The sequence below is a fragment of the Frankia umida genome (assembly GCF_023242945.1).
GTDB classification, from domain to species: Bacteria; Actinomycetota; Actinomycetes; order Frankiales; family Frankiaceae; genus Frankia; species Frankia umida.
Window position 1 is genome coordinate 55,777 of sequence record NZ_JALKFT010000016.1, and the last position, 55,892, is coordinate 111,668.

The 55,892-nt window shown below is 71.9% G+C and carries 54 protein-coding genes and 1 pseudogene (2 of these 55 only partly in view); 24 read left to right on the plus strand and 31 right to left on the minus strand.

The genetic code is table 11. The features are described from left to right. Positions 1-792, plus strand: partial view of an alpha/beta fold hydrolase gene (locus MXD59_RS16350; RefSeq protein WP_248825585.1) — the 3' portion only. 72 nt of this gene lie to the left of the window's left edge; only the last 792 of its 864 coding nucleotides appear in the window; its start codon lies beyond the left edge, outside the window; its stop codon occupies positions 790-792. A gap of 24 nt (positions 793-816) precedes the next feature. Here MXD59_RS16350 and MXD59_RS16355 read toward each other — a convergent pair whose 3' ends face one another. Next, entirely contained in the window at positions 817-1,539 is a 723-nt protein-coding gene (locus tag MXD59_RS16355) for a dienelactone hydrolase family protein (RefSeq protein ID WP_248825586.1), read from the minus strand. A gap of 334 nt (positions 1,540-1,873) precedes the next feature. Between MXD59_RS16355 and MXD59_RS16360 the strand changes: the two genes are divergently transcribed. Then, positions 1,874-2,551, plus strand: coding sequence for a class I SAM-dependent methyltransferase (locus MXD59_RS16360; RefSeq protein ID WP_248825587.1), 678 nt, complete (start codon positions 1,874-1,876; stop codon positions 2,549-2,551). A gap of 271 nt (positions 2,552-2,822) precedes the next feature. On the opposite strand, the gene MXD59_RS27400 is transcribed toward MXD59_RS16360, so the two are convergent. The 5 genes from MXD59_RS27400 to MXD59_RS16380 form a co-directional block, all read right to left on the minus strand. Then, positions 2,823-3,368 (minus strand): putative immunity protein, encoded by a 546-nt coding sequence (locus MXD59_RS27400; RefSeq protein WP_504858354.1) that lies wholly within the window; start codon positions 3,366-3,368, stop codon positions 2,823-2,825. 24 nt (positions 3,369-3,392) lie between these two features. Further along, positions 3,393-3,965 carry a hypothetical protein gene (locus tag MXD59_RS16365; protein WP_248825588.1) on the minus strand — a complete coding sequence of 191 codons (573 nt, stop codon included), beginning with the start codon at positions 3,963-3,965 and terminating at the stop codon, positions 3,393-3,395. A gap of 134 nt (positions 3,966-4,099) precedes the next feature. After that, positions 4,100-4,954 carry an SMP-30/gluconolactonase/LRE family protein gene (locus MXD59_RS16370; protein WP_248825589.1) on the minus strand — a complete coding sequence of 285 codons (855 nt, stop codon included), beginning with the start codon at positions 4,952-4,954 and terminating at the stop codon, positions 4,100-4,102. A gap of 459 nt (positions 4,955-5,413) precedes the next feature. Next, positions 5,414-5,647: a hypothetical protein gene (locus tag MXD59_RS16375; protein WP_248825590.1), complete on the minus strand. Its 234-nt coding sequence runs from the start codon at positions 5,645-5,647 to the stop codon at positions 5,414-5,416. A gap of 292 nt (positions 5,648-5,939) precedes the next feature. Next, a complete protein-coding gene (locus MXD59_RS16380) occupies positions 5,940-8,063 on the minus strand; it encodes an NACHT domain-containing protein (RefSeq protein WP_248825591.1) in 2,124 nt (707 codons plus the stop codon). A 213-nt stretch (positions 8,064-8,276) separates the two neighbouring features. Between MXD59_RS16380 and MXD59_RS16385 the strand changes: the two genes are divergently transcribed. Next, positions 8,277-8,513, plus strand: coding sequence for a hypothetical protein (locus MXD59_RS16385; RefSeq protein WP_248825592.1), 237 nt, complete (start codon positions 8,277-8,279; stop codon positions 8,511-8,513). A gap of 257 nt (positions 8,514-8,770) precedes the next feature. Here the strand turns inward: MXD59_RS16385 and MXD59_RS16395 are convergent, their stop codons facing one another. Together MXD59_RS16395 and MXD59_RS16400 are read right to left on the minus strand one after the other, a co-directional pair. Beyond that, on the minus strand, positions 8,771-9,607 hold the full coding sequence (locus tag MXD59_RS16395; RefSeq protein ID WP_248825593.1) for a class I SAM-dependent methyltransferase: 837 nt from the start codon (positions 9,605-9,607) through the stop codon (positions 8,771-8,773). Continuing rightward, entirely contained in the window at positions 9,604-10,506 is a 903-nt protein-coding gene (locus MXD59_RS16400) for a Vgb family protein (RefSeq protein ID WP_248825594.1), read from the minus strand. The genes MXD59_RS16395 and MXD59_RS16400 overlap by 4 nt, the downstream gene beginning before the upstream one ends. A 281-nt stretch (positions 10,507-10,787) precedes the next feature. Here MXD59_RS16400 and MXD59_RS16405 point away from each other — a divergent pair, with 281 nt between their 5' ends. The 3 genes from MXD59_RS16405 to MXD59_RS16415 all read left to right on the plus strand — a co-directional run bounded on the left by MXD59_RS16405 (position 10,788) and on the right by MXD59_RS16415 (position 12,573). Further along, positions 10,788-11,648: a class I SAM-dependent methyltransferase gene (locus tag MXD59_RS16405; protein WP_248825595.1), complete on the plus strand. Its 861-nt coding sequence runs from the start codon at positions 10,788-10,790 to the stop codon at positions 11,646-11,648. Positions 11,649-11,709: 61 nt separating this feature from the next. Continuing rightward, complete coding sequence (locus MXD59_RS16410; RefSeq protein WP_248825596.1) at positions 11,710-11,892, plus strand: mycothiol transferase; 183 nt, start codon at positions 11,710-11,712, stop codon at positions 11,890-11,892. Positions 11,893-12,051: 159 nt separating this feature from the next. Continuing rightward, complete coding sequence (locus MXD59_RS16415; RefSeq protein WP_248825597.1) at positions 12,052-12,573, plus strand: GNAT family N-acetyltransferase; 522 nt, start codon at positions 12,052-12,054, stop codon at positions 12,571-12,573. Positions 12,574-13,319: 746 nt separating this feature from the next. Here the strand turns inward: MXD59_RS16415 and MXD59_RS16420 are convergent. The 3 genes from MXD59_RS16420 to MXD59_RS16455 form a co-directional block, all read right to left on the minus strand. Next, complete coding sequence (locus tag MXD59_RS16420; protein ID WP_248825598.1) at positions 13,320-13,778, minus strand: SDR family oxidoreductase; 459 nt, start codon at positions 13,776-13,778, stop codon at positions 13,320-13,322. 62 nt (positions 13,779-13,840) lie between these two features. After that, positions 13,841-14,545, minus strand: coding sequence for a hypothetical protein (locus MXD59_RS16425; protein WP_248825599.1), 705 nt, complete (start codon positions 14,543-14,545; stop codon positions 13,841-13,843). Between the two features lie 246 nt (positions 14,546-14,791). Then, positions 14,792-17,512, minus strand: coding sequence for a tetratricopeptide repeat protein (locus MXD59_RS16455; protein WP_308301726.1), 2,721 nt, complete (start codon positions 17,510-17,512; stop codon positions 14,792-14,794). An 824-nt stretch (positions 17,513-18,336) separates the two neighbouring features. Here MXD59_RS16455 and MXD59_RS16460 point away from each other — a divergent pair. From MXD59_RS16460 to MXD59_RS16490, 7 genes are all read left to right on the plus strand, one after another. After that, positions 18,337-19,791, plus strand: a complete 1,455-nt coding sequence (locus MXD59_RS16460) for a hypothetical protein (RefSeq protein ID WP_248825600.1) — start codon at positions 18,337-18,339, stop codon at positions 19,789-19,791. A 636-nt stretch (positions 19,792-20,427) separates the two neighbouring features. After that, positions 20,428-20,871: a TIGR03618 family F420-dependent PPOX class oxidoreductase gene (locus MXD59_RS16465; RefSeq protein WP_248825601.1), complete on the plus strand. Its 444-nt coding sequence runs from the start codon at positions 20,428-20,430 to the stop codon at positions 20,869-20,871. A gap of 265 nt (positions 20,872-21,136) precedes the next feature. Next, positions 21,137-21,973, plus strand: a complete 837-nt coding sequence (locus tag MXD59_RS16470; RefSeq protein WP_248825641.1) for an SAM-dependent methyltransferase — start codon at positions 21,137-21,139, stop codon at positions 21,971-21,973. A gap of 121 nt (positions 21,974-22,094) precedes the next feature. Next, positions 22,095-22,901 carry an enoyl-CoA hydratase-related protein gene (locus MXD59_RS16475; protein ID WP_248812352.1) on the plus strand — a complete coding sequence of 269 codons (807 nt, stop codon included), beginning with the start codon at positions 22,095-22,097 and terminating at the stop codon, positions 22,899-22,901. Between the two features lie 340 nt (positions 22,902-23,241). Beyond that, positions 23,242-24,456: a beta-ketoacyl-[acyl-carrier-protein] synthase family protein gene (locus tag MXD59_RS16480; protein WP_248825602.1), complete on the plus strand. Its 1,215-nt coding sequence runs from the start codon at positions 23,242-23,244 to the stop codon at positions 24,454-24,456. A gap of 137 nt (positions 24,457-24,593) precedes the next feature. Then, a complete protein-coding gene (locus MXD59_RS16485; protein ID WP_248825603.1) occupies positions 24,594-24,845 on the plus strand; it encodes a hypothetical protein in 252 nt (83 codons plus the stop codon). Positions 24,846-24,858: 13 nt separating this feature from the next. Beyond that, entirely contained in the window at positions 24,859-25,338 is a 480-nt protein-coding gene (locus MXD59_RS16490) for a hypothetical protein (protein ID WP_248825604.1), read from the plus strand. Positions 25,339-25,471: 133 nt separating this feature from the next. Here MXD59_RS16490 and MXD59_RS16495 read toward each other — a convergent pair whose 3' ends face one another. From MXD59_RS16495 to MXD59_RS16520, 6 genes are all read right to left on the minus strand, one after another. After that, positions 25,472-25,927 (minus strand): cupin domain-containing protein, encoded by a 456-nt coding sequence (locus MXD59_RS16495; protein ID WP_248825605.1) that lies wholly within the window; start codon positions 25,925-25,927, stop codon positions 25,472-25,474. Continuing rightward, positions 25,924-26,976, minus strand: a complete 1,053-nt coding sequence (locus tag MXD59_RS16500) for a cation diffusion facilitator family transporter (protein ID WP_248825606.1) — start codon at positions 26,974-26,976, stop codon at positions 25,924-25,926. Before MXD59_RS16500 ends, MXD59_RS16495 begins: the two co-directional genes overlap by 4 nt. After that, a complete protein-coding gene (locus MXD59_RS16505; protein WP_248825607.1) occupies positions 26,973-27,389 on the minus strand; it encodes an ArsR/SmtB family transcription factor in 417 nt (138 codons plus the stop codon). Before MXD59_RS16505 ends, MXD59_RS16500 begins: the two co-directional genes overlap by 4 nt. A 112-nt stretch (positions 27,390-27,501) precedes the next feature. Next, positions 27,502-28,443, minus strand: coding sequence for a ribose-phosphate diphosphokinase (locus MXD59_RS16510; protein ID WP_248825608.1), 942 nt, complete (start codon positions 28,441-28,443; stop codon positions 27,502-27,504). A 208-nt stretch (positions 28,444-28,651) separates the two neighbouring features. Beyond that, entirely contained in the window at positions 28,652-29,920 is a 1,269-nt protein-coding gene (locus MXD59_RS16515) for an ABC transporter permease (RefSeq protein ID WP_248825642.1), read from the minus strand. A 5-nt stretch (positions 29,921-29,925) separates the two neighbouring features. Next, positions 29,926-31,119 (minus strand): ABC transporter ATP-binding protein, encoded by a 1,194-nt coding sequence (locus MXD59_RS16520; protein WP_504858355.1) that lies wholly within the window; start codon positions 31,117-31,119, stop codon positions 29,926-29,928. A gap of 547 nt (positions 31,120-31,666) precedes the next feature. On the opposite strand from MXD59_RS16520, the gene MXD59_RS16525 reads away from it, so the two are divergent. Then, positions 31,667-32,545, plus strand: a complete 879-nt coding sequence (locus tag MXD59_RS16525; protein ID WP_248825609.1) for a MerR family transcriptional regulator — start codon at positions 31,667-31,669, stop codon at positions 32,543-32,545. 69 nt (positions 32,546-32,614) lie between these two features. On the opposite strand, the gene MXD59_RS16530 is transcribed toward MXD59_RS16525, so the two are convergent. Next, positions 32,615-33,151, minus strand: a complete 537-nt coding sequence (locus MXD59_RS16530) for a hypothetical protein (protein WP_248825610.1) — start codon at positions 33,149-33,151, stop codon at positions 32,615-32,617. Positions 33,152-33,549: 398 nt separating this feature from the next. Here MXD59_RS16530 and MXD59_RS16535 point away from each other — a divergent pair, with 398 nt between their 5' ends. The 3 genes from MXD59_RS16535 (at position 33,550) to MXD59_RS16540 (ending at position 35,337) form a co-directional block, all read left to right on the plus strand. Next, entirely contained in the window at positions 33,550-33,828 is a 279-nt protein-coding gene (locus MXD59_RS16535) for a hypothetical protein (protein ID WP_248825611.1), read from the plus strand. After that, positions 33,821-33,943, plus strand: coding sequence for a hypothetical protein (locus tag MXD59_RS26515; protein ID WP_283097001.1), 123 nt, complete (start codon positions 33,821-33,823; stop codon positions 33,941-33,943). Before MXD59_RS16535 ends, MXD59_RS26515 begins: the two co-directional genes overlap by 8 nt. Positions 33,944-34,497: 554 nt before the next feature. Then, positions 34,498-35,337 (plus strand): class I SAM-dependent methyltransferase, encoded by an 840-nt coding sequence (locus MXD59_RS16540; RefSeq protein ID WP_248825612.1) that lies wholly within the window; start codon positions 34,498-34,500, stop codon positions 35,335-35,337. 127 nt (positions 35,338-35,464) lie between these two features. On the opposite strand, the gene MXD59_RS16545 is transcribed toward MXD59_RS16540, so the two are convergent. Beyond that, positions 35,465-36,157 (minus strand): nucleoside/nucleotide kinase family protein, encoded by a 693-nt coding sequence (locus tag MXD59_RS16545; RefSeq protein ID WP_248825613.1) that lies wholly within the window; start codon positions 36,155-36,157, stop codon positions 35,465-35,467. Between MXD59_RS16545 and MXD59_RS16550 the strand changes: the two are divergent. Beyond that, positions 36,082-36,963: pseudogene (locus MXD59_RS16550) on the plus strand (recombinase family protein); the annotation flags it as partial. The gene MXD59_RS16545 and the pseudogene MXD59_RS16550 sit on opposite strands and share 76 nt — an antisense overlap. A 387-nt stretch (positions 36,964-37,350) precedes the next feature. On the opposite strand, the gene MXD59_RS16555 reads toward MXD59_RS16550, so the two are convergent. The 3 genes from MXD59_RS16555 to MXD59_RS16560 all read right to left on the minus strand — a co-directional run bounded on the left by MXD59_RS16555 (position 37,351) and on the right by MXD59_RS16560 (position 38,976). After that, positions 37,351-37,896 carry a GNAT family N-acetyltransferase gene (locus tag MXD59_RS16555; RefSeq protein WP_248825614.1) on the minus strand — a complete coding sequence of 182 codons (546 nt, stop codon included), beginning with the start codon at positions 37,894-37,896 and terminating at the stop codon, positions 37,351-37,353. Between the two features lie 216 nt (positions 37,897-38,112). Further along, positions 38,113-38,241: a hypothetical protein gene (locus MXD59_RS26520; RefSeq protein ID WP_283097002.1), complete on the minus strand. Its 129-nt coding sequence runs from the start codon at positions 38,239-38,241 to the stop codon at positions 38,113-38,115. 219 nt (positions 38,242-38,460) lie between these two features. Beyond that, positions 38,461-38,976 carry a hypothetical protein gene (locus tag MXD59_RS16560; protein WP_248825615.1) on the minus strand — a complete coding sequence of 172 codons (516 nt, stop codon included), beginning with the start codon at positions 38,974-38,976 and terminating at the stop codon, positions 38,461-38,463. Between the two features lie 274 nt (positions 38,977-39,250). On the opposite strand from MXD59_RS16560, the gene MXD59_RS16565 reads away from it, so the two are divergent. Beyond that, complete coding sequence (locus MXD59_RS16565; RefSeq protein WP_248825616.1) at positions 39,251-39,844, plus strand: toll/interleukin-1 receptor domain-containing protein; 594 nt, start codon at positions 39,251-39,253, stop codon at positions 39,842-39,844. Positions 39,845-40,039: 195 nt separating this feature from the next. Here the strand turns inward: MXD59_RS16565 and MXD59_RS16570 are convergent, their stop codons facing one another. Next, the gene (locus MXD59_RS16570) at positions 40,040-40,846 is read right to left on the minus strand and encodes a VOC family protein (protein ID WP_248825617.1); all 807 of its coding nucleotides are present in this window, start codon (positions 40,844-40,846) and stop codon (positions 40,040-40,042) included. A 179-nt stretch (positions 40,847-41,025) separates the two neighbouring features. On the opposite strand from MXD59_RS16570, the gene MXD59_RS16575 reads away from it, so the two are divergent. Further along, positions 41,026-41,592: a hypothetical protein gene (locus MXD59_RS16575; RefSeq protein WP_248825618.1), complete on the plus strand. Its 567-nt coding sequence runs from the start codon at positions 41,026-41,028 to the stop codon at positions 41,590-41,592. Between the two features lie 36 nt (positions 41,593-41,628). After that, complete coding sequence (locus MXD59_RS16580) at positions 41,629-41,913, plus strand: transcriptional regulator (protein WP_163550692.1); 285 nt, start codon at positions 41,629-41,631, stop codon at positions 41,911-41,913. A 139-nt stretch (positions 41,914-42,052) separates the two neighbouring features. Here the strand turns inward: MXD59_RS16580 and MXD59_RS16585 are convergent, their stop codons facing one another. After that, the gene (locus MXD59_RS16585) at positions 42,053-43,051 is read right to left on the minus strand and encodes an SAM-dependent methyltransferase (protein ID WP_248825619.1); all 999 of its coding nucleotides are present in this window, start codon (positions 43,049-43,051) and stop codon (positions 42,053-42,055) included. Positions 43,052-43,580: 529 nt separating this feature from the next. Next, positions 43,581-43,739, minus strand: coding sequence for a hypothetical protein (locus tag MXD59_RS16590; protein ID WP_248825620.1), 159 nt, complete (start codon positions 43,737-43,739; stop codon positions 43,581-43,583). A gap of 9 nt (positions 43,740-43,748) precedes the next feature. On the opposite strand from MXD59_RS16590, the gene MXD59_RS16595 reads away from it, so the two are divergent. The 3 genes from MXD59_RS16595 to MXD59_RS16605 all read left to right on the plus strand — a co-directional run bounded on the left by MXD59_RS16595 (position 43,749) and on the right by MXD59_RS16605 (position 47,030). Then, the gene (locus tag MXD59_RS16595; RefSeq protein ID WP_248825621.1) at positions 43,749-45,320 is read left to right on the plus strand and encodes a sensor histidine kinase; all 1,572 of its coding nucleotides are present in this window, start codon (positions 43,749-43,751) and stop codon (positions 45,318-45,320) included. Then, the gene (locus MXD59_RS16600) at positions 45,313-45,999 is read left to right on the plus strand and encodes a response regulator transcription factor (RefSeq protein WP_248825622.1); all 687 of its coding nucleotides are present in this window, start codon (positions 45,313-45,315) and stop codon (positions 45,997-45,999) included. Before MXD59_RS16595 ends, MXD59_RS16600 begins: the two co-directional genes overlap by 8 nt. A gap of 167 nt (positions 46,000-46,166) precedes the next feature. Then, positions 46,167-47,030: a hypothetical protein gene (locus tag MXD59_RS16605; protein ID WP_248825623.1), complete on the plus strand. Its 864-nt coding sequence runs from the start codon at positions 46,167-46,169 to the stop codon at positions 47,028-47,030. Positions 47,031-47,232: 202 nt separating this feature from the next. Here MXD59_RS16605 and MXD59_RS16610 read toward each other — a convergent pair whose 3' ends face one another. The 6 genes from MXD59_RS16610 to MXD59_RS16635 form a co-directional block, all read right to left on the minus strand. Then, on the minus strand, positions 47,233-47,904 hold the full coding sequence (locus tag MXD59_RS16610; protein ID WP_248825624.1) for a LutC/YkgG family protein: 672 nt from the start codon (positions 47,902-47,904) through the stop codon (positions 47,233-47,235). Then, positions 47,901-49,343: a lactate utilization protein B gene (locus tag MXD59_RS16615; protein WP_248825625.1), complete on the minus strand. Its 1,443-nt coding sequence runs from the start codon at positions 49,341-49,343 to the stop codon at positions 47,901-47,903. Before MXD59_RS16615 ends, MXD59_RS16610 begins: the two co-directional genes overlap by 4 nt. A 34-nt stretch (positions 49,344-49,377) precedes the next feature. After that, positions 49,378-50,106: a (Fe-S)-binding protein gene (locus tag MXD59_RS16620; protein ID WP_248825626.1), complete on the minus strand. Its 729-nt coding sequence runs from the start codon at positions 50,104-50,106 to the stop codon at positions 49,378-49,380. A 144-nt stretch (positions 50,107-50,250) separates the two neighbouring features. Beyond that, complete coding sequence (locus MXD59_RS16625; RefSeq protein ID WP_248825627.1) at positions 50,251-51,915, minus strand: cobyric acid synthase; 1,665 nt, start codon at positions 51,913-51,915, stop codon at positions 50,251-50,253. A 3-nt stretch (positions 51,916-51,918) separates the two neighbouring features. Further along, positions 51,919-53,028, minus strand: a complete 1,110-nt coding sequence (locus MXD59_RS16630; protein ID WP_248825628.1) for a cobalamin biosynthesis protein — start codon at positions 53,026-53,028, stop codon at positions 51,919-51,921. Then, positions 53,025-55,892, minus strand: partial view of a DEAD/DEAH box helicase gene (locus tag MXD59_RS16635; RefSeq protein ID WP_248825629.1) — the 3' portion only. It continues 210 nt past the right edge of the window; the window shows 2,868 of its 3,078 coding nt (coding positions 211-3,078); its start codon lies beyond the right edge, outside the window; the stop codon is at positions 53,025-53,027. Before MXD59_RS16635 ends, MXD59_RS16630 begins: the two co-directional genes overlap by 4 nt.

Sequence of the window (55,892 nt, forward strand, 5' to 3'; positions counted from 1 at the left end):
GGGAACGCGGGCATGCCCACCGTCTACTGGCATCACGGCTCGCCGCAGGTCGGTGTACCGCCGGAGCCGCTGGTCGCCGCCGGTGGGGGCACGGTGCGCTGGTTGTCGCACGACCGTCCCGGATACGGCGGGTCCGACCCCCACCACGGCCGTTCGGTGGCCGCGGTGGCCGCCGACGTCGCCTGTGTCGCGGACGCGCTGGGCGTCGACCGGTTCGCGGTGATGGGGCAGTCCGGTGGTGGGCCGCATGCTCTGGCCTGCGCCGGTGTGCTGGAAGGCCGTGTGCTGGGCGCCGTCTGCGTCTCGGGTCTGGCCCCTTTCGACGCGGCGGGCCTGGACTGGTTCGCCGCGATGGGGGACGCCGGAGCCGCCGAGTTCCGCGCCGCGGCGCGTGGCCGCGCGGCCCTCCAGGAACATTTCGCCGCCGGGGCGAGGATCGACGAGTCCATGTTCGCTCCCGCCGACATGGCCGCGTTCTCCGGGGCGTACGGCCCCTGGCTGATCTCCTCCGTCGCACGCGCCATGGACGGCGACCTCGACGCCTATCTCGACGATTTCGCCGCGTTCACCGCCCCCTGGGGTTTCGATATCGACATCACCGTTCCGGTGCTTTTCGTACACGGCGCGCAGGACCTTTTCGTGCCCGCCGAGCATTCCCGGTGGATGGCGCGTCACTGTCGGCGCGGCGAGCTGTGGCTGACCCCCGACGACGGCCACCTCTCGATTTTCGACCACGCCGAACGTGCCGTGACCTGGCTGCTCGATCACACGGAGGACCGCCCGGCGCGGTGACTCGACGTCTCGTCCTGTTCGTTCCTACCGCAGGTGTCGGGTGAAGAACCGGTTTCCGCTGTCGCCCTCGAACGCCGGGACGCCGGTGTGTCCGCCCATGTTGGCGTGCAGCGTCTTCTCGGTGGAGCCGAAGGCGTCGAACAGGTCCAGGGTCTGGGAGCGGTCGTTGTGCTCGTCGTCCCACTGCAGCAGGACCTGCAGCGGGATGGTGATCTGGCGGGCCTGTTCGACCAGGGCGGCGGGTACGAAACTCCCGGCGAACAGCAACGCGGCCGCGATCCGCGGCTCGAGTACCGCCATCCGGATGCCGATGGAGATCAACCCTCCCGCATAGCCGACCGGGCCGCCGATCTCGGGCAGCACCAGGAGCTCGTCGAGTGCGGCCCGCCATTCCGGAACCGCTTTCTCGACCAGGGGGAGGACGAGCCGGTCGACGATCTCCTCGACCGGCTCACCGGCCTCCAGCGCCCGGCGCAGGTCGGCGCGGGCCTGCTCGGCGGCGGCCCAGCGGGGCCGGTCGCCGCTGCCGGGCAGCTCGAGGGTGGCCGCGGCGAAACCCGCCGCCACGCAGCCCCGGGCCCGGGCCGCCAGCCGCGGATACATGGCGTGCAGCCCGCCGGGATGACCGAGCAGGATCAGCGGCACCGACGCCGACGTGGACGTCCACAGGATGCCGGGGATCTCGCCGAGGGTGAAGGAACGTTCGAGGACAGTGTCGTCGAGGCGCTGGTGCGAGGTGAACCGCATGGTCGTGCCTTCCGGGAGCGTGCTGGGACGGTGCTCCCGGACGACCTAGCGCCCGACCGTGACCCCGCAGGGGAGCACCCATGTCGATGCTGCGTGCACGGGTACCACCTCCTCGGTCTCCTGTCCGGCCTCCGGCATCCTAGCAGCGCTCGCCATCCCGCGGCCACCGGGTTCACACATCGGCCGCGGGATGCCCGGGCGGGGTGTGCGGGCTCTGCTGGTGGGTGGATGACGACCTGACAGCACTGCCCGCGACGGCGGTGTTCCTCACGGTCGCGACGCAAAGCCGGACCCGGCGGCGGGGCGGTGACGGTGCGCCGCCACAATGTCGGCTGTGCTCGACTGGTCTCACAACACCTACTACCAGCGGCTGTTGCTGCGCCACCTGCCGCGGCCCTGCCGGCGGGTGCTCGATGTCGGCTGTGGCACCGGGGCGTTCGCGGCCCGCCTCGCCCAACGGGTCGAGCACGTCGACGCCGTCGACCGGTCCGCGCCGATGATCGAACAGGCCCGGCGGCACACCCCCGACACCGTCACCTGCGTGCTCGCGGATGTGCTGGTCGACCCGCTGCCGGGCAGGGACTATGACGCGATCGTGTCGATCACCGCGCTGCACCACATGCCGTTGGAGGCCGCCCTCGAGGTGCTCGGGGCCGCGCTGCGGCCCGGCGGAGTCCTCGCCGCCGTCGTTCTTCCCCGCAGGGACCTGCGCCGGGAGTGGCCTGTCGAACTCGCCGCCGCGGTCGGTCATCGCCTGCTCGGCGTCGTCTTCCTCGTGACCGGGCTGCTGCGGGGCGGCCACCCCTGCGCGAAGGAGCACCACACGCGCACGGGCATGCCCGTGCTCATCGACGCGCCGCTGACCACACGCCAGGCCGCCCGGGTGGCCGCCGCGGTACTTCCCGGCGCGCGGGTGCGACGGCTGCTGTTCTGGCGTTACCTCCTGCTGTGGGAGAAGCCGCGGGACGCGTGTCCCACACCCTCACCTGGCCCGGGACACCCGCGGGGATGATCGCGGGGACCTGGTGCCCCTGCGCGTACCCGACCGCGGCTGGCTACACGGGCGCGTTTTGGCCCCGCCCGAGGCCCTCCTCGCCGACGAGTGTGGTCCTCGCTGTTCACCCAAGCCCTCGCGTCGCCCACACCCCCGGCGCGGAAGAAGCCACCGGCCCGCCGCTCCCGGCTGGACCCCTTCAAGAACGCGATCGATGCGATGCTCCACGCCGAGCGGGACGACCCGACCCGGCAGCCCCTCACCATCCACATGTACACGCATTTTCGGATCAGTCCTGGTCGGGCAGGGCAAGACCGGCTTGAAGGTCACGAATGATCGTGCCGAGTTGGCCTGATGTGAGGAGCCCGGGCCCGAGAGGACCTGACCGATCCTCGCCGACAGGCGGGAGGGCTCGTAGGGCGGCCCGGACCTCCGCCGTCATGTGATCGAGCTGCCAGCGGAGCTCGTCCTCGACAGCTCCTGGCCGGCCGGGGGCCAGGCCGGCCGCTTTGGCTGCATACGCGGCGGCGCCCAGTGCGTGCGCGCCCATGTGGCAGATGGCTACGGCTTGACCGGCGGCTCGGGCAGCGGCCGCTGCCGCGGGAGCCTTCACATCACCGGCAGCGACCCCACCCACGAATCGACGGCGGATCTCCTCGGCAGTGTTCAGCTCTCCCCGGGCGAACGCCCGGGTCCGGGCGATGGCAGCGCGAGGGCGGTCATCCTTTGGAGCTTCGGCCTCGAACAGCCCCAGAACCCGCTCTGCGCAATCGGCGGCCCATGCGGCGACACGACGTCGATCGGCTTCGCTGAGCGTCTGCGGAGATCCCACCACGCCGACTCTACAGAGCTGATCTGATCAGCTGATTGCAGCGCTCCAGATCCACGAGGTGCGACGAGAGTGGCCGTCGAGGTCGGCTCTTCCTGTGGACCACAGGAGGACTTGCGCCGGATCGCCCTCCGGAACGCCTGGGAACAGCCGGCTCAACACCCCCGCGCAGAGTGAACGCGGGGGACGCCACCGCACGCCCATTCCCTCGGTGATGTCGTGGGTATGGAGGAGGGTCTCGGCGACGCCCATGGCCGCGAAACCCGTCGCGTCGGTCGGCCCGTGGTGCCACGCCCGAGTGTCCGGGTTGGCGGCCAGCACACTGCCGAGCAGCCCTCCGCAGGCGGTGACCACCTGAAGCACCTCGCGCGGGTGCGCGTCGCTCGCGACGGTGAGATCGAAGGGCAGGTACCCGGCCGTGGGGCGGGCCGCCACCTGTCCCGCATAGGCCAGCAGATCGTGCGCGACATGGGCGGCGGTCTTCCAGCAGCTCCACTCGACCGGCCCTGCCTGGACCTGCCAGTCGCGATCCTGATGCGGCCCGAGTACCCGCACCATCTCGGCCACAGCCTCCTCGACATGCCCGCCACTCATCGCACGCATGAAGGCAAGCCTCCCAGGACGAGCTCGTGGGTCAACCAAAAATCCGTACGGGCGGCCCTGGATCACCATCACACAGGCGGCGCGTTCCTCACCGCTGTGGGAACATCGTCGAACGGCCGGTCACCGTCCACGGCTCAGGGGATGCTGATGGCGATGATGTGTCCTTCGCGGACAGCGGCGCGTCGCTGCTCGTGGAAGTCGGGTGCCGCGCAGGCGAAGAGAGTGCCGTCGCCGATGGCGCAGGCGAACACGGGCGTCCCGGGACTGATCTCGGCGCCGATCTCGCCTGCCGCGGTCAGCTGAAGCAGGCGATTGCCGCCGGCATCGGCGATCCAGAGGTTGCCGTCGGCGTCGAGGCAGGAGCCGTCGGGCGCGATGACCACCTGGCTGAGCACCTCGGTGAAGTCGTCTCCTGAGGGCGCTGGTCCGAAGGACGCCCAGGTACGTCGATGGACGAGGTCACCTGACGGCGTGAGGTCAAAGGCGGTCACACGGTTGCCGAAGGTCTCGTTCACCAGCAGCACATGTGCCGCGGTGATCACGCTGCCGTTGGGAAACCAGAGATCCGAGGCAACCTCGGTGACGCTCCCGTCGGGGTCGACCCGGTGCAGGGATGCCGGGGCGAAGGTGTCACCAGAGGCCAGATCGAAGCCGAAGTTGCCTACATAGGCTCGCCCGAACGCGTCGACCACCATGTCGTTGAGCTGTCCCGTGGCGTGCCCGGACAGGTCCGCGTGGACGGCCAACGTGCCGTCGGTCTCCCGGCGGAGGATCCTGCGGTCACGCATGGACACGATCAGCAGCCGGCCGTCCGGGAGCCATCCCAGGCCAGACGGCTGCGCCGGTACCAACGCTTCGATCCGCAGATCCGAGCCGGATGGCAGGACCGACGCCACGCGGCCACCGAAGAAGTCCGAGAACCACAAACGGTTCTCGTGCCACCTGGGCGACTCGGCGAAGTGCAGGTCTGCGACGACGGTGCGCGTCATGGTCAACGGGAGCCTCAGAGGGGTCGTGGATCACTCGGTGCAGGACGATTCAGCAGTTGCCTTTGGAAAAGGGAAGCTGGTGGGGCGGGCCCTCTGGCTTCGATCTTCTCCAGCAGTTCCCGCATCACTATTCCCTGTCCTCCACCGGACGGCGGGTCACGCCACGGCGGGTGCCCGCCCACCGTTTCGACTCCGGCTCGTCCGCGATCCCCGTCAAAAGGGGACGTAGGAAGGCGTCGCGCTCGGTGTGGTGGATTGCCGGCGTGCTCGGCCTGATAGCCGGCGGCGTTGTCTGGGCGGCTGGGCAGGGCAAGGCGGCGGTGCTTGTCGCTGGCCTGAGCGTGTTGCTGCCCGTGGCCGCCTTTCTCGCGGACAAGATCGCTGCCCGCTCTGGCGATTTGGACCCTCCGATGACGGAGGCACCCCACGTCGGGCCGCCGGTGGGCACCGGCGCCGCGGTCAGGGGTGTGAGGCCACGCAGCGCGCGTTGTCGCCAATGGTGTCGTGCCAGTGGCTGCGGGCGAGCTGGCCGACCTGCACGTCGATGCTGTCGTTGACGATCACCGCCGGCATCGCCCCACCCCCGGCCGTGAGCGCCAGGGCCAGGGTCCGGTAGCTGCGCGCCGGTGGGATCGGGCTCGACTCCTGCTGCCAGGTCGACGGTGCGCAGGCGGCGTGCGCGGGCAGCACCACCAGCAGATCCTCCGGCCGCCCGCCGGGTGTGCCGCGGGCGGACAGGGTCAGCGGCCCGGCCCCCGGCTCCGGTGGCAGACGGTGCAGTCCCCGTCCGGCTCGATCAGCCGGGCGATCTCACCGAGCGCGGTCTCACCCAGCACGCGCCGCAGCTGCGGGTCGACCCGACACGTTCCACGATCCACCCGACTGGCTGTAGGCGGATTCTTCTGCGCCGCAGGCTGATCGCCCCAGTCTCCAGGCGGAGCGGCCGTGCGCTGGCCGGGTCCTCGAGGCCGCGCATGATGGGCGACTATCGGGTGGCGAGCCGGCGCTGGAGCTCGATGTGGCGGAACTGGTAGACGGCGCCGACCTGGCGCAGGACGCCTCGTTTCTCATGGGCATCGGCGAGGAAGGCCATCAGATCGAAGGGGATCCGGCCGCGGGCGGCGAGCCAGACCCGGGTCAGCACGAAGGCGCCCCACGCTGTCTGACCCAGCCCGACCGCGAGCCCGCCCGCGAGCCCGACCGCGAGCCCGAACCCGAGCCCGACCCCGAGCCCGCCCGCGAGCCCGAACGGGAGCCCGACCGCGAGCCCGACCACGAGCCCGATCACGATCACGAGTGAACGGAATGCGGCTCTATCTAGGCGGAGAATCGAGGCCGAGCTTGCAGCCTCCGCGAGATCTGCTGGCACGCCCGTGATCACGAACACGAGCACGAATGGGAGCACGAATGGGAGCACGATCACGATCACGCCTAGGAGCACGGTTGGGAGCACGACCGTGAGCACGACCGTGAGCACGACCGTGAGCACGAGCCCTCCTGTGAGCCTGGCTACTGAGGGGGCACGCCACCGTATCGCCCGCCTGGGTGGCTGAACTCCGCCCGTGAGCCTGCCCGCGAGCCCGACTGCGAGCCCGGCCGCGAACCCGTATATGAGTCCGTTAATGAGCCCGTTAATGAGCCCGAACACGAGCCCGAACACGAGCCCGAACACGAGCCCGAACGCGAGCCCGGCCACGAGCCAGGCCACGAGCATGGTCAGGAGGCGACGTTGCCAGGGGGGCTGGGCGTGGGAAAGCTGCCACCAGGCGAGGTCGGGGGTGCCGAGGTGTTCGAGGTGGCGGGCGAGGAAGATCAGCCAGCGTTCGGCGTCGGCGGCCGGCCAGGGGCAGCGTTGGGCCCGGTCGGGGTGGGGGCGGTAGGCGGCGGCGATGAAGGCGTCGAACAGGTGCTCCGCGACGGCGGTGGAAGTGGGAAAGCGGGTCGGGTCGAGGAGTTCGGCCGGGGTGCGTCCGGCGGCGAGGACGGGTTCGCCGGGGCGGGGGTTGTAGATGGTGCGGGCGAGGCTGGCCATCAGCGGGGTGGTCAGCGCCTGGGCGACCGGCGGCGGCCAGGCGGCCAGCAGCGGGTCCCAGCGGGCGACGCCGGCCGGGCCGCCCGCGGAGCCGCGAAGATAGTCGGCGACCACTGCCACGTCCAGCGGGCGCAGTTCGATGCCGGTGGCCCCGGTCAGGCGGATCTCGGGCCTGCCGGGTGGGGAGATGGCCTGCTGGTAGTCCACGGTGCGGGAGCTCAGGACGACGCGCTGCCCCGGGCGCAGCGCGTCGTTGATCCGGGCGATCGTGGCCCCGCGGACCGGGTCGGGGATCTCGTCGAGACCGTCGAGAACGGGAAGGATCAGCCCGGCGTCGAGAAGTGCCCGTGCCCGGCTGCCCCCGATACCGCCCGGGGCGGGCTCGGCGAGGCCGGGATAGTCGGCGGCCAGCCGCTGTTCCAGCCACTGGTACAGGGTCTGCTCCCGGGGATTCCAGGACGCCAACGTGACCAGGACCGGTACCGGTCCACCCGAAGCTCGTCGGCCCTCGGCGAGCAGGCCCAGTACCAGGCGGACGATGAGTATTGTCTTGCCCGCCCCGGGTTCGCCCAACACGACCAGCCGCCCGGTCGGTACCTGGTCGAATAGGCCCACCAGCTCGGCGTCACCGCCGCCGAGCCCGCCCGGTCCGGTCGCCCAGGCCACCGGCTGCGCCGCTGGCGGCCAGCCCGCCCCGCTGGTTGCCAGGCGGACCAGCGACCCCCAGTCGTCCACCAGCGTGCTACTGGCCGGGGCCCAGCGCACCGGCAGCGGGTACGGGTCGTTCAACCGGCGCAGCGCCGCCTCGTCCTCCCACTGACGGCGCACCGCGATCGCCAGCTGGTCGGCGATCGCGGGCAAGGTCAGGTTCCCGGCCGCGGCTTCCTCACGGTCCGCTTTGAACGCGGCCCAGGTCAGCCATAGTCCCGTCAGTCCCGTGACGCCACCGACCAGCCCGACCAGCGTCGCCCCGTTGCTCAGGTGATAGCGCCGGTACAGCACGAGCGCGGCCACCGTCGACCCGAGCAACAGCAGAAGCGCGATGACCCCTGTCCGTCTCGTCCGTGATCTCCCCATACGGTCATCATCGTGGCTATAGCACCCGCCGTGCCGCCTGGGTGTGCGGTTGGGCACACGCGGTCGCCACATGAACGGGCGTGCCGCGCGGTGGCGACCTCGAGTCCTGGAGCCCTGATACCTGTGTGCGTACCAGTGCGAGATGGCGCAGGGTGGATGATTGCTCGCCATGAGCGTCAACGGGGGACGTAGGAAGGCGCCGCGCTCGGTTTGGTGTCTGGCGGCGTTGTCTGGGCGGCTGGGCAGGGCAAGGCGGCGGCGCTTGTCGCTGGCCTGAGCGTGTTGCTGCCCGTGGCCGCCTTTCTCGCGGACAAGATCGCTGCCCGCTCTGGCGACCTGGACATCGCCACGGTCGCCGACCGGCTCGCAGACCTGGTGCGTGATCAGCGGGACGTCGAAGCGACGCGCCGCGGGGTTCGAGCCCTGCAGGCGCCTCGTCGTGCTCGGTGAGGCTGGGGCGGGGAAGACGATTCTGCTGATACGCCTTGTTCTGGACCTGCTCGACCGACGCCCGCCCGGTGAGCCGGTACCGCTGCTGCTGCCGCTGGCCTCCTGGAACCCGACCGGGCCGAGCCTCTACACGTGGTTGGAGTCCCACAGCGTTACCTCGCCAACCGGCCATGACCGGCGCAGCAACTGGTCCCGTTCGAGCAGGATGGATGAGCAGGCGTCACTGGGCGGTGGCGTGAAGCGGAGCCTGCTGTCAGTCACGGAGCGTGCCGGGCGGGCAGGGTGGCGCGCAGTGAGTACTGCACCGGGACGGGTTGGCCGGCGAGGATCAGCCGCCAACGGTCGTCCGGCCCGTGTTGCAGCTGGTCCCCGCGGCCCTCGGGGTTCGCGGCGTCGAGGTGTTCGGTGAGTGCGTCGAGGTGTAGTCCGGCGTGGGCGGCGGCGGTCACGATCTCGCCGAGGCCGTGGGGGTACTGCACGGTCTCGGTGGTGCTCAGGGCGGTGGCGCTGCTGGCGTAGGACGATGTCGAGGGCAGGCGGTGCGCGCCACCGCCCTGGTAGGGGAAGCCGAACCTGACCGGGTCGACGGTGTCGATCATCTGGATCAGTGGGTGCCCGTCGATCAGTACCAGGGTTCCGCCGGGGCGCAGGGCGGTGGCGGCGGCGATCATCCAGGCTGTCACGTCGGCGATCCAGGGCAGCACCCCGTAGGAGGCGAAGACGACGTCGAAGGAGCCCGCGAGATCCTCGGGCAGTCGTTGGGCGTCCGCCTGGACGAACCGGGCGTCGATCCCCGCCGTGGCGGCGAGCGCACGGGCGCGTTCCACCGCGACGGGCGAGAAGTCCAGGCCGGTGACCCGTGCACCGAGCCGGGCCCACGACAGCGTCCCCAACCCGAAGTGGCACTGCACATGCAGAAGATCAAGGCCGGACACGGTGCCGACCGCCGCGGACATCTCCGCCCGCTCCCGTGTGGTCAGCATGAGCCGGCCGGCGAGGAAACCGTCGACGTCGTAGTAGCTGTCCTGTCCGTGCCGGCGCGCCAGCTCGTCCCAGCGCGCCCGGTTCAGCTCGGTCGCGTCGTCCACGCTCATGCCCGCGACTCCAGGCGCGCGAGCCCACCGGTTTCGAGAGCTATGTGGAGCACGCCGTCTTCGGTGCGGGCGAGGCCGTGCGGTTCGCTGGAAGGCGTCGGCAGGTCGTGTTCGTCGATCTGTCCGGCCGTGGTGATGTGCCCGATGCGGCCCGCGGCCCATGCGGTGAACCAGCAGCCTCCGGCCGGGTCGGCGATGATCGCGTGGGGTCGGGCGTCCCGGTCGGGGAGGGGGAACTCCTCGAGGTGTCCGTCCGGGCTGATCCGGCCGATCTGACCGGCGGCGATCTCGACGAACCAGAGGAAGCCGTCGGTGCCCCGGCAGATCCCGACCGGGGCGGCGCCGGGGGTGGGCAGCGGGTGGAGGGTGGTCTGCCCGGCGAGTGTGATCCGGCCGATCGCGTGGGCCTGGTTGAGGGTGAACCAGAGGGCCTGGTCGGCCCCGGCGGTGATCGCCGCCGGAAAGGCGCCGGTCACCGGGAGCGGGTACTCGGTGATCGTGCCGTCGGTGGTGACGCGTCCGATCCGGTCACTGTTCATCTCGGTGAACCACAGGGCGCCGTCCGGGCCGGTGGTGATACCGAAGGGCCCGCTGTCCGGGGTGGGCGTGGGAAAGGAACTGGTCTCGCCGTCGAGGGTGATCCGGCCGATCCGGTGGTCGCGGTTACGGGTGAACCACAGCGCGCCGTCCGGGGCCTGCGTGATGATCGAGGGCCCGCAGGTGGCGGGAGCGAGCTGGTAGGAGTCGAGCTGGCCGTCGCGGGTCAGCCGCGCGATCCGCCCGGCGTGGACCATCGTGACCCACAGATCCCCGTCGGGGCCGCAGGTCAGGTCGTAGGGGCCGGCATCCGAGTCCGCTATCCGCGTTTCGCGGATTCTCACGTGTGCGGGGTGGGACATCACGGGTCTCCTCGGTGGAAGGGACATGGCTGTCGGTCGGGTTCGTCAGTAATCCGCTCGGGTGGCCGCAAGTCCGAGCAGTGCGGGGACCGGCTGGTCGCCGTCGTCTTCCGCGGGTCGCGTAGGCGTCGTACCAGTCGGCGAACTCGTCGTAGCGCTGTCGCATCGGACAACCCGAACAGAGATCGCCACGCTCCGCCACACAATTTACTGACGCGTCCGCCTGCCGCGGAGACCTCCGCTCGCGCCGGGGTGACGCCCCGGCGGCCTAGGCTGAAGGCATGGCTGATACGGCGCATCGGGTCGAGCCGTCCGGGGTGTGGGCCACCGCTGTGGGCGTGGCCCGCGTGCGGGCGATGGAGACGGCACGGGAGCGGCCGCTGTTCCGGGATCCGCTGGCGCTGGCCTTCGCCACCGCCGGCGGACGAGACCCCGCGGCGCCGTCGCCCCCGCACGCCGACGAGGCGGCGCGGCGCCGCTGGCTCGGTGTGGCCTTCTCGATCGTCATCCGGACGAAGTTCCTGGACGACCTGCTCGACCGGGCGGTCGCCTCCGGTGTCCGCCAGGTCGTGCTGCTCGGAGCCGGGATGGACAGCAGGGCCTTCCGGATGGACTGGCCCGCGCGGACCCGACTGTTCGAGGTCGACACGGCCGAACCGCTGGCCTTCAAGGCCGCGGTACTGCGTCAGGAGCGGGCCACCCCACGCTGCGAACGGATCACCGTCCCGGTCGACCTGCGCGAGGACTGGCCCGGCGCCCTGGCCGCCGCCGGGCACGACCCGGCGCGACCGACGGTGTGGATCGCCGAGGGACTGCTGATCTACCTGCCCGAGGACGCGGTGCGGTCGCTACTCGAACGGGTCGGCGCGCTGTCCGCCGCGGGCAGCAGGATGGGCCTGACCCTGGGCACCCGCGGTGTCCTCGAACGCTTCCGCGAGGACGCCGCCGCGGGATCGCCGGCGTCGATGTGGGTCTCGGAGACGCCGCAGGACCCGGTCGGCTGGCTGGACACCCTCGGCTGGGACGCGCAGACCTTCACCCTGCGTGAGCGCGCCGCGGCCTACGGACGTCCGATGCTCACCCCCCCGCGGCAGGACGAGGGCGCCGGCGGACTGGTCTCGGCGGTGCGCGCGGCACCCTGACCCCACCGGTCCTCACCGACGCGGACACCGTTGAATCGCTGCTGGCGGCGTACGAGCGTGCGTGCGCGTTGTCCGGAAGGCCGCGGCCGGGTACGCGATCGACGACGTCGTCGCCCACCCCGACCTGCCCCAGGTATCACTGCGGTGGATCTACATCCACATGATCGAGGAGACGGCCCGCCACGTCGGCCACGCCGACATCGTGCGCGAACTGACCGACGGCGCGACCGGCGCGCTCGGGTAGCAGACGGCCCGCCGCTTCACCGGCTCCCCGGCCTCCTCAGCGAACCGGGCGCTGCTGTCGTGCCAAGGACTGGTGGCCTCTCGTCCCACCGCCCTGAACGTTCCTAGATCGGCCTGCTGGTCGGCGGGCCATCGGATGCCCTGGTGGGAGGATCGTGGTGTGTTTGTTCGTCCGGCCGGTGTCAGTGATGTGGAGCGGGTCGCCCAGGTGCATGTGCTGTCCTGGCAGGTCGGCTACCGGGGGCTGTTGGCGCGGTCGCTGCTCGACGGGCTGCGTGCGGCGCAGCGGGTGCCGCGGTGGACGGCGACCGTGCGGCAGGCGGAGTGGCCGGCCCGTGGCGTTCTGGTCGCCGACGACGCCGGTGAGGTGGTCGGTTTCGCGTCGCTGTATCCCAGCGTCGACCTCGATCAGGATCCGACCGGGGTGGGTGAGGTCGGCTCGTTCTACGTGCTTCCGGCCGTGTGGGGGCGGGGTGTGGGTGGTCAACTGATGGCGGCGGCGCTGGGCACGTTCGGCGCGGCCGGTTTCACGTCGGCGACGTTGTGGGTCCTGGAGACCAACACCCGTGCGATCGGGTTCTACGCCCATCGGGGCTGGGAGCCCGACGGCGCGGTCCGCGACGACGTGGTGGGCGGGGTGATGATGCGCGATGTGCGGTACCAGCGGAAGCTCACATCCTGAACGTCAGGGAGAGGGGTGCTCGAAGGCTGGCAGCAGCAGACCCCTGCGGTAGAAAATGCTGGTGACGGCGTCAATATCGGGGCGGGTTTCTTCGGGGCTCGCGTTGGCCCTTTCTCGTGGCCCGCGCGACGGCTGTCGCGAACGATCTCCTGCCGGCCGGCTATGAGGTGATGGAGACGGCTCGGCTGGGCGTCCGTGGTGGCCGGTGCGAACACGGCCTGGACGGCGGTACGGATCGCGGCGGTGTCGGTGTCACCGACCGCGCCGGGCCAGGTGCCCACCCGCAGTCCGGTGGCGAGGGCATGGACCTCCGTCCAGTCGAGCGGGACGGTGTCCTCGACGAGGAGGGCGAGCGTCGGGCCGTGCGGACCGGCCTGCCAGTAGAGGGCGCCGCGGTAGTGGCGGCCGGTCTCGCCGCCGGGCGCCGCCGAAGGGGCCGGGGTGGTGCCGTCACCGACCCGCAGGGCGGGCGGGCCCGCGACGCAGGGCTGGTTGTTGACCCAGCCGGCTGGGCCGGTGGGTATGGCCGCCCCGTGAAAGGGCTGGGGCAGCGGGAAGCCGTGGCTGTCGAGTATGCGCCTGACTCCCGAGTTCGCGGGGCCTCCTCGGGCGGAGCCGGGTACGCGACGACGCGCCGCTCACGCCCGGAGGGAACGGGGGGCGTCTCCCCGCGCGGCGAGGCGGGACCGGACCCTGCAGGCCTCCGGCGGTGACCTGGCTGGCTCCAGCGCGGTTACACGGGACCCTCAGGTGTAGGCGCGCAGGATCTGGCCGCTCTGGTCACCCTCGACGCTTTCGAGGTAGGCGCCGGTGAGACGGGCCATCGGCACCGGGGAAAGACCGGGAAACCGGTCGCCGAACGTGTCGACCGAATCCTCGGCGAGGCCAGGGCTGACGGCATTGATCCGCAGCCCGCGGCGCAATTCCAGACTGGCGGACAGCACGAACCCGTGCAGGGCCGCGCTGGCCACACCGCCGCCCGTCACGCCACGGGCCGGATGGTCGGCGAAGACGCCGGAGGTCAGCGTGAACGAGCCGCCGTCGCGCAGGTGACGCTGCCCGAGCAGAACCAGGTTGACCTGCCCGAAGAACTTGCCCCGCAGGGTGTCGAGCAGGTCCTGCTCGGTCAGGCTCTGGAAGTCGTCGAGGGCACCGGAGACGGCCACGCACACCACGGCGTCCACCGGCCCGGTCGTCGCGTACATCACCGAGGTCCGAAGACTCCCGAGTCGGTTTCGCCGGGCTTCGTCCTGCCGCCGTGGCGGTGCTACTGGCGGGCGAGCCTGGCCGCGACCTGACTGACGATGGCCTGCTCACGTCCCGGCTCAGGTGTGCCGTCCACCTGACCGAAAAACAGGGTGGCGATCACACGACCGGACACGACGAAGACGACATCGACGGTGGCGGGAACGCGCACCGCGTTGATGGTGAGCTCAAAGGCCATCCGTATGCCGGCTGTCGCGCCGGTCAGGGCAGGCGCCGCCTGCACCGACTGCACCGTTGTGGTGGCACCACTGCCGGCGCCCTTCGTCATGGCCTGCGCCAGCACCGGCGCGAGGATCCGACCGAAACACCGGGTGGCCTGGGGACGGGTGAGGATCGCCGCGTACGACCGCACCTGCGCGGGCGGGCGGATCTCCGCAGCGGAGTTGATCACGGTTGTCGAGTCGGCCGTCCGGAAGACCGGGCTTTCGGCCCGGTCCGTCGCGGGTGAGGTGAGCTGCGCGACGGGGACGCCGAGGCAGGCCGCAAGCTGCGCGTCGGCCTCGGGCGAGTCCGGTGCGTTCTCGCCCGCGCCGCTGGTGTCCACGACCAGACCGCTGGTCGCCGGCCCGGCGGCGACCAGATAGTCCGCCGCGTGCAGGACGGGTGCGGCCCTGGTGGCGGTCGCGACCGGCGACCCCGACGCGAGACGACGGTTGACCAGGGTCTTCGCCGGATCACCGCATCCCGCCAGAACACCCGCCGCCATGCCCACGAGGACCAGAACAGACAGATACTGACTCCGCGACCTGCCCGACCGCTGACCCATCATGTGCTCCCGCCCTGTCAAAGCGGACGCAGCGACCATGGCGATCGCGCACCGTCCCCCATCGGATGCTCCCAGTATTCGCTATCTGCCACCGCTTCACCACATGTTGGCGTTGTTACGCCAGGTTGTCGGGCCCCGTGTCCTCCGAGGACAGCGTCGTCGAGACGCCGGTGGGACGTGAACCGCTCATACCCGTGGCAGCCGGCGGGCCTCGTCGGCTTCGGGGGCCTCGAGTGCGGCGTAGAGGTCGTGGGCCGACTGCCAGTGTTCGTGGGCGGTGTCGCGGTCGCCGAGATCGTCAAGGGTACGGCCGAGGCCGGCGTGGGAGCGGGCCTGTTCGTAGCTGTCCTGGGTGGCGAACGTCAGGGTGAGCGCGCGGGCGTGGTGGCGACGGGCCGGCTCGGGATGGCCGGTGGCATGGAGATGTTCCGCCAGTCCGTTGTGCGCGCGGGCCTGCCCGTTACGGTCCCCGATCTCCTCGTAGAGGGCGAGGGCCTGCCGGTGGTGACGTGCGGCATCGTGAGGGAGGCCCTGCGCGTGCAGAACGAGGCCGAGGTTGGTCAGGGCGTCCGCCTCGCCGTTGCGGTCGGCCAGGGCCAGGTAGAGCGCGAGGGCCCGCCGATGATGATCGGCCGCGAGGTCGTGTCTGCCCTGGTGGCAGTAGACGTTACCGAGGTTGCCCAGCGCGTGGGCCTGTCCCCGGGTGTCGTCGACCAGCCGGTAGAGCTCGAGTGCCCGTTGCTGGTGGTCAACAGCCTGCGTGTACTGGCCCTGCCGCCAGTGGACATGGCCGATGTTGGCGAGGGCGCGAGCCTGGCCGCGCTGGTCGCCGCTCTGCTGGCACAGTGTCCAGGCCCGCTGGTTGTGGGTGAGGGCCTGGTCGTAGCGGCCCTGTCGCCAGTAGATGATGCCCAGGGCGGTGAGCGCCCGGCTCTCACCGTGTTCGTCGCCGATCTCCTGGAAGAGGGTGAGGGCCGTGCGGGCGTTGTCGGCGGCGTGCCCGTACCGGCCCTGATGCCGGTGGATTCCTGCCAGGCTGGTCAGGACATGTGCGTGCTGGGTGTGGTCGCCGAGGGTCCGGGCGGTGTCGCAGGCGTCGGTGTAGAGGGCGACGGCCTCGGCCAGGTGGGCGCCGAGGTCGAGGTAACGGAACAGGATCGCCGCCAGATCCAGGGCATGGCGCCCGCCGTGCTGGTTGGCCTGCGCTGCGACGCGCACCAGGTTGGCGCGTTCGAGATCAAGCCAGCGCCGCGCGCCCTGTCGATCACCGCTCCACCGAGGCGGCGCGTCAGGGGGCCGCACCGACGGCAGATGATCTACCTCTGTGGGGAACAGCAGACGGACGGCTGCGGCGGCGGCGGACACGTAGTGGTCGAACAGGACGCCCACCGACTGCAGGCGCAGCGCCTCGGAGTCCTCGTCGTGGGCGCGTTCACGCGCGAAGGCCCGAACAAGATCGTGGAAGCGGTAGCGGTCCGGTCCGGCTTCGACGAGAAGGTGAACGTCCAGGAGATGCTCGCACGCCCGTTCCGCCTGAGCTGGTGTGACGCCGGCGAGCGCGGCCGCCGCGTGCGTGTCCATCTCCGCCCCGGGATGAAGTCCAAGACGGCGCAGTATCCGCCGGGACTCGCCGGTGAGGTCACGGTAGGACACGGCGAAGGCGGCGGCGACACCGCGCTCGCTGTCGTGCAGTGCGGCGAGCCGGTCATGCTGGTTGGCCAACCGGTCAGCCAGATCCGCGACCGACCAGGTCGGTCGGGCCTGCAGCCGTGCCGCCGCGATCCGTAGTGCCAGCGGGAGCCTCCCGCACAGGTCGACCAGGCGTGTCGTGGCGTCGTCGTCGCCGGCCAGCCGGGCGGCGCCCACCACCGCGGTGAGCATGTCGCGGGCCACCTCCAGAGACGGGACGTCGAGATACCAGGCGTGTGCCTCGTCCAACGCGGCGAGGCGGCGGCGACTGGTGACGATCACCAGGCATCCGGCTGTCGCCGGCAGCAGCGCAAGGACCTGGTCGGTGGACCGCGCGTTGTCGAGAACGACCAGGGTCCGTGTGCCGGCCAGACGGCCTCGGTACAGGGCGGCCCGGGCCTCCGGTGTGGGCGGTATCTGCTCACCGGGAACGCCCAGCCGACGCAGGAGTTCACCCAGCGCGGTCACGGGTTCGGTCGGGTCGACCGACGGTGTCGCTCCGTGCAGGTCCAGGAACAGGCTTCCGTCGGGGAACCGGTCAGCGAGCTCGTGCGCCGTGTGCAGGGCGAGCGTCGTCTTGCCGACCCCCGCCATTCCGTGCACGGACAGGATCACCGATGCGCCGGTCACCGCCGCATGGCTGTCCTGCCGGCAGGCCATGTCGGCGAGGGACACCAGCTCGGTGATCTCCTGCTGGCGTCCGGTGAAGAACCGTGTGCGTGGGGGCAGGTCCCGCGGCGGCGTGACAACTCCCGGCTGGTGGATCCGCGGGCGGCCGTCCGGGACGGAACCCCCGGGAAACGGTGGTGCCGCGGTGGGCGCGGCGGAGCCCTGAAGGGTCGCGCCCATCCCGGACAGCAGTGCGGCCGCGGCCTCTTCCTCCTCGAGACCGACCAGGTCGATCGTCACCAGAGTGGCCAACAGTCCCGCCGGGGAACATGCGTCGACCTTCACCGGGACCAGCCGGACCGCATGGTCGGTTGGGGAGACGATGCTCTGCCACGGTAATGAAACCTCGCCTGAGGCCAGGTAACTCCCGCTCAGCACAAGCACCAGATGGTCTGCTTGCGCGAGGGACTCGTTCAGCCATCGCATGCGGTTCATGCCCGGTACGACATGCCACTCCTCCAGCAGTGGCTCGCATCCCCCCGCCTGCAGCGTCCACGCCAGCCATGCGGCCCACCGGCGGTCGGAGACCGCATGACTCACCAGTACCACCGGTGCATCCTGTGCCGACGTGCCCGTCCCCATCGACCGAGTCTGACACTCGCGGTTAGCGCGAGGACGAACACCATCGTTTGCCGCCCTGTCCGGTCAGGTGTTCTTCCCGGATGGCTGAGGCAATGACGTTGGGCCCACCCGATTCTCGCGGGGGCGGACGAACCATAGGAGGATCACTCATCCGACGTCGTCCCCAGCGCAACAGCCGATCATGCGCTGTTTCGAGATGCGCGACGGTGGCGCCCCGGCGATCGCCCTCGACATCCTTCACCAGGAGTGGATCGACCACGCCCGCCCCGAGGTCACCGGACCAGCCGGCGTGCGGTCGGCGGTCAAGCGCAGTCAGCCGTCTCCTCTGGCCGGTCCGCATCCAGGACTACCGCATGGCCGAAACGTGGACCTGTCGCGACGCCATGCCATGAGCCTGACCGACGAGTTCCGACGATCTCCCGCCTTCTGCGGGCACCCACCCGATTGCCCGCGGCTGCGTGGCGGCCAGCCGTGGGCGGCGACGCCTCAGGCCACTTATCGGAGCATGGAGCGCCGCGCTGCCACCACCCGGCCCGTTTCGTGATCAGGAACGCGGGTGAAGCGCCTTCAGTACCAGCGACTTCCCCGCTCCGGGTCGCCCACGGACCCCCACAGCCTGACGCGCGATAACCCTCCCTTCTCGCGCGTCAGCGGCGCGGCGACACGCGGGGCCGTTCCGTTTCGTTTACGTATCGTTCCGCAACGATACGTTGTTATGTATCACCCTACGAGCCGATACATAATGACGTTTGGTAGGGTGGGGGGCGTCGGATGAAGGAAGGGGACGTGGGATGAGTCGGGTACCCAGAACGCCGCGCCAACGTGAGGAACCGTCGGAGTCGGAGCCGGACGGGCCGTGGGAACCGGGCGGGCCGTTCCGTCCACCGACGCCCCGTCCCGCCGTCGAACCTCCGCCCGTCGAACCTCCGCCCGGCACACCCCCCGCGGTCACACCGCCGCGCGACCAGGCCGACAGCCCTGCCGGCGGTGCGTCCCTCGACGCAGCGCCCGGCGACCGGGTGGGTTCCGTCACGGGAGCCGAAACCGACCCCCCAGCGGCGGCACCGGCCGCGACGGTGCGGTGCGGATTCCCCGGCTGCACCCGTCCCCCCGCCCCGGCGGACGGGCCGGGGCGTCCCCCGGCCTACTGCGACGATCCGGCGCACACCCGGCTTTCGGCCTACCGCCGCCGCCGCGACCTCGCCGCCCGTCCCGCCGCCGCCGGGACGCATCCCACCCGGCTTTCCGGCGGTGACCACGGCGACCCCGCCGTCGGCGCCGCCCGCACCCTGGTCGCGGGTCGGGCCCGTGCCGAGGACCTCGCCGCCCGGATGCAGACCCTCGCCACCGACCTCGCCACCGCCCTGGACGCCTTCGCCCGGCAGATGTCCGCCCTCGGGGACGTCGCCGCCGCCGAGGCCCAGGTCGAGGCCGCCGAGGCGGAGGCCGCGGAACGGGTCGCCGAGGCCGTCGCCCGCGCCGTGCGCGCCGACCAGACCGCCCGCGCCGCAACGACCGCCCGCGCCGACGCCGACGCGGTGGCCGCCGACGCCGTGAGCGCCCTCGAGGACGCCGAACACCGCCTGGCCACCGCCGCCGGCCAGGTCGCCGCCGCGGAAGCCGCCGCCCACACCGCCCGCGCCGACGCCGACGTGGCCATCGCCGCCGCCATCGAGCAGGCCCGCGCCGACACCGAGGCCGCCCGCGCCGACGCCGACACCCGCATCACCCGCGCCCACGCCGACGCCGACGCCCGGGTCGCCGACGCCGTCGCCGCCCGTGACCAGGCCGCGGCCGAGCTCACCCAGCTGCGCCGCGACGCCGACCGCGACGCCCGCGCCACCGCCGAGCTACGCGCCGAACGCGACGCGCTGCGCGAGGACGTCCGCACCGAACGCGCCGAGGCGCTGCGGGGACGTCAGGCCGCCGACGCCGAGGCCGCCCGTGCCCGCGCCGACGCCGACGCCGCCCTGCAGCGCCACCGCGAGCAGGCCGCCACCGACCTGGACCGCGCCACCACCACCGCCGCCGCCGACCTCGCCCGTCTGCGCGCCGAGTACGAGGCCCGCCTGGACGCCGAACGCCAGGCCACCGCCGAACGCCTCACCGTGCTCGCCGACGCCCGCGCCGAGGCCCGTCTGCGCGCCGAACGCGCCGAACGCCAGACCGACGACCTCACCGCCGAACTACGCACCCTGCGCGCCACGACCACCAGCCCGGTTTCGCGCTCCTCCGCAGATGACTGACCCTTGACGAAGGGTGCGGACGCTCAGCCGCCGCACTGAGTGCGCATGTCCGAACTCGTGTGCATGGCTGATCGATGTCCGCGAAGGTCCTCGGCTGCCGGTCCTCGGTCCTGGTTGTCAGCCAGGTCCAGAGCGCCCGGTACCTGCCCGCCCGCTGGGGCGCGTCGGGCCCGGTGTCCCCGGCTGGCCATGTCCGGCCTTAGATGAGTCCACCGATCGGCCGCCCACCGCGCCCCGTCCGGCCAGCCGGGCGGTGGGCCGGGGATCTCGCCGCCGTCGAGTTCGGTGGCGTCCGGTACCTGAAGCTGCTCACGCCATCGGTCCAGGTCTGCGGTGCTCATCGGGACCGCGGTGACCGCGGCCCTGGTACCACCGCTAGGCGGCGGTACGGGTGGTCATGGCAGCGCAGCAGCACATGCGTTCACCGTAGCCGACCGAGCCGCCCTGACCGTTCAATCCTGCGCGGTTCCTCTCGCCTGCCGGTGGTGGGCCATGAGTCCCATCGGGGTGGTCGCGGGGCGGCGGCGACCTACCATGGGGCGTCACCGAACGGGATCCCTACCGGGAGGGACGCCACCAGGCGCGTCCGGGTCTGCGGGCGCCGGCCGACTGTCGCGACGAAGGGTGAACGACGACGTGACCAGCTTCGAGGATGCCGCCCAGCTTGGCCGGGCGGAAAGCGGCCTGGCCGTGATCTCGACGCAGCGACCGGACGGCGGTGTGCAGGCGTCCGTCGTCAACGTGGCCTTCATGGCGCATCCGTTGGACGAGTCCGTGCCGCGGGTGGTGGCGTTCGTGACCTACGGGGCGGTCAAGCTCGCGCATCTGCGGGCCCGGCCGGCGGCGAGCGCGACGGTGCGTTCGGGCTGGCGGTGGGCGACGGTGGAGGGCACCGCCCAGCTCGTCGGCCCGGACGACACCTGGCCCGGGGTGGACGCCGAACGGCTGCGGCTGCTGCTACGGGAGATCTTCCTGGCCGCCGGTGGCACCCACGACGACTGGCCCACCTACGACCGGACGATGCTCGAGCAGCGCCGCACCGCGGTGTTCCTCACCCCCACCCGCGTCTACGGCCCCTGACCGTCCGACCCGAACACCCCCCGACCCGAACACCCCCCGACCCGGACACGCCCGGCCCGGCCTCGCACCGACGCCGACCTGTCGCCCAGCGTCCACCACCGGCCCAGTACGTTTTCCTCCCAGGGGAAGGTTCCGCCGCACCGGCGGACTTCCAGGTGATCATCGGGCTGGGGGTGGCGCGACCATGGTGAACGACGACGTTTCCACCGCGGACGGTGCGGCGGAGGGCATCGCCGACGGCGACCCGGCCGGCCCGCCGTCGGCGATGGCCTGGACCAGACACGCCTGGCAGACCACCCCGCGCCCACCGGTGAACCTGCGCACCGACCAGCCGCACTCGGCGCGGATGTACGACTACCTGCTCGGCGGCAAGGACAACTTCCCACCCGACCGCGACGCCGCCGAGCAGGCCCTCGCCGGTTTCCCGTATCTGCGGATCGCCACCCGGCAGAACCGGGCGTTCATGACCCGGGCGGTGCGGTATCTGGCCACCGAGGCCGGTATCCGCCAGTTCCTCGACATCGGCACCGGTATCCCGACCTCCCCGAACGTGCACGAGACCGTCCAGGCCGTGGCCCCCGACGCCCGGGTGGTCTATGCGGACAACGACCCGATCGTGCTCACCCACGCCCGGGCCCTGCTCACCGGTACCGCCGCCGGGCGCACCGCCTACCTCGACGCGGACCTACGTGACGTCGAGAGCATCCTGGCCGCCCCCGAGCTGCGCGACACCCTGGACCTGACCCGACCGGTCAGCCTGTCCCTGATCGCGATCCTGCACTTCGTGCCGGACAGCGACGACCCCTACCGGCTGGTCGCCCGACTCGTGGACGCGCTGCCCGCCGGCAGCCATCTCACGATCTCCCACGGCACCGGCGACTTCGCCCCCGCCGTCCGCGACCAGGCGGCCAGCGCCTACCGGGCACGGGGGGTGTCCGCGGCACCGCGCGACCACGCCGCGTTCGTGCGTTTCTTCGACGGACTCGAGCTGCTCGACCCCGGGGTGACGGTCGCGCACCGCTGGCGTCCCGACGACCAGGTTCCCGCCGGACTCACCGACGCCCAGGTCAGCTGCTACGTCGCCGTCGCCCGCAAACCCTGACACACCGCCGGGGGAACCGCTGCCGGCAACGCAGAACAGCGCTGTCCCGGCCGGACGTGCTACAGCTGGACAGGTGCGGTCGCGGTGACCGCACCTGGGAGATGACTGTGGGAGACCCGCGATGACGACGGCCACCGATGCCACCGGCGAGCAGGAGCTGCTGTTCGAGCGGCGCGGTCCGATCCTGATCCTGCGGCTCAACCGGCCGGCCTCCCGCAACGCGCTGACCGGTGAACTCGTCGCCGACCTGGGTTCGGCGCTGCTCGACGCCGAGAACGATCCCGACATCCGGGTGGTCGTGCTCACCGCCACCGGGGACCGGGCGTTCTGCGTCGGCATGGACCTGAAGGTGTTCTCCAGCGGGGTGAAGGCCGAACGCAGCGAACGCCAGAAGGCGGGGCTGGCCGCGTTCCGCCGGATGGTGCGCGGCCAGATCACGGTGCCACTGATCGGCGCGGCCAACGGCACCGCCGTCGGCGGCGGCCTGGAACTGCTGCTGTCCTGCGACCTGGTCGTCGTCTCCGCGCAGGGCAAGTACGGGCTGCCGGAGGTCAAACGGGGACTGATCGCCTCCGGTGGCGGCGTCGCCTACGTCGGCAGCCGGCTGCCGCTGGCGCTGGCCCTCGAGCTCGCGCTCACCGGCGACTACGTCGACGGCACCCGCGTCCACGCCCTGGGCCTGGCCAACCGGGTCGTCCCCGCCGAACAGGTCCTCGACGCGGCCCTCGCCCTGGCCGAACCGATCGCGGCCAACGGCCCGCTGGCCGTCGCGGCGACCAAGGAAGCCGTGCGGCTGGCCGCCGGCGAGTCCGCGGCGCTGTTCGACCGGCTCACCGAACTGGAGAAGGTCGTGTTCGCCAGCGACGACGCCAAGGAAGGCGCCCGGGCGTTCCTGGAGAAGCGCACCCCGCGGTGGACCGGCCGCTGACCCGCACATCCCGGTCATCGACGGGCGCCACGAGGCCGACGGGCGCCACACCCGCTTTTGTCGGCGGGCTACAAACGCGCGCCGCGGGTCTGGGCGCCACCAGCCCTGGGCCGCGGCCCACACGGCTGACAGGCTGAACACACCCGTCTGACAGGGACGGGTCGGTGGCATGTACACGAGGCGACGCGCGTGCGACAGCGGTGGTCGTCGGCGGACACGTCCGTCGATGGGAGCATCGGCGGACAACACACGTCGGCGGACACCGTCGGCGAGCCGATCGACGAGGGACACCGGGGCGGTCACGGTCAGCCCCCCGGTCACAGGTGAGAGGGACGAGCGGATGGCGGACGAACGAATCATGGTCACCGGGCTTGGCGCGATGACCCCGCTCGGCGGAGATCTGCCCACCAGCTGGAAGGGGCTGCTCGCCGGCGCCTCCGGCATCAGCCTCATCGAGGACGACTGGGCCCGTGACCTGCCGGTGCGCCTGGCCGGCCGGCTCCCCGTCGACCCGGGCGCGTCCCTGCCGCGCGCCGAGGCCCGCAAACTCGACCGCGGCGAGCAGATGGCGCTGGTCGCCGCCCGCGAGGCCTGGGCGCAGGCCGGCAAACCCGAGGTCGACCCGTACCGGCTCGCCGTGGTCATCGGCACCGGCTACGGCGGGGTGCAGTCCACCCTGAGCCAGCACCGCATCGTCGAGGCCGGCAACGCCCGCCGGATGTCCCCGCACGCGATCATCATGCTGATGGCCAACGGCCCGGCCGCCTGGGTCGCCATCGACCTGGGGGCCCGCGGCGGCGCCCGCACCCCGGTCAGCGCCTGCGCGTCCGGCGCCGAGGCGATCGCGATGGGCATGGAGATGATCGAGCACGGTCAGGCCGACGTCGTCGTCGCCGGCGGCGTCGAGGCACCCGTGGACAACCTGCCGCTGGCCGCGTTCGCCCAGATGCGCGCCCTGTCCACCCGCCATGACGACCCGGCCGCCGCGTCCCGTCCCTTCGACGCCGACCGGGACGGTTTCGTCCTCGGCGAAGGCGTCGCGGTCGTGGTGCTCGAACGCGAGTCGTTCGCCGCCGCCCGCGGCGCCCGGGCGCTGGCCGTGGCCGCCGGATGTGCGGTCAACTGCGACGCCATCGACATCGTCGCCGCCGACCCGGCCAACCAGGCCCGGGCGATCACCACCGCGCTGGCCCGCAGCGGCGTCGCCCCCACCGACGTCGACCTCGTCCACGCCCACGCCACCTCCACCCCCGCCGGTGATCCCCGCGAGGCGGAGGCGATCGAGACGGCGATCGGCGCGCATCCCGCGGTCACCGCCACCAAGGCGATGACCGGTCACACCCTCGGCGCCGCCGGGGCGATCGGCGCGGCCGCGACGATCTGCGCGCTGCGCGACGGCCTGATCCCCCCGATCCGCAACCTGGAGCGGCTCGACCCCGCCGTCAAACTCGACGTCGTCACCGGCACCGCCCGCCCCGGTGTGCTGCGCGCCGCCGTCGCCAACGCCTTCGGTTTCGGCGGTCACAACGCCGCCCTGGTCTTCACCGCCGCCTGAGACCGGGCCCGATCACGCTCCGGTTCCGATCCGACACCGCTCAAGGTGTGCTCCGGGGCGGACCGTCATACGTTCGCAGTGGGCGTACGCGAGCATCGCGAACTCCGCGCCTGGCCGACGAGCAGGGGAGCGTCCTCATGGTGCAGACCCAGACGAGTGCGGACCGAGCGGTTGTCGACTGGACGGACCTGGGCAAGGACCTGTGGTCCTTCCTGACCGGCAAGGGTGCGGTGATCAACTACCAGTTCGTGGACATGCTCGTCGAGGTCCCGCGCGACACCGGGCCCGACGCCGCCCGCGCGACCTGGCGACTGCACGGCACGCTGCGCATCGTCACCTCGGACGACGACTCCGTCGGCGGGGCCGCCAACGGCGCCGTGCGCCCGTGACAGCCCGCTTCGCATGACAGCCCGCTTCGAAGGCGACATCGCCTTCAGCGTCGAAGAAGGCTCCGGGTCGGTCGGCGGGCGCCTGGAGGCGTCCGGCGACCGCATCCGGATCACCACCGGTCAACCGGACCGGCTGTGGTCGGCCGGGAGAGATCTGCTCACCGCCCTCACCGCCGTCCCGGCCGGCACGCGGCCGGGAACCCTTCCCCAGGGGCGTGCCGGCCTGCGAGAACTCGCCGACACCCTCGCCGCCGAGGGCATGACGGTCGAGATCCACGGCCCGACCGGCCCCCTGGTCACCCTCGGAGCCGACGCGGACTCCCGCACCGGGGGTCTGGCCGCGGGCAGCCGCCGGGTGGAACCACACCTGCGCGCCGCCCAGCCCGGTCTGCACCACCCGACCGGACGGGCCGCCGCACTGGGTTTCGCCGTGTTCGCCGTGTTCGCCGCCGGGTTCGCGGCCCGCAGCCAGATCCGTCGCCGACACCCCTGACCGATATCGGCCGTCGGTGTCCGCCGCGGTCGCGTCCGCGATGCGTAGCGGATGTCACCCTGGGTGCCACCGCACGAGCGGGCCATCGATCACCGGCGACAGGCTGGTCGGACGGGCACGGGCCGTCGGCGGGTCAGGGGAGCAGGTCGCTGGCGTGCCGGCGGTAGAGATCGGCGACGAGATCGGGGTCGGGGGCACCACCGGGAGGCATGATCGCACCGATGTCGGTCATGAACGCGAGCCCGGCGCTGCCCGGTGTCCACAGACCCAGGACCCGCACCGGGGATGCGTTCGGGTTGGCGAAGGTGTGCCGCACCCCGCGCGGCGCCAGGCAGAAGGTGCCCGCGGACGCCTCCACCGGCTCCTCATGACCGTAGGTGAGCAGCAGCGTGCCCTCCAGGACGTACAGCGCCTCGTCGAAACCATGGTGGGCATGCGGTACCGGGCCGGCGAAACGCGCCGGGACGATCATCTCCGCGGCGGCCAGCGAGTCCACCCCGGACGTCGGCTCGGCCAGAACGGCCATCGGCTGCCCGGCGTAGGGGAAGGTGCGGGCGTCCACCGGACGGATCACCGTGCCATGTGTCATACCTGATTGTCCGCGCGGGGACGCGGGGCGGCCGACGTGGCCGGGGCGCCGGAGGGCTGGGGGACCGCGATCGCGCAGGGGTTACCGGGCGGGGGGATGCACGGTTCGCATTCGGCTTCGACGGTGACGTGGGTGATGCCGTACCGGGCGGCGAGCATCGCGCGGATCTCCCCGGAGACCTCACGGGCCCGCGCCAGACTCGGATGCCCACCGTCATCGCCGTCCCCACCGTCGAGATGACCGAGGGCCACATGCACGGACGCGGCGAACACCCGGTCGGACAGGCCCCACACATGCAGGTCGTGGACGTCCAGGACGTGCTCGTGGCCGAGGATGTCGGCGCGCACGGCGGCGACGTCCAGGTTCTCGGGGGCCGCCTCGAGCAGCACCCGCGACGCGCTGACCAGCAGCCGCACCCCCTGGGCGGCGATCAGCAGGGAGATCGCCAACGACACGGCCGGGTCCAGCCAGTACCAGCCGTCCACCAGCCAGATCACCAGCCCGGACGCGGCCACCGCCACCGACACCGCCGCGTCCCCGCTCAGGTGCAGCACCGCGGCGCGGGTGTTCAGATCGGCGTCACGTTCACGCACCGCCAACGCGCATCCCCCGTTGATGGCGGCCGCGACCAACGCGACCAGCACCACCAGCGGCCCGTTCACCGTCTGCGCCGACCCGAGCCGGCGCAGCGCCTCCACCGCCAGCAGTGCGGTGACCACCAGGATCGCCGCGGCGTTCGCCTGCGCGGCGAGCACCGGCCAGCGCAGTCCGCCGAACGTCCGGTGCGCGGACGGCGGACGCTGCGACAGGATCAGCGCCACCAGCGCCAACGCGACCCCGGCGGTGTCGGTCAGGTTGTGCCCGGCATCCGCGAGCAGCCCGATCGACCCGGCCGCCACCCCCGCGATCGCCTGCACCACCACGATCGCCAGGTTCAGCCCCGTCGCCACCCACAGCCGCCGCCGCTGCGCCGCGGTGGCCCGCCCCACCGCCGCCCCATGCTGATGCCCATGCCCGCCATGCCCATGACTGTGGCCATGTGTGGTCATGACATCGCCGCATCCTGCGGCCGCACGGCGGACGGGCCCGGCGCACGGCCGGCGGCCGGCTCCAGACCGGCGTCGAGGTCGGTGTCCGCGTCGAGGTCGGCGACGAAGCTGTGCAGGTGGTCGGGATCGACGGCGAGCACCACGTCAAGCAGGTCACCGAGGGCGTGGTGCAGCTTGGTGTCGGCGAGTTCGTAACGCTGGCGGCGCCCCTCCGGCGTGGCGACGACCAGACCGCAGCCGCGCAGGCAGGCCAGATGGTTGGACAGGTTCGTCCGACTCACCCCGAGCACCTGCGCGAGCTCGGACGGATACGCCCCACCGGAACGCAGCACCAGCAGCAGCCGGGCCCGCGTCGGATCGGACAACGCATGCCCGAACCGAGCCAGAACCTCCGCCGAGGAGGCGACAGTCATCACCCCCCGACAGTACAGCCGACGCTGACGTCAGCCAACCCTGAACCATCCATCCGGGCGACCACCCACCCCGCCGGACTGTCCGACCGTCCGCCAAGCGAGCGACGGACTGTCAGGCGTCGAACAGGGCGCTGACGGACTCGCCGTTGTGGATGCGACGGATCGCCTCGGCCAGCGGCGGCGCCACCGTCAGCACCGTCAGCTCCGGCACCCGCTCCCCGAGCGGCACCGGCACCGTGTTCGTGCACACGATCTCGGCGACCTCCGGCTGGTCGGCGATCCGCTTGAGCGCCCCCGACGAGAACAGCCCGTGCGTGCACGCCACCCGCACCGACCGCACGTCCAGTTCCCGCAACCGCTCCAACAGCTCCAGCACGGTGCTGCCCTTGGCGATCTCGTCGTCGAGCACGATGACGTCCTTGCCGGCGACCTCCCCGATGACCGCGGAGATACTCACCCGGTCATCGGCGAAACGCTGCTTGGCACCGGCGGCGACCCCCACCCCGAGCATCCGCGCGAACGCCGCGGCCTCCTTGGCGTTACCCAGGTCCGGCGAGACGACCACCGTGTTCGACAGATCATGCCGGCGAAAGTGCTTGGCCAGCTCCCGCAGGGCATGCAGATGATCGACGGGAATGCTGAAGAACCCGTGCACCTGCGGGGAGTGCAGTGTCATCGCCAGCACCCGGCTCGCCCCCGCGGCCACCAGCAGGTCGGCCACCAGCCGTCCACCGATGGAGATCCGCGGCGCGTCCTTCTTGTCGGAACGCGCGTAGGCGTAGTGGGGAAGCACGACGGTGGTCCGCGCCGCCGACGCACCCCGGGCCGCGTCCAACATGAGCAGCAGCTCGACGAGGTTCTCCTGCACCGGAGTCACAAGCGGCTGAATCAGGAACACGTCGCGCTCCCGGCAGTTCGCCGGCAGCTGCACCTCCAGACAGTCATTGGCGAAACGCTGCACCAGAACCCGGTGCAACGGCACCCCGAGATGGGTGCAGATCTCCTCGGCGAGGCTGGGGTGGGCACTGCCGCTGAAGACGGCGATGTCGCGCACGGACTGCTCCCTGTCCTGTTCTCCGGGTCCCGCGACGCTGCGGGCCGGTGGGACGTCCCACCCCGACACAGCACATGGCGCTGCACGGCCTGGCCGGACGTCCTGGATCGCCCCGGATGCTACCTAGCCGACCCCCGTTCACGCCCCGTTTCCCGGCAAGGCTCACCCTCGGAGACACACAGCGCACAGCCCGCGCGCCCGCCACACGTCAACCGGCGCGCAGGGCATCACGCAGGGCGATCCTGGTACCGGAACGTCGCACCGCGTTGCCGTACACCCGACCGGCCAGCCACACCAACACGACGATCATCACCACCGTGAGCACCACCGCCACCACCACCTGCCACGCCGCCACCGCGCCCACCCCGACCAGCATCGGCATCAGGATCGGCGCGAACAGCGGAATCATCGCCAACACCAGCACCAGCGTGCTCTCCGGCGACGCCGGCAACACCGTCAACCCCACCATGTACGGGATGATCAACGCCACGATGATCGGCATGGTCACCCCGGTGGCGTCCTCCTGCCGGCTGACCAGTGCCCCCGCCCCCGCGAACAGCAGCGCGTACATCGCGAACCCCAGCAGATACCACAGCAACGCCGTCGCCACCGCCCCCACCGCCAGCCCCGCCGGCATGTCCAGCTGCCCGGTGGCCAACCCCAACCCCAACCCGACCACGCCGATCAGCGTCAGCTGCGCCAACGCCACCACGCCGATCCCCAGCACCTTGCCCGCCATCAGCTGCCACGGCCGCACCACCGCGAGCAGCAGTTCCACCACCCGGGACGACTTCTCCTCGATCACCCCCTGCGAGACCTGCGGCCCGAAAGTGATCAGCGAGACGTAGATCAGCCCGCCCGCGAGCATCCCCAGCAACAACCGTGACCCCGACCGGTCCTCATCCGAACGCAGCGCCGTCACCGCCACCCCCGCCGTCTGGACCGCCCGCCCCACCGTCGCCGGATCCCCACCCAGCGACGCGATCTGCCCCTCCAGCGCCGTCTGCCGCGCCGCCACCGTCAACACCGACCCGAGCGCGTCGCCCAGCTCGTCCTTCACCGCCACCCGATAACTCCCGGACGCGGTGACCTGCGCGAACGCATCCACATCCCCATCCAGGACGGCCCGACTCCCCGCCGCCGCGTCCGCCACCGTGCGCACCTGGACCTTCTCGCCCAGCGAACGCCCCGCCGCCACGATCGAGGCGGCCTGCCGCCCGTCGGCCGCCGTCAGCGCCACCGTCCGCGTCGGGGGCGACCCGTCCACCGCGTTGAGGATCAGCACCGTCGCGGCGATCGCCACCACGAACAACCCCGTGATCACCTGAAACGCCCGGTTCCGCAGCCGCAGCGTGATCTCCCGCATCGCCACCAGCCGCAGCACCCGAGCCGACCCCACCCCCTCCAGCGCCGGCGCCGCCTCCAGTTCCCGCTCGCCGACCACGCCACGCTCACCCACACCGCCACCGCCGCCCATGCCGCTCACGCCGCCCCCTCCGGTCCCGCAGGTCCCGCAGGTCCCGCCGACGGCGCCGAAGCCGTCGACGATCCGGACACCGACCGTTCGGACCCGTCCGGTGGCTCGGACCTCTCCGGCCGCTCAGGTGCGCCCACCCGCGCCTGCCCTCCCGCCTGTCCTGGCTCCTGCGACTGGACGGCATCCACCGACGACGACGGCACGGGAATGGAGACGGCGCGCCCGGTGGGGCCCACGGTCACAGGGCTCCCGTCGGCCTCGTCGCTGACGCCGACGGGAGCGTCCGGGCTGGGCGCGGCCGGGTCGGCGACGACCTGGCGGAACAGTTCGGCCAGCGACGGACGGCGCCGACGGAACTCCCGCACCGGACCCAGCGCCAACGCCGCCCGCAGGATCACCTGATCGTCGGCGTCCGCCGCGAGCTCGACCACCGTCGACGCCCCCTCGGACGACCACCCCAGCACCCCCGCCAGACCATCCGCCCAGCCCCGGGGCGCACCAGGGACGTCCACGACGAGACTGACCGGGCCGGCCGAACGCAGCGCGTCCACCGTGTCGCAGGCGACCATCCGCCCGGACCGCACGATCCCCACCCGGTCACACAGCCGCTCCACCAACTCCAGCTGATGACTGGAGAACACCACCGGCACCCCCGCCGCGCGCCGCTCGGTGAGCACCTCGCTCATCACGTCCACCGCGACCGGGTCCAACCCGGAGAACGGCTCGTCGAGGACCAGCACCACCGGGTCGTGCACCAACGCCGCCGCGAGCTGCACCCGCTGCTGGTTACCCAGGCTCAGCTTCTGCACCTCGTCGTCACGGCGCTGCGCGACCCCCAGCCGCTCCGTCCACCGTTCGACCGCCCGACGCGCCGCCGCCGGACCAAGCCCGTGCAGCTGCGCCAGGTACCCCAGCTGCTCGGCGACCTTCATCCGCGGATACAGCCCGCGTTCCTCCGGCATGTACCCGATCCGTCGCCGGACGGCCAGATCCAGCCGCGTCCCGTCGTAGCGCACCTCACCGGCGTCCGCGGCGAGCACCCCGAGAATGATCCGCATCGTCGTCGTCTTGCCCGCCCCGTTGCTGCCCACGAACCCGAACAGCTCACCGGCCCGCACCTCGAACGACATCGCGTCCAACGCCACGACCTCGCCGTAGCGCTTGGACACCCGATCAATCTCCAGCCGCCCGTCGCCCATCCGCCCACCTCTCCACCGCCCGTCCACCGACGTCCCTGTCCCGACGTCCGATGGTGCGACGACCCTGTTCACGGACCCGCTATAGCCGATATCGCCCACGACGACCGCACCGTACCGCCGTGCCCCGTTCACGGCATCCCCGACTGATCGATCCTCTTCCCGGCTCACCCCCCATCCAAAGCCCCCACCAGCAGGTTCCGAGCCAACGAATCACCCACCCGACACCCCGACGACGCACCCCGTCGACACCTCTCCCTACCGTGCGGCCGCGCCCCTGCGTCCCCGCTCCGCGGTACCCATCGTGTCGCGCCGGCCACCGAGAGACGCAGTGATCTCCCCCGACCAGCCCAGACCAAGCCCTTGGAGGGCAGGGGGTTGTTCCGTGTTGTTCTTATTTGTTCTTGATCGTTTTCGGGTTGGCCGGGACGTCGTCAACACCGTTGATTATCTTGCTGGTGGAAGCGGGGCGAGACCGACGCGGCGTGACCGCGGTACGGGGACGGACGCTTGACCCTGACACCGTGTGAGGTCATAGACCGGTGGAACCATGTTGAGCATCGGAGATGTCGCCCGCCACGGCAGGGTGTCAGTACGCATGCTGCGCCACTACGACGCGATCGGCCTGCTGCGCCCCGCCCGGGTGGACCAGGCCACCGGCTACCGCTCCTACACCGCCGCCCAGCTCGCCCGACTGCACCGCATCGTCGCGCTCCGCGGGCTCGGGTTCGCCCTGGCGGAGGTGGCGCAGCTCTTGGACGAGCAGGTCAGCGCCGAGCAGATGCGCGGCATGCTGCGCCTACGCGAGGCCGAACTGCACGCCCGGATCGCCGCCGACACCACCCGCCTGGACCAGCTACGGGCACGTCTGCGAACCATCGAGAGCGAGGGAACCATGACCACCATCGATGTCACCATCAAGGCCCTTCCCGCCGCGCGGGTCGCCGAACTGACCGGCACCGCCCGCGGCATGGAGCCCCAGTCGATCGGCCCGGTCGTCCGCGGCCTGTACGACCGGCTCACCAGCGCCCTGACCCGGGCGTCCCTGGAGCCCACCGGCCCCGCGATCGCCTACTACGTCGAGGCCGGCGACGACGAGCACGTGGAGGTCCACGCCGCCCTGCCGGTCAACGCCCCCTCCCCCACCACGCCCCCCTTCCCCGTTGCGTCCTCGTCCTCGCCCTCGCCCGCCGTCTCGCTGCCGGACGGCGTCACGATCGTGGATCTCCCCGCCGTCGAGCAGGCGGCCACCGTCATCCACGAGGGTTCGATGGACGACTGCCTGCCCACCTACCAGGCCCTCGCCGTCTGGATCGAGAACGCCGGCTACCGCGACGCCGGCCCCGGCCGCGAGATCACCCTCGCCTTCTCCCCCACCGACCCCGCTTCCTGGATCACCGAGATCCAGCAGCCCGTCACCCGCGCGTAGCACCCCACCGAACCCCACCCAGAGGGACGCGCCACCTTCCGTGGTGCGAAGCCGTCCATCACCGCGGGGTCAGGCATACGGCCGGGGTGTGAAGGTGGACGCGGCGGGCGGTGCGGACCGCGGTACCCCTTCTCGTGTGGGGATCGTCAGCTCGTCTCCGCCTTCCCGCGCCGCCGGCGGCGCGGGTCGCGCGGTGTCGGCGGCGGCTTTGAGCCGGCTGTAGATCTCCGCGGCCAGGGCCTGGGTGTGGCGGGGTTCGTGGTGACGCCGGAAGGTGTCACCAGCGACGTTGAAGTAGGTTCCGGCGCGTTCTCGGCGTTCGGTGAGGTTCAGCGTGATCCGGCGGCCGGCGGGTGGCGCCTCGAGGTCGAGCAGCGCCCGCAGCACGTCGCAGTGCGGGGAACGCAGCGAGGCGACAGCGGACACGATGAGCCGATGTGCCCGCTGCGCCCGGTACACCGGATGCTCCCCGTCGCCGTGGGGGCGCCCCGGGGCGAGCAGGTCCAGCAGCTCGGGCTGGTCGAGCAGGTCGGTGGGCAAAGCGATCCCCGGCCGGTAGGCGCGGGCCAGCAGACGGCCGAGGCGTGCGGGGTCAAGGTCGCTCATGCGGCGCTCTCCTGGGGGCGAGCTCATACGGGCGGGATAACGCTGCCCGGATCTGATGGTGGCAGCCAGCGGTCGGCGGTGTTGCCGGGTTCCCGCCAGGTTGACGCCGGGTTGTGTGCCCGGACCGCCAGCACCACGACCAGCAGCTACTCGGTGCCGGGTTCCCGCCGAGACCACGCCGCCTGGGGTTCGGGACATCCGACGGGATAGCGCCGGGTTCGTGGACTGCACTGCCACCCTCGGGCATGGAAACCTCCGAGAGCCGGGGCGGCCTTCGGGGAGCGGGGCCGTTAACTTCTCACCGCGACGGCCAGGTGATCGAACCGCCTTGGACGAAGACACCCTCGGGTGAAAGAACGTCAACGATGTTCTCTGACGCACAAGGCGAGAGGAACTCCATGGCCGAGGACAGCCCGACCCCCACCATCCCCGACGACGTGCCCACCTCCGTGGTCTACGACATGGCCACCGAGACCGCCACCCACCTGTCGGCCCATTACGTGCAGCTCTCGCGGAGCGCCGCCACCGAGGACGAGCGTCAGCGCTGGTGGACCAGGGTCATCGAACTGCGGGACGCGAAGGACGCCGTCAACGCCCACGACCGCGCCACCCTGCTCGCCCGAATCTCCGCATGGACGGCTGAGATCCGCGCGCTGGACGAGGAGCACCGTGGCTGACCGCGACCCCTACGAGTTACCCCCGGGCCAGATGAGCCCACACGTCCACCGTCTGATCGTCACCAACCGGACCGGCGCCGACCTGTACGTGAGCGTCCGCCAGGCCGGCGGCTGACTGGCACGCCAGCAGGACGTCGGCTCCAGTTCGTTGCCACCGATCAGGTCACCGCGACGACGTACAAGGGGCTGGCCATCGCCATCACGGATGCCCGGACCATCATCCCGATGTCGAGCAGCGCCGGCGGCCAGCGGCTGCTCGGTACCCGACCCAGTGGAACGCGCCACCTTCCGTGGTGCGGAGCCGTCCATCACCGGGGTCGAGACTGGCAGAGTCGCGTGTTTGAGTGACCTGAATTCGCCAGATCGATACCGATGATCGTTACTGGCCGTAAGGGCGATCGACGCTCCTACGTGACGGCCGGCGGAGCCAGTCGTATCTTGCCGTGGTCGCCGGAGGCGCCTGAAGGCCCGCCGCTGACTGGCCGTTGATTGCGAGCTGGGTGTGCGGACCGCCCGACCGCTTATCGAGGATCATGCTCGGTCGAGTGTCGCGTATCCCATGGCTCGCCCGGCGACCGCGCGGGCTGCTCGTAACGCCCGAGGGTCGAACCGGCAGGTTGGCGTCAATCCTAGGTTGACGCCGACCTGCCGTCAACCTAGGGTTGACGCATGGCGGAGCTGAAGCGAGAGCCTGACCTGGTAGACGCGCAGACCGGCGTGGGCCACGCGAACGAGCCGCATCGTGCGCGGCGGGTGGCGCAATCGTTCGGCGTCGACGCCGCGCGTTATGACCGGACGCGGCCGAGCTACCCGGAAGCGTTGATCGCGCGAGTGGTGGCGGCCAGTCCCGGGCCGCGGGTGGTCGACGTCGGCTGTGGCACGGGCATCGTGGCCCGCCTGTTGCGCGCGGCGGGCTGCCAGGTGCTGGGAGTCGAGGTGGATGCACGGATGGCCGAGTTCGCGAGACGGGGCGGGCTGGAGGTGGAGGTCGCGGCGTTCGAGGACTGGGAGCCGGCGGGCCGGGCGTTCGACGCCGTGGTCTCCGGCCAGTCCTGGCACTGGGTGGATCCGGCGAAGGGAGCGGCGAACGCGGCACGCGCACTGTGCCCGGGCGGTCGACTGACCGTGTTCTGGAACGCCTTCGCGCCCCCGCTCGAGATAGCCGAAGCCTTTGCCTCGGTCTACCGGCACGTCGCGCCCGACCTGCCGTTCAGCCCATGGGCGGCCCCCACCCTCGACGCGGATGCCTCGCTGGCCGCCAGGGCCGTCGACGGGATGCGAGCCGCCGGCGATTTCGGCGACGCCGAACAATGGCGGTTCGGCTGGGAACGGACGTACTCCCGGGACGACTGGCTTGACCAGGTACCCACGCACGGCGGCCACCACCAGCTCCCGACAGCCCAGCTGAACCAGCTGCTGGCCGGTCTCGGCGCCGCGTTCGACGTGTTTGGCGGCAGCATCACGATGCCCTACGTGACCCTGGCGGTCACGGCCGAGCGCACCGGGTAACTGGGGGGCGAGACTGGCAGAGTCGCGTGTTCGACTGGCGCGTATTCGGCGTACTCCTCATGTCTGGGTGTCACTCCATGTGTCGGTTGACCTGGGTGCTGGAGGTTTCCCGGCGGCTGGGAGCTCGTCACCCGGGCCAGCGCAGGACGTGGGGTGCCTCGGGTAGTTCGTGGTCGATCAGCACGTGGGCGTGGTCTCGAGGTGCGGCGGAGGCCTGGTAGAGCTGTTGGCCGGGCAGATAACGCGCCTTGTAGCGTTCGCGGACGGCGGCGGGCGAGCCGAACAGGGCGACGTCACGCTGCAGTGCGCGGCGTAGCGACTCGGCGGGGCTGATCTGGAGGAACACGGTGAGGTCCCAGTAGCCGCGTAGCTCGTCGCGGAGGAGGAAGACGCCGTCGACGATGAGGACCGCGTCGCTCGGTGCTTCGCGGACGGGGCTGTCGAGCGGGGAGTCGTTGAGATGGTCGAACGCGGCCGTGCGGTAGCGCCGGTCACCGGCCAGGCTCAGCGGGTCCAGGAGAAGGCGTCGTATGGCGGTGTAGTCGAACGCGTCGAGGAAGTAGCCCTCGGGGGACAGCGACCCTCGGCGGCGACGCGTGGTCTGGGGCTGGTGGAAGCCGTCGACGCTGGCGCGGATGACGGGTCGGCCTCGGTCGGTCAGCGTGCCAGCGAGCTCATCCGCCAGTGTCGTCTTGCCGGCTGCGTCGGGGCCGTCGATCGCGACGCGCAGTACCCGGTCCGGGCATGCGCCCAGCAGCAGGTCGGCGAGCGAGCTCACGACGCGGCTGCGGGAAGGTTCCGAAGCAGGATCGTCGATCATGTGACGTGACGGTAGCGAGGAATCGCCCGGTCATCGGCTGTGCTCGCCGGGGGTGTAGTGAGCCCAGGTTCCGCCGGCGTCGGCGTGGTGCCATTGGTGGTGGTCGGGTGGTAGCCGAGGGCCTGGGCGACGACCGGGGCGGGAACCTGCAGGACGAGCTGGCGCAGCGTGGCGGTGCGGGCGGTTTGGGCCGGGATCCCGAGGGCGCGGATCTGGTCAAGCAGGCTTCTGAGGTGCAGTGGCTGGCCGGCGCGGCGGGCGGGGAACAGCCAGCGGCTATCCGGGTTCGTGGCGGTGGTCATGTTGTCCCGGTTGGCCTCGGCGTCCAGCAGGAGGGCGGCGAATGGTTCGGGCATTGGGACGGGCAGGTCATCGAGAAGATCTCCGGCAAGCTCGCCTCCCGACCCGCCCTCGACGCACTCCTCGAGCGCTTGGCGCCGGGCGACCAGGTCGTGGTCACCCGGCTACGGCGCATCGGGCGTAACCATCAGCACCTGCTGGACCTGTCCGCCTGGTTCGACACCCACCAGGTGGACTTCGTCGTGCTCGAGCAGGGCATCGACACCGCCACCCCGATCGACCGGCTGTTCTTTCGGATGATGGCCGCGCTCGCCGAGTTCGACCGCGAAGCCATCGTCGAGGGCACCCTCGAAGGCCTCGTCTCCGCCCGCGCCCGCGTCGGCGGGCGGCGACCCAAACTCAGCCAGCGTCAGCTCGACCAGGCCCAGCACATGTACGACACCGGCGAGCACACCGTCGACGACATCGCCCAGACCTTCGCCGTGCGCCGCTCGACGATGTACCGCCACCTCGCCGCCCACAAAGACGGCCGCGACTGTGTGCTCGTCGTCTACCGCAACACCCGCCCCGGCAAGATCGAAGCGGACACCAACCGCCGCTACGGCGAAACCGGCCAGAACGAAAAAGTCCAGCTCGACGCCGACCGCAAATGGTGGCCCATCGCCCCCACCCGCCGCCCCCACGTCAAAGGCTTCGTCTACGTCGTCGACGGCACCGTCACCCGCATCCGCGCCGTCGACCCGACCGGCCGCTGGTACGACGACGACCGCGGCTACACCGACGCTCCCCTCACCGCACCCCTGAGCGCCCTGCAGATCGCCGAGCAGTTCCCCACCCTCGACCTGCGCCTCGGTGACCCCCGCCCCACGTACGCGGCAAGATCCGCGAATATCTCAGCCTGTGAGCGTCCGCTGGTACCGCAGGTCGCGCACCGTGATCCCGCCTACGGCGTCGTCGCGGACCGCGCCGTCGGGCTCCCAGCCCCGATGGGCGTAGAACCCGATCGCGCGGGTGTTGGTGTCCAGGACCCACAACGTCGCCGAGGTGAAACCGGCCGCGCCGAACGTGCGCAGCGCCGCCGCCATCAGCTGACCTCCCACACCCCGCCCCCACGCGGCCGGAAGCACGTAGAACGAGCCGACCTCACCCACCCCACTCGAATCCTGATCAAGGTCGGCGCTGGGATACAGGGACGCGAAACCGACCACCTCACCGCCGTCGTCGGCGACCAGAACACCTCGGCCCGGCCACGCCGCCTGCCCCACGACCGCCGTCCACCGCGGCACCCGCTGCACCGCACGCAGCCCGTCGAGCAGCGACTGCGACAACAGTCCCCGGTAGCCGACCTGCCAGGACAACACATGCACCTCGGCGACCTGTTCCACATCACCGACACCAGCCGGACGCACCAACACACCACGATCATCCCACCAGGCCATCCGGTGATCCGCCGACCAGCAGACCGATCACCGAAGACCTAGATCACCGCTAGCGCCAGCCGCTGCACGCAATCCTCTCGACCCCCGACGAGCCGGGTCCGCGTGAGGCGCGTGCGGCGTGCCCGTTGATCAGTACTAGGTGTCTGCGTCGCCAGCACCTGGTGACGCAGAGGCAGCGCCGCCGCCTCGGGGGATGACGGCGGCGCCGGCGTCGGCCTACATCTGGTACAGGGGCGGGACCGCGATAGGCACGATCACCACGATGATCCAGATGATGACGCGGATCAGTCGTTCCTGCTCCTCGGTAAGACCAACACTCCGCCAGTTCCAGGTTGTTGATGCCATGGTTCTCCTCCAACGAGCCGGGAGGAGGCGTGGCGCGGAAACGTGTCCCGCACGACGACACGCGCACCACCCCGGGTCCGCTTTTCCCGAGACGGCCATGCGGCTCGAGGAAAGCGCCCCTGACGCTCGAGGTGGGCGCCTGATCTACCCGGCAACGTTGGACAGGCGACATCACTGGAACTGACAGAACTTTCGACGATCGATACCAGCGGTTGGTTCCTAAGCCGCGCCAGCCAGGCGGACAGCCCAGCATCGATCTCCGACGGCACATATCACCTCGTCGGTGATCGTCCCAGTCTCCGCCAGCGTCTCCCGGCTGATGCCCAGGCGCACGGCGACCGCGAGCAGACCGGCCTGGATGGCCTCCAGTGTGGTGTGCTCGGCCAAGAGCGCGTCCAGGGCCGCGGACATGTCGGCCATCTCCGCCAGGGGTGCGCGGCGGGCCTCGGCATCCACCTCGGCGCGCAGGGCGACGAGGTGGACGAGGGCCTGGCCGGCGAGCGCGTCCAGAACGTCGGCCGCGGTCGGGGTCGGCGCCCCGTCCGGAGCGATCCAGATATCACCGGTGGCCTGCAGCACCCGCTGGGCGATCGCGGCGGCACCGTATCGCCGGGCGACCGCCTTGGGGGTGTTGCCGTGCCGTGCGGCACGCCGCACGGCACGCGGATCCGCCACCAGACGGGCCACCACCTCCGAGTCCAGCGGCGCCCCGGGACGCTGCCGCTGCCACCACATACCGGCACCGTAGCGGCAGCGGCCGCGGACTGTCCGGCGGCTCCCGCACCCCGCGTCAGGGGCCGGGCTGGTGGATGCCAGGTGGGTGTGCTGTTGCGGGGTCCGCAGCCGCGAGACACCGGCGGGTTCCGACGGTGTGACCGCCCCCGCCTGTTCCTGCTCCTGCCGGTCTGTGTCGGCGTGGAAGGGGTGTGCGGGGTGGCGGCCTGGGTCTGTTCGCTGTGCGGCGGGGTTGTGACGTTTCGTGGCGGTGGTGGTGGCAGGGTGGGTGGTTATGAGCGCGGGGGATCGGACGGCCGGCCACACCGCACCACGACCGGCGGTGGGTGGGGTGGATGTCTTCGTGTCGTATACGGGGGCGGATGAGGGGTGGGCGACGTGGGTCGCCGAGGTGTTGGAAGCCGCGGGTCAGGTGGTGCGGATCCAGGCGTGGGACTCCCCGGCGGGGGAGAACTTCGTGGTGTGGATCAGTGAGCAGATGGAGGCTGCGGCGCGGACGGTCGCGGTCTGCTCGCCGGCGTATTTCGTGTCGCACTGGTGCACCCAGGAATGGTCCGGGGCGCTGGCCGGGCGGAAACTGACCCCGCTGCGGGTCGCGGACTGTGCGATCCCGGCGGTGCTGGGCACGATCGGCTACCGGGATCTGCACGGCGTCGACGAGCCCACCGCACGACGCCGGCTCCTCGAAGCGGTTGGGGTGGCCGCCCCGGCCCGGGTCTCGGCCGGTTTCCCCGGCGGGGTACCAGGACAGGCCCTCCCCCGGAGTTATCTGGCGGTCGAGGCTCTGGCCGGCAGTGGAGACGCGGGCGTAGCCGGTGAGGGCGGGTTCGAGAGCGAGCGGATCATCGAGGCCGACCCCGATGGGTAGATCACCATGCACCACGATCGGAGCGCGGCGAGCAGGTCCAACGCGCCGCTGATCGCACTGGCTGTCTCGGTGGAAATGAGCCGGGCGCGGAGCAGGGGTTGGATGAGGAGGATAGATCACCCGGCCGGTCGGTCGGCGCGCACGGCGTCACCCGTGAGAATCCCGTGGTCGGACGGGGTGGCGGGACGTGAGAGGTCAGTGGTCGGACGGGGCGGCGGGTTCGTGGGCTTCGCCGTCGGGGCTGGCGATGACGACGGTGTAGCCGTCGGGGTCGCGCAGCCACAGCTCGCGGTGGGCGGGGCCGTTGCCCTCCCCCGGCGGCGGATTGCGCACGGGGCCGCGGACCACCTCGGCGCCGAGCGCGGCCGCGCGGGTGACGACACCGTCGAAGTCGGACGTCTCGCCGAACCAGAGGAGCATGCCGTTGCCGACCGGCTGTGTGGCGTCGCGGATGCGGCCGTGGTCGTGTTCGGTCTCGTCCCGGTGCAGTTGCAGGACGAGGGTGCCGTCGGCGAGCAGCCGCTCGTAGTGCGGCCCGCCATGGTCGCTGACCAGGCCAAGCAGCTCCTGATACCACCGGCTGGCCGCCTCGACGTCACGCACCGCGATCAGCGTCTGCGGCTGTGTCACCCGTGCGGGTGCGACCAGCCCGATCCGGTTACCCGCCGGATCGTCGACCTCCGCCAGCCACCGCTCGCCCCCGTCCAGGTACGGCGCGGTGCGGACCACTCCCCCGCGTGCTGTGACCTGGTGCAACGTCCGATACAGGTCGTCGACGCAGAGCCACAGCAGCGCGCCGGCGTCCGTGGACGGCGTCCGCCGCGTCGTCCACTGGCCGATGAGGCCCGGTGCGGTGAACCCGTCCTGGCCGGTCTCGGTCGTCCAGCCGAACACCGCGCCGTAGAAGGCCGCGGACGCCGCCACCTCGACCGCTGGTAGCTGCAGGTAACCGAGCTGGCCGTGCCGCGGATGCCCGCCGCCGAAGCCGGTCGTGTCCGTCATGGGGGCAGCCTCCCATGAGACGTACCGGCTCGTTCGCGATCTACATCCGTCAGATCATTTTATGAGCATTAGCTGCGCGGGATGCCGTCAACACCGTTGATTATCTTGATAGCCAGTCGACGGCGCCGGCTCTCACCAGGGAACTTGCCATCCTGGAAAGTTGGGCCATACTTTCCACTATGGAAAGTTCGCATGTTCCCAGTCCCGACGACGCGGCCGCGGCACTGCTGGCGGCCGAGCGTTCGCAGGCGGATCTCGTGGCGGGGCTGCGGCTCCCCCGCGGGTTCCTGCCGAGCCTCGCGGCGGCGATCGCGGTGCAGATCCTGACCGCGGCGATCGTGGTCGTGGTCAACGACGGGGTGGCCCAGAGCGTCGCCCTGCTGGGAGCCGCGCTGTTCGTGCTGGTCGCGGCCGTGCAGCTGGTGCGGTTCCGGCGGGTGAACGGCGCGTGGGTCGCGGGGCTCGCCCATCAGGTGATGCTCGGCTGCACCACGTGGTCGACCCTGGCCTACGGCGGCGGTCTGGCCGGCGCGGCGTGGGCCGGATTCGCCGACCGGTGGTGGCTCGCCGTGCTCTGCGCCGCGGCCGGCGGGGCCGGTTATGCGGCGAGTGGGGCACTGTGGATCCGTCGTTACCGCGGCGACCCGCAGGGCCACACCCAGCTCACCGCGCCGTGGACGGCCGCGGCCGCCGCCCTGGTCCTGCTCGCCGCCGCCGGGCTGGGCCTGCTGCTGCTGGCCGGCTGAATGTCCACGCCATCCACGCCCCACGCGGCATCCGACATGGGTCTGGACGCGCTGCTGAACGCCCCGGTGCGGCTACGGCTCGCGAGCCTGCTCGCCGCCGTGTCCGAGCTGGAGTTCGTGACGCTGCGCGAGGCTCTGGGTGTCAGCGACTCCGTCCTGTCCAAGCAGGTCACGGCGCTGACCCAGGCCGGCTACGCCCGCAGCCGCAAGGGCACCCACCAGGACCGTCGCACCACCTGGATAGCCCTGACCCGCCCAGGCCACGAAGCCCTGCGCGCCCACGTCGCCGCTCTGCGCGCCATCATCGCCGACGTCGACTGAGCCGCGCGGGCGTTGCCGCGTGGGTGTTCCCGGAGCCTTCTCCGAGTGATCGCCCGCGCGGTCACCGGCGCGGTCCGAGCTCCCGGCCACGACCGTTCACCGCCGCCCGGCCGGGGACCGCGCCGGCTGACGCGGCCGGTCAGCGAAAGCGGCCGACAGCGCCGTACATGTTGACCTGGCTGTCCGCCAGACCGGCGGTGGCGATACCCGAGGGGTCGTCGGCGAGGAAGTCGTCGATCTCCGCCTCGGTGAGGCCGTCCTCGTCGACACCGGTGCCCGCCACTGTCGTCGTCCTACCGGGGACGACAGTGGCACCCGCGGCGCCCGCGGGTGCGGTGTCGGGGCGCCAGCGGTGGACGGGGACGATGCCGGGATCGACCAGCTCGAGGCCGTCGAAGAAGCGGGCGAACTCGTCCCGGCGGCGCAGCTGCACGGCGATGCCACCGGCCCGGTAGGCCGCGGCCCCCTGCTCGCTGATGGCCGGGGCGAAGTCGGGGGTGCCGTGGCTGACGACGAGACAGCTGCCCGCGGGCAGGGCGTCCAGCAGCCGGCGCACGAGGGTGAACGGTTCGCCGGTCTCGGTGTCGGGCAGGAAGTGCAGGATCGCCAGCACCGACAGGGCCACCGGCTGGGACAGGTCGAGGGTGTCCCGAAGTTCGGGGGCGGCCAGGATCGCGTCGATGTCGCGCAGGTCGGCGTCCAGGTAGGCGGTGCGCCCGGCGGGGGTGCTGGTCAGCAGCGCCCGGGCGTGGGCGAGGACCAGCGGATCGTTGTCGACGTAGACGACCCGGGCGTCCGGCGTGATGGCCTGGGCGACCTCGTGCAGGTTCGGCGAGGTCGGGATGCCGGTGCCGATGTCGAGGAACTGGCGGATACCGGCCTCGGCGGCCAGGTAGCGCGCGGCGCGGACCAGGAACGCCCGGTTCGCCCGGATCGCCCGGGCGATGTCGGGGGCACCGGCCATCGCTCGCTGGCCGGCCTCCCGGTCGGCGGGGAAGTTGTCCTTACCGCCGAGGAAGTAGTCGTACATCCGCGCCGTGTGCGGCTGGTCGGTCTTCAGATCCACTGGTTTCCGCTCCCCCGCGCGTGGACGAATCCACGCCATCCGTCCACCGGCACCCACACCACCGTCAGCCATCGCCGCCCCTTCGCCCCGCTCGCCGCCCGCAGCGCACGACCACCCGCGACGCTGTGCGGACGGACCGCTGCCGGGACGCATCTCGTAGACCGAAGACGAACAACTCGTTCGCTTAAGGCAACCGTACCGGTTCGGTACCCATCGCATCGAGGAGCCCTCCCTGCCCGCCCCTGTGCGCCAGGCAGGTCGTGCACCCTGCCACCGGAAGGGCGGGTTCCCCATGATCCGAGCGTTCGTTCTCCGCACCCGGAAGGCTGCTCGCCGACAAGAATGACTCTGCGGCCAGCAGATCCTTTCTGGCCGCGACGAACCATCCACGCGGATCCAGGCTCGAAAGTCGATAACATGTTTTCGACTTCCGGGAGTCCGACGCCCGGGATAACTCTGGGCGGGGGCTGGAGTGAGGGTGTACACGGGGGCCGGTGAGCCGGCCCCCACAGCATGGGCAACAACCGGCGCGGTGTTTGTGTTCGTGCTGGTGGGGGCGCTCTTCGGCACGGTGGGCCTGACCGGCAAAGTCGCCGATGGCTCACATCATCCACTTGATGTGGCGCTTGGTGCGGCCGGTGGGCTGTTGTTCCTGGTCGCCGGGGTGGTAGGCCATCTTCGGCGGCCGGAAAACCGGACCGGTCTCCTCATGACGCTCGTTGGCGTCGGGTTCTTCGGAGAGGATCTGCGGTTTTCCCATACACCTGTGGTGTGCACGCTGGGATATCTGCTGCCGCGGGCATCGGGTGGCATCCTCGTTCATCTGGTCCTTGCCTTTCCGAGCGGGCGGCTGCGGACGTGGGAGCGGCGCTGGGTCGCCGGTGTCGGCTACGGCGCCGCGTTCGGGCTGACCGGCATCGAGGCTCTGTTCACCGGGCCGACCCTGGGGGAGGCCGTACACGCGAACCTGCTCCTGGTGGCGGACCTGCCCACGGTGGCGATCGTCCTCGACCAGGCGGTGCAACGGGTCGGCGCCGCCGTCGCAGTGGCGGTGTGTGTCCTGCTGGCCCGGCAGTGGCGCGACGCGGGGCCGCCAACCCGTCGGCTGCTGACCCCGGTGTTTGTCACCGGCCTGGTCGGCGGCGCGTCGACACTGGTCAGTGGGCTCTTCGACGCCTACGCGAAGACACCGCTCGCGTTGCAGGCGGTGTACTGGGCTGCGTTCGCGTTGCTACCAGCGGGATTTCTCAGCGGCCTGTTGCGACTGCGGCTGCGCCACGGCGCGGTCGGCGAGCTGCTGGCGCGCATGGCCGATCCGGCCTGTGCCGGCGACCTCGGCGGCGTGCTCGCCAACACGTTGGGCGATCCGACCCTGCAGGTGGCTCTCTGGCAGGCCGACCCGGGCCGCTACGTGGATACCGCGGGACGCAGGGTGGTCCTCCCGCTGACCGATCCGTCCCGGGCACACCGGCTCATTCACCACGGGGAGCAGCCGATCGCGGTCCTGGTGTGTGACGCGGCGCTGTCCGAGGAACCGCGTCTGCTCGACGCGGTCGCCGAGGCTCTGCGACTCACCCTGGCTCACCAGCAGCTGACCGCGGTGGTCCGTGATGTGCGTCGGCGGGCTGTGGCCACGACCGACAGCGAGCGACGTCGATGGGAACGGGATCTGCACGACGGCGCCCAGCACCATCTGGTCATGGCGCTGTGGACGTTGCGCGAGGGACATCGCCAGCTCGGCGAGCCGTTGCCTCCCGAGGTCGCGGCCCTGCTCCAGCGCAGCGCCGACCAGCTCGACGAGGTTCTCGGCGCCCTGCGCGACCTTGCCCGGCGTATCCATCCGGTGCTGCTCGGCGATGCCGGGCTCGTCCCCGCCGTACGGGCCCTGCTCGAACGCACACCGCTGAGGGTCACCCTCGAGGTAGGGGTGGACCACCGCGACGGGGTCCCATCCCCCAGATCGGCACCTGCCGCCGTCTCCCGCCGGGCGACACACGGCACACCGAACGGCGGACCGGGCGGCCTGGCGGTCAGCTGCCTGGAACTGCCCCGGCTCGCCGAGGACATCGAGGCCGCGGCCTACTTCGTGATCGCCGAAGCCCTCACCAACGTCGTCAAACACGCGGCGGCCCGAACCGCCACCGTCGCGATCACGTATCGGCCCGGCCCGCGGCTCCTGATCGTCGAGGTGACCGATGACGGGGTCGGCGGCGCGGACGCCAGCCTCGGCACGGGCCTGCGCGGCCTGCACGATCGCGTAGGCGCCCTGGGCGGTCAGCTTGTCGTGACCAGCCGTCCCCGCAGCGGCACCCTGGTGCGGGCAACGATCCCCGATGCCTGAGCCTGACGCCCAGCACGTCGCACGGGCCACGACAGTGGTGCTGGCCGACGACGCGGCCCTGTTCCGCCAGGCCATCGGGGTGCTGCTGGAGTCGCACGGCCTGCGGGTCGTGGCCCAGGTGAGCGATGCCGCCCGGTTGCGTGACGCGGTGTCGGCCATGCTCCCGGACGTGGCGATCGTCGACATTCGGATGTCGCCGACGGATCGCCTCGCCGGACTGCGGGCAGCGGTGGAGCTGCGCGCCCGCCACCCCGAGGTCGGGATTCTGCTGCTGTCCCAGCATCTGGAGTCGCACTATCTCGACGTTCTGTTCCCTTCCGGCGCGTGTGGTGTCGGCTACCTGCACAAGGACCGGGTCACCGGTGGCGAGGCCTTCGTCGACGCGGTGCGCCAGATCGCCACGGGACGCAATGTCATCGACCCGGCGGTCGTCGATCTGATGATCGCCCACCGGGACCGCCAGGGCGGCCTGCCCGATCTTGCCCGGCAGGAGCGCGCGGTGCTCGCGCTGATGGCCGAGGGCCGATCCAACCAGGCGATCGGCAACCAGCTGAACCTGGGGAGGCGGACGGTGGAGAGCCACATCAGCACGATCTTCACCAAGCTTGGTCTCGCGCAGGCACCCGACGATCACCGCCGGGTTCTCGCTGTCCTCGCCCACCTGCGCGCCCACCCCTGACCGCGCGACACCGCCCCACCTTCCACGATCGCGCAACCGTGCTGGCACGGATGCGGCGCCGCACCGGTCAGCGGATTCTCCTGGCACACATCGTGAACGGAGGTTCATGCCATGACAGGGACGGCGTCCACCCCCCTCGGCTCGGCCGGGTCCGACCGGCGTGGCCGATGACCACGGGAGCACCCACCGGCCGCCGCGGCGAGCTGGCGGAGTTCGGTGCGACCGTTGGCAAGATCGCCTGGTCGATCGTGGGGGCGATAGTCGCGGCGATCGTGACCACTCCGTTCAACGGCCAGCCTGTGCACCTGACCGCGGTGGCCGTCGGCGCCGGCATCACCGCGCTGATCACCGAACGTGGCCACCGGCCCGGGACCGTGGTGCTGATCGCCCTGTTCGCCTGGATCGCCACCTGCGGAGGCGCCACCGCGCTCGCCGAGAAGTGGCCGGGACTCCACGGCAGCGTGCCGACCCTCGCCCCACCTGATCCACCCGATCCGACGCCCACGCCGGACACCACCACCCCCACGTCGGACCCCACCACGCCCCCACCCACCACGCCCCCACCCACCACGATCGCGAGACGCCCGATCGTCACCGCCAGCGTCACCTGCCCAGGCCCCTGCGAGCCGATCGTGGTCACCGGCGTTGGCAAAGTACCGGTCGCCATCACCAGTGTCGACTTCAGCGACAACGATGCCAGGACCTTCAGAATCACCCACAACGGGTGTGCGCACGTCATCGTGAAACCCACGGCCTCCTGCACCATCGACGTCGCCTTTACCGGCATCCCCGGCACCCGCACCAGCCGGGCGGTGCTCCGCGTCCATGAGAAGGCGCTCCGCGACGACCCGAACGAGGTTGTCCTCACCGGTGCACCCGCCGTCACCGACCAGCCCACCGGCGGTGGAAACGGGCCATCCCCGACCGACGGCCCCGGACCGACCGACGGCCCCGGACCGACCGGCACGCCGACCACCGGGCCAACCGCTGTCCTGGGCGCCGCAGGCGGCGGTACACGCGGCGGTAACTGAGCCCCATCGATAGCCGATCCGAACTCCACGGGGACGGCCGGAACTCGTCAACGTCGTTGATTATCTTGATCGCCCTCCAGGTGACCCGGTGTCGTGAGCGCGCACCCCCGCTTGAGGCGGTTGACAAACTGTTCGACGACTGTGAGGTGCTTGTACCGTTCAAGGCCTGACGTGACGGGCCTACGGGGGTCGCGGGAGCGGGCTACGTCACGATGATCACGATGAGGGTGCGGGGGCCGTGGACGCCCTCGACGCGGCGCAGTTCGATATCGCTGGTGGCGGACGGGCCGCTGATCCAGGTCAGGGGGCGGCCGGCGCGCACGGACGGGGCGAGTACGGCCAGGGCGTCGGGGACGTCGGCGACGATCTGGTCGGCCCGCACGACGCAGACATGGCGGTCGGGGACCAGGGTGAGGGCGCGGCGGCCCTGGCCGGGGCCGTGGTCGAGCACGAGGGTGCCGGTCTCGGCGATGGCGACCCGGGCCTCGGTGACGACGGCGTCGATCCGGTCGAGGTCGGCGGCGGTGCGCGCACCGTCGTCCACCAGAGCGTCCGGGATGGGGAGGGGGAGATCCGCCGGCACGATGACGGACGCGCCCGGCACCAGTGCGGCGGTGACGGTCCGCGCCAGGTCGGCCGGGGCGCACCGGGTCACGGTGGCTCGGTAGTCGGCGACCCGTTCGGCGAACAGGCCGACCACATCGCCCACCGTGTGTCGCCGCGCGGCCGGCCGCGGAGCCACCGAGGCGGACGGAACGATCTCGGGTTCGGCACCGGGGTGGGAGACGGAGTCGGACGGGGAACCGGAGCCGGGCGGGGAGACGTCGGACAGGGCCGCTCGGATGTCGGCGAGGATCTGGTCGCGGGCGCTCATCGGGTGCCTCCGTCGGTGCGTTTCCACCACTGGCGGAAGGTTTCCCGCGGGGCGGGTGGGAGGTCGCGGGTCGAGGTCCAGGCGGCGGCGCCGACGCGGCGGGCGAGCCAGAGGCCCAGGCGGGTGAACCGTTCGCCGCCGGCGAGGCGCCGGGCGTCGCCCAGGCCCACGGCGGCGGCCTTCATCGCGACCGCCTCGGGGGTGGGCAGGCCACCGCGGTGCGCGTCGACGACCTTCGCCCGCTGGTCGACCAGAACGGAGGGGATGTCGATGCGGACCGGGCACGCTTCGAAGCACGCACCGCACAGGGTGGAGGCGTAGGGCAGCGCGTCGATCTGCGCGCTGTGGCCGACGCCGCGCAGCAGCGGGTTGAGGATCGCGCCGATCGGGCCGGGGTAGACCGAGCCGTAGGCGTGGCCGCCGGTGCGCTCGTAGACCGGGCACACGTTCAGGCACGCCGAGCAGCGGATGCAGCGCAGCGCCTGGCGTCCGGTCTCGTCGGCCAGGGCGCGGGTGCGGCCGTTGTCGAGCAGGATGACGTGCACCTGCTGGGGGCCGTCGCCGGGGGTCACCCCGGTCCACATGGAGGTGTAGGGGTTCATCCGCTCGCCGGTGGACGACCGGGGCAGCAGGCGCAGCAGCGGGTCGAGGTCGTCCCAGGTGGCGACGACCTTCTCGATGCCGACCACGGAGATCAGCATCTCGGGCAGGGTCAGGCACATCCGGCCGTTGCCCTCGGATTCGACGACGACCAGGGTGCCGGTCTCGGCGACGGCGAAGTTGGCGCCGGAGACGCCGACCTTCGCGCGCAGGAACTTCTCCCGCAGATGGTCGCGGGCGGCGGCGGCGAGCACGGCGGGGGTGTCGGTGAGGTCGGCGGGGGCGGGGCGGCCGGCCGCACCCATCGCCCGCAGGAAGATCTCGCGGATCTCGGCGCGGTTGCGGTGGATCGCCGGGACCAGGATGTGCGAGGGCAGGTCGTCGCCGAGCTGCACGATCAGTTCGGCGAGGTCGGTCTCCCAGGCGGCGATGCCCTCGGCGGCCAGCGCCTCGTTCAGGCCGATCTCCTGGGTCACCATCGACTTGACCTTGATCACCTCGTCGGCGCCGTGCGCCCTGACCAGCCCGGCCACGATCGCGTTCGCCTGCGCGGCGTCCCGTGCCCAGTGGACGGTGGCGCCGTTGGCCGTGAGTGTCTCCTCCAGCCGCAGCAGCTGGCGGTCCAGGGAGCGCAGCGCGGTGTCCTTCGCGTCGGCGCCGGCGACCCGCAGTGCCTCCCAGCCGCCGTCCACGCTGGTGTCGACCTCGGCGACGAGCGCGGCGCGTCGGTCCCGGATCGTGCTGGTGGCGTGCGCCAGGTTGCGTCGCAGCTGGGCGTCGGCGAGTTTCTCCCGGGCGGCGGCCGGGAACGGCGGCATCCCGACGAAGGTCGCGCTCATCCGGTCACCGCGAGGATCCCGCGGACGGTGGCGCTCACGCGGTGGCCGCCAGCACCTCGGCGAGATGGACGGTGCGCACCCCGGCCCGCTGGCGTGAGAGCAGCCCGCCGATGTGGGCCAGGCAGGAGTTGTCCCCGGCCACGAGCACCTCGGCGCCGGTGTTGCGGACCTGGCGGGCCTTGTCGGTGCCGATCGCGATGGACGTGTCGGCGTTCTTGACCGCGAACGTCCCGCCGAAACCGCAGCATTCGTGCGCGCCGGGCAGTTCGAGCAGGGTCAGGCCGCGGACCTGTTCCAACAGCCGGCGCGGACGGTCGCCGACCCCCAGCATCCGCAGCGAATGGCAGGTCGGATGGTAGGTCACCGTGTGCGGGTAGTAGGCGCCGACATCGGTGACGCCCAGCTGGTCGACGAGGAACTCCGACAGTTCGTGGACCCGCGGCGCCACCGCGTCGACCGCGGCGCGCAGCCCCGGATCACCGGCCCGGCGGGCGACGATCGCATGCTGGTGACGGGCGCAGCCGGCGCAGGACGCCGACGGGGTGACCACCGCGTCGTAGCCGGCGAACACCCGGGCGAAGGTACGCACCACCGGCACGGCCTCGTCGAGGTAGCCGGTGTTGACCATCGGCTGGGCACAGCAGGTCTGCCCCGCCGGGAACTCCACGTCGACCCCGAGACGGCGCAGCAGGGTGACGACCGCCTGCCCCGTCCGGGGATACAGCGCGTCGTTGACGCAGGTGATCATCAGTGCGACCCGCATACCCGCGCTCCTGTCCTGCGGCCGGTCGGCAACACCAGGTGCTCTGCCGGATTCTGCCCGCTCACCGGGCCCGGCAGGTGCCGTTTCGGCGCCCTCCCCGCGCCGCGGCCCGCGGAACGGGTGGGCCGGGTGAGCCGGGTGAGCTCAGCGGGGCGGCGCGGCGGTGGGCGGCGCGGACGTGGGTGGCGCGGGGGTGGGTGGCGCGGGGGTGGGGGGTGCGCCGGGTGGGATGAAGGGGAGGCCGGGGGGTGGGCCGTTGTCGAGCAGGCGGCGTAGGGCGGCGGTGTCGAGATGGTCGGCGACCAGGTCGCCGAGGGCGTCCAGGCGGCGGGCGCGGACGGCGGCGAAACTGACGGTGCCCGGGACGAACGCGCGGCCGGCGTCGGCCGCGACGCCGCGCAGGTAGGCGCGGCGGAACCCGTCGTTCTCGAGCAGACCGTGCCAGCTGGTGCCGGCGACGGCGCCGACGCGCACCCCGTCGGCGGCGAACGTGGTGGCGCCGGGATGCTCGGCGCGGGTGAGCCGGCCGTGGCGGATCTCGTACCCGCTGATCGGATGGCTGGCCGGGCCCGTCGACCCGGGGGCGTCCTCCGGACCGGTGCCACCACCGACGCCACCGACGCCACCCACGACACCGCGGGCGGTGCGGCGGCCGAGGAGTTTGGCTGGTTCGAAGACGGTGGTGACCGGCAGCAGGCCGAGGCCGTCCACCTCGCCGGCACCGGACTCGACGTCGTCGACGATGCGGGTGCCGAGCATCTGGTAGCCGCCGCAGACGCCGAGCACCGGGCGTCCGGCGGCGGCGCGGGCGCGCAGGACGTCGGCGAGGCCGCGTCGGCGCAGCCAGGCGAGGTCGGCGACGGTGGAGCGGGTGCCGGGCAGGATGACGAGGTCGGCGTCGGCCAGGTCGTCCGGGCGGGTGGCCAGGCGCACGACGACCCCGGGTTCGGCGCGCAGCGCGTCGACGTCGGTCACGTTGGACAGCCGCGGCAGCCGGATCACCGCCACCCGCAGTGTCTCCCGCCCGCGCCGCGCCTGGCCGCCGTCGGGGTCGTCGTCGGGGTCGTCGGGGTAGGCGGCGAGGTCGAGGGAGTCCTCGACGTCGAGCCACAGCCCCGAGCGGAACGGGACGACGCCGTGCACCGGGCGGCCGGTGAGCGCCTCGATCTGGCGCAGGCCGGGTTCCAGCAGCCGCGGATCACCCCGGAACCGGTTGATCACGAAACCGCTGATGAGGGCCTGGTCGGCCCGGTCGAGCAGGGCGAGCGTGCCGAACAGGGCGGCGAACACCCCGCCCTTGTCGATGTCGCCGACCACGATGACCGGCAGGTTCGCCGCGCGGGCCAGGCCCATGTTGGCGATGTCGGTGTCACGCAGGTTGATCTCGGCGGGGCTGCCGGCGCCCTCGCAGATGACCGCGTCGAAGCGGGAACGCAGATCGTCCAGGCAGTCGGCGACGATACCGGCCAGGCGCGCCTTGTGCGGACGGTAGCCGAGCGCGTCCACCTCGGCGACGGGTTGGCCGAGCACGACGAGCTGGCTGTGCCGGTCCCCGCCCGGTTTGAGCAGCACCGGGTTCATCGCCGCCTCCGGTTCGACCCCGGCCGCGGCGGCCTGCATCGCCTGCGCCCGGCCGATCTCCGCGCCGTCGGCGGTCACCGTCGAGTTCAACGCCATGTTCTGCGCCTTGAACGGTGCGACCCGCACCCCCTCGCGGGCCAGCCACCGGCAGATCCCCGCGGTCAGCACACTCTTGCCCGCATCCGACGCGGTCCCCGCGACCAGCAGTCCCCCGCCTTTGGACGCCACCGGTCATCCCCTCCCGTGCTGTGCCTGCGGTACCTGCCGTGCGTGCTGTGTGTGCCGTGGACGTCGGGGCTGCCGGGACCGTCGCAGGGTTCGGGACGTCACGAGGGCCCGCAGGGTGGACGCGGCGGCGGCGGCGAGCACCGTCACGGCGAGGCTCACCGCACCGGTCGCGGCGGACAGCCGGGCCGCGGCGGCGATGTCGGTTCCGGTGGGTGCCCGGCCAAAACCCAGCTGCGGACGGTGTTCGACCCGGTAGGGGTAGCGCAGCTCACCGCCGAGGCGCAGGCCGAGCGCACCGGCGAACGCCGCCTCGACGGGGCCCGCGTTGGGGCTGGGATGGGAGCGTCCGTCCCGGCGCAGCACCCAGTAGGCGTCCACCGGGTTCCCGCCGACCAGCGGTGCGCACACGCAGGCCGCGAACGCGCCGATCCGCGCCGGGATGAGGTTGGCCAGGTCGTCCAGGCGGGCCGCGCAGGAGCCGAACCGTTCGTAGCGGGGACTGTGATGGCCGATCATCGCGTCGAGGGTGTTCACCGCCCGGTAGGCGGCCAGCCCCGGCAGGCCCGCGACCGCCCCCCACCACAGCGGTGCGACGACCGCGTCGCAGGTGTTCTCGGCGATCGACTCGATCGCCCCGCGGGCCAGCGCCGACTCGTCCAGGTTCGCCGGGTCGCGTCCGCACAGGGTCGGCAGCAGCGTGCGCGCACCCGTCAGATCCCCGTCGGCCAGCGCCGTCCCGATCCGCCGTCCGGCCCGGCGCAGCGACGTCCCGCCCAGCACCACCCAGCCCAACCCGGCCGTGGCCAGCAGCGACGGCACCGCGGACGGGTGGGTCGGGCGCCGGGCGAGCCGACGGTCGGTGACGGCGGCGGGGAGGGTGACGGCGGCGACGAGCAGGGCGGTGTGCAGGGTCCCGGCGAGACGGCTGTCGCGGTAGGACGTCGCCTCGACGCGGGCGGCGACCCCGCCGAAGCCGGCGACGGGATGGTGGCGCGCCGGGTCGGCGAGCAGCGCGTCCAGGATCGCGGCGAGCACCAGACCACCGAGGCGGGCACGCGCCGAACACGGGGCGGCCGGCGGGAAGGCGGCGGGCACGGAGGGTGCGCTGCTCAACTTGCCATGGCGTAGGCGACGACGCCGCGGCGCAGGGCGTCCATGGCGGTGCGGGCGGTGCGGCGGACCCGGGCGTCCTCGGGGGCGATCTTGGAGATCTGGTCGAGGAGGTCGAGCAGCTGGCGCATCCAGCGGACGAAGTCGCCGGCGGTGAGGTCGACCGCGCTGCTGGTCAGGACCCGCTCCAACGGACGTCCGCGGGCCCAGTCGTGGGCGGTGACGGCGAAGCCGAGTTCGAGGGGACGCAGGAACTGCAGGCGGTGACGGGCCTCGGTGGCACCGAGACGGTCCGCGAGGCCGGCCATCCGCTCCAGGCAGTCGGCCAGCACCGCGCCGCCGGGCAGGGCGAGCGCGGCCAGGTCCTCACCGCGTGGTTCGAACACCAGCGTGGACACGGCGGCGGCGAGCGCGGGGGCGTCGAGGTCCTCCCACAGCCCGGCCCGGACGCATTCGGCGACGAGCAGGTCCTGCTCGCAGTAGACACGGGCGAGCAGCCGGCCGGAGTCGGTGACGGCGTCACCGTCGAGGTAACCGAGTTCGGTGAGCGCGGCGCGGACCCGGTCGAAGGTCTTCGCGACGGTGTTGGTGCGACCCTCGACGGAGCGGGAGATACCGGCGGTCTCCTTCTCCAGTTTGCTGGCCCGCTCACCGGAACGCAGATGTTCCTCCCGGCGTGGGCACTCGTGCACCGGATGGGCGCGCAGGGCGCGGCGCAGCCGGGACAGTTCGGCGTCGTCGGCGGCGGCGGCGCGGATCTTCGCCCGGCGGCCGGGCGCGGCACCCTCGTCGGCGTCCAGCCCGGTGGCGCGCAGCGAGGAGGCGAGGTCGCGACGCGACTGCGCCGAACGCGGGTTGAACGAACGCGGCACCCGAACCCGGCCCAGGGGTTCGACGGCGTTCGGGAAGTCCGTCAGCGACAGCCGGCGGACCTGCCGGTCTGCGGTGAGCACGACCGGGCGTGGTCCTTCGGGCGCCGAGGCCGAGGAGCTGTCCGCGTCGAGGACGACGGCCAGGCCACTGCGTCGACCGGCGGGCACGAGCACCACGTCGCCGGTGCGCAGCCGGGCGAGCGCGGCCACCGTGTCGGCGCGTCGGCGCGCGCTGCCCTCCCGCGACAGGGCCGTCTCGCGGGCTTTGATGTCGCGGCGCAGCTGGTCGTACTCGGCGGCGTCGCCACGGTCGCAGGACAGCGCGGCGCGTAGTTCGGCGACGGCCTCGAGGTTGCGGGTGACGGTGCGGGCGAGACCGACGACGTCCCGGTCGGCCTGGAACTGGGCGAACGAGCTTTCCAGCACGGCGCGGGCCCGGTCGCGCCCGAGGCGTCCGACGAGGTTGACGGCCATGTTGTAGGACGGCCGAAACGACGAGCGCAGCGGGTAGGTGCGGGTCGAGGCGAGCCCGGCCAGCGCCAGCGGGTCGAGCCCCGACTGCCACAGGACGACGGCGTGGCCCTCGACGTCGATGCCGCGGCGCCCCGCCCGGCCGGTGAGCTGGGTGTACTCGCCGGCGGTGATGTCGACGCGGCTCTCGCCGTTGAACTTCGTCAGCCGTTCCAGGACGACGGTGCGGGCCGGCATGTTGATGCCGAGGGCGAGGGTCTCGGTGGCGAACACGACGCGGACCAGGCCCGCGACGAACAGCTCCTCGACGATCTCCTTGAAGGTGGGCAGCATGCCGGCGTGGTGGGCGGCGATGCCGCGTTCGAGACCTTCCAGCCATGGCCAGAAGCCGAGCACACCGCGGTCGGCGTCGGGGATACCGGCGGTGCGCTCACGCACGATCGTGCGGATGCGCTGCTGTTCGGCCGGTCCGACCAGGCGCATCCCCGTGCGCACGCAGGCGGTGACGGCGCTGTCGCAGCCGACCCGGCTGAACACGAACACGATCGCCGGCAACAGCCCGTCGCGGTCCAGGCGTTCCACCACCTCGGGACGCCCCGGTGGTCGCGCCGTGCGCCGCCGCGCCGCTCCCGGGCCGGCCCCCCGGCCACGGCCCGCGCCCGCGGGGTAGCCGCCGGCCAGCATCCGGCTCTCGTCGCGGGCCAGCCGCACCAGGTCCGGGTTGACCACACGCCCCCCGGTCAGCGCCGCACTCCCCCGCGCACCGTTGCTCCGACGATCCGCCCGGTTCCGCTGACCGCCCCGTTCCTGCTGGCCCGCACTGCCCTGCTGACCCGCACTGCCCTGCTGACCCGCACTGCCCTGCTGACCCGCACTGCCCTGTTGACCCCCACGGTCACGCCGCCCCGGCCGGTCCTGCTGACCCGACCGGTCGTACTGACCCGCGCGGCCTGGCCGGATCGAACCGTCACCCGCCGTCCCCGCCAGGGACACCCGGGCCTGGACACCGCCACCGGCGTCGGCGAGGTTGTGCTCGGAGGCGGCGCGGGCCAGCGCGGCGGCGGCGCCGTCGGGACGGCCCGTCGCATCCTCGAGGAAGAGATCGTGCAGGGTGCGTTCGGCTAGCACGTGCTGCCACAACGGAACGGGCCGGTGATCGCTGACGACCACCCGCGTATGTCCCCGCACGGTGATCAGCCACTCGCCGAACTCCTCGGCGTTGCTCACCGTCGCCGACAACGACACCAGCCGGACGTGCGCCGGCAGGTGGATGATGACTTCCTCCCACACCGCCCCGCGCTGCCGGTCGGCCAGGTAGTGCACCTCGTCCATGACCACATAACCGAGGTCGGCGAGGTCGCTGCCGTCGGCGGGGCCGGCGTAGAGCATGTTGCGCAGCACCTCGGTGGTCATCACCACGATCGGCGCCGAGCCGTTGCGGACGGTGTCGCCGGTGAGCAGGCCGACGGCGGCGGCACCGTAGCGGGCGGCCAGGTCGGCGTACTTCTGGTTCGACAGCGCCTT

Coding starts and splice junctions, on each gene's coding strand:
- MXD59_RS16355 (WP_248825586.1), bottom strand. CDS start 1,539: ATGCGGTTCACCTCGCACCAGCGCCTCGACGACACTGTCCTCGAACGT.
- MXD59_RS16365 (WP_248825588.1), bottom strand. CDS start 3,965: ATGCGTGCGATGAGTGGCGGGCATGTCGAGGAGGCTGTGGCCGAGATG.
- MXD59_RS16370 (WP_248825589.1), bottom strand. CDS start 4,954: ATGACGCGCACCGTCGTCGCAGACCTGCACTTCGCCGAGTCGCCCAGG.
- MXD59_RS16380 (WP_248825591.1), bottom strand. CDS start 8,063: ATGGGGAGATCACGGACGAGACGGACAGGGGTCATCGCGCTTCTGCTG.
- MXD59_RS16395 (WP_248825593.1), bottom strand. CDS start 9,607: ATGAGCGTGGACGACGCGACCGAGCTGAACCGGGCGCGCTGGGACGAG.
- MXD59_RS16400 (WP_248825594.1), bottom strand. CDS start 10,506: ATGTCCCACCCCGCACACGTGAGAATCCGCGAAACGCGGATAGCGGAC.
- MXD59_RS16405 (WP_248825595.1), top strand. CDS start 10,788: ATGGCTGATACGGCGCATCGGGTCGAGCCGTCCGGGGTGTGGGCCACC.
- MXD59_RS16420 (WP_248825598.1), bottom strand. CDS start 13,778: ATGTACGCGACGACCGGGCCGGTGGACGCCGTGGTGTGCGTGGCCGTC.
- MXD59_RS16425 (WP_248825599.1), bottom strand. CDS start 14,545: ATGGCGGCGGGTGTTCTGGCGGGATGCGGTGATCCGGCGAAGACCCTG.
- MXD59_RS16460 (WP_248825600.1), top strand. CDS start 18,337: ATGAGTCGGGTACCCAGAACGCCGCGCCAACGTGAGGAACCGTCGGAG.
- MXD59_RS16470 (WP_248825641.1), top strand. CDS start 21,137: ATGGCCTGGACCAGACACGCCTGGCAGACCACCCCGCGCCCACCGGTG.
- MXD59_RS16475 (WP_248812352.1), top strand. CDS start 22,095: ATGACGACGGCCACCGATGCCACCGGCGAGCAGGAGCTGCTGTTCGAG.
- MXD59_RS16480 (WP_248825602.1), top strand. CDS start 23,242: ATGGCGGACGAACGAATCATGGTCACCGGGCTTGGCGCGATGACCCCG.
- MXD59_RS16485 (WP_248825603.1), top strand. CDS start 24,594: ATGGTGCAGACCCAGACGAGTGCGGACCGAGCGGTTGTCGACTGGACG.
- MXD59_RS16490 (WP_248825604.1), top strand. CDS start 24,859: ATGACAGCCCGCTTCGAAGGCGACATCGCCTTCAGCGTCGAAGAAGGC.
- MXD59_RS16495 (WP_248825605.1), bottom strand. CDS start 25,927: ATGACACATGGCACGGTGATCCGTCCGGTGGACGCCCGCACCTTCCCC.
- MXD59_RS16500 (WP_248825606.1), bottom strand. CDS start 26,976: ATGACCACACATGGCCACAGTCATGGGCATGGCGGGCATGGGCATCAG.
- MXD59_RS16505 (WP_248825607.1), bottom strand. CDS start 27,389: ATGACTGTCGCCTCCTCGGCGGAGGTTCTGGCTCGGTTCGGGCATGCG.
- MXD59_RS16515 (WP_248825642.1), bottom strand. CDS start 29,920: ATGGGCGGCGGTGGCGGTGTGGGTGAGCGTGGCGTGGTCGGCGAGCGG.
- MXD59_RS16520 (WP_504858355.1), bottom strand. CDS start 31,119: ATGGGCGACGGGCGGCTGGAGATTGATCGGGTGTCCAAGCGCTACGGC.
- MXD59_RS16525 (WP_248825609.1), top strand. CDS start 31,667: ATGTTGAGCATCGGAGATGTCGCCCGCCACGGCAGGGTGTCAGTACGC.
- MXD59_RS16530 (WP_248825610.1), bottom strand. CDS start 33,151: ATGAGCGACCTTGACCCCGCACGCCTCGGCCGTCTGCTGGCCCGCGCC.
- MXD59_RS16535 (WP_248825611.1), top strand. CDS start 33,550: ATGGCCGAGGACAGCCCGACCCCCACCATCCCCGACGACGTGCCCACC.
- MXD59_RS16540 (WP_248825612.1), top strand. CDS start 34,498: ATGGCGGAGCTGAAGCGAGAGCCTGACCTGGTAGACGCGCAGACCGGC.
- MXD59_RS16545 (WP_248825613.1), bottom strand. CDS start 36,157: ATGATCGACGATCCTGCTTCGGAACCTTCCCGCAGCCGCGTCGTGAGC.
- MXD59_RS16555 (WP_248825614.1), bottom strand. CDS start 37,896: ATGGCCTGGTGGGATGATCGTGGTGTGTTGGTGCGTCCGGCTGGTGTC.
- MXD59_RS26520 (WP_283097002.1), bottom strand. CDS start 38,241: ATGGCATCAACAACCTGGAACTGGCGGAGTGTTGGTCTTACCGAGGAG.
- MXD59_RS16560 (WP_248825615.1), bottom strand. CDS start 38,976: ATGTGGTGGCAGCGGCAGCGTCCCGGGGCGCCGCTGGACTCGGAGGTG.
- MXD59_RS16565 (WP_248825616.1), top strand. CDS start 39,251: ATGAGCGCGGGGGATCGGACGGCCGGCCACACCGCACCACGACCGGCG.
- MXD59_RS16570 (WP_248825617.1), bottom strand. CDS start 40,846: ATGACGGACACGACCGGCTTCGGCGGCGGGCATCCGCGGCACGGCCAG.
- MXD59_RS16575 (WP_248825618.1), top strand. CDS start 41,026: ATGGAAAGTTCGCATGTTCCCAGTCCCGACGACGCGGCCGCGGCACTG.
- MXD59_RS16580 (WP_163550692.1), top strand. CDS start 41,629: ATGGGTCTGGACGCGCTGCTGAACGCCCCGGTGCGGCTACGGCTCGCG.
- MXD59_RS16585 (WP_248825619.1), bottom strand. CDS start 43,051: ATGGCTGACGGTGGTGTGGGTGCCGGTGGACGGATGGCGTGGATTCGT.
- MXD59_RS16590 (WP_248825620.1), bottom strand. CDS start 43,739: ATGGGAAAACCGCAGATCCTCTCCGAAGAACCCGACGCCAACGAGCGT.
- MXD59_RS16600 (WP_248825622.1), top strand. CDS start 45,313: ATGCCTGAGCCTGACGCCCAGCACGTCGCACGGGCCACGACAGTGGTG.
- MXD59_RS16605 (WP_248825623.1), top strand. CDS start 46,167: ATGACCACGGGAGCACCCACCGGCCGCCGCGGCGAGCTGGCGGAGTTC.
- MXD59_RS16610 (WP_248825624.1), bottom strand. CDS start 47,904: ATGAGCGCCCGCGACCAGATCCTCGCCGACATCCGAGCGGCCCTGTCC.
- MXD59_RS16615 (WP_248825625.1), bottom strand. CDS start 49,343: ATGAGCGCGACCTTCGTCGGGATGCCGCCGTTCCCGGCCGCCGCCCGG.
- MXD59_RS16620 (WP_248825626.1), bottom strand. CDS start 50,106: ATGCGGGTCGCACTGATGATCACCTGCGTCAACGACGCGCTGTATCCC.